This window comes from Halorubrum orientale, from assembly GCF_059623105.1.
This window is the reverse complement of sequence record NZ_JBSPSR010000006.1, coordinates 165,780-222,124: the sequence shown is the minus strand read 5'-3', so window position 1 is coordinate 222,124 and position 56,345 is coordinate 165,780. Positions and strand designations below refer to the sequence as shown.

General features: G+C 62.5%; 55 protein-coding genes, 1 tRNA gene and 1 pseudogene (1 of these 57 only partly in view). 43 read left to right on the top strand and 14 right to left on the bottom strand.

Annotation, left to right across the window (positions count from 1 at the left end):
• Positions 1-180: 180 nt before the first annotated feature.
• From ACWUI7_RS07935 to ACWUI7_RS07920, 4 genes are all read left to right on the top strand, one after another.
• Entirely contained in the window at positions 181-546 is a 366-nt protein-coding gene (locus ACWUI7_RS07935) for a DUF8159 domain-containing protein (protein WP_496641681.1), read from the top strand.
• Positions 543-1,478, top strand: a complete 936-nt coding sequence (locus ACWUI7_RS07930; RefSeq protein WP_496641680.1) for an alpha/beta hydrolase — start codon at positions 543-545, stop codon at positions 1,476-1,478. The genes ACWUI7_RS07935 and ACWUI7_RS07930 overlap by 4 nt, the downstream gene beginning before the upstream one ends.
• Before the next feature lie 61 nt (positions 1,479-1,539).
• Positions 1,540-1,851: an MTH1187 family thiamine-binding protein gene (locus ACWUI7_RS07925; RefSeq protein WP_496641679.1), complete on the top strand. Its 312-nt coding sequence runs from the start codon at positions 1,540-1,542 to the stop codon at positions 1,849-1,851.
• 92 nt (positions 1,852-1,943) lie between these two features.
• A complete protein-coding gene (locus ACWUI7_RS07920) occupies positions 1,944-2,672 on the top strand; it encodes an SDR family NAD(P)-dependent oxidoreductase (protein ID WP_496641678.1) in 729 nt (242 codons plus the stop codon).
• Between the two features lie 61 nt (positions 2,673-2,733).
• Here the strand turns inward: ACWUI7_RS07920 and ACWUI7_RS07915 are convergent, their stop codons facing one another.
• Positions 2,734-3,102, bottom strand: a complete 369-nt coding sequence (locus tag ACWUI7_RS07915) for a DUF7577 domain-containing protein (RefSeq protein ID WP_496641677.1) — start codon at positions 3,100-3,102, stop codon at positions 2,734-2,736.
• Between the two features lie 94 nt (positions 3,103-3,196).
• Between ACWUI7_RS07915 and ACWUI7_RS07910 the strand changes: the two genes are divergently transcribed.
• From ACWUI7_RS07910 to ACWUI7_RS07890, 5 genes are all read left to right on the top strand, one after another.
• On the top strand, positions 3,197-3,577 hold the full coding sequence (locus tag ACWUI7_RS07910; RefSeq protein ID WP_496641676.1) for a Rid family detoxifying hydrolase: 381 nt from the start codon (positions 3,197-3,199) through the stop codon (positions 3,575-3,577).
• Between the two features lies 1 nt (position 3,578).
• Complete coding sequence (locus ACWUI7_RS07905; RefSeq protein WP_496641675.1) at positions 3,579-3,848, top strand: DUF7981 family protein; 270 nt, start codon at positions 3,579-3,581, stop codon at positions 3,846-3,848.
• A gap of 27 nt (positions 3,849-3,875) precedes the next feature.
• Positions 3,876-3,957 (top strand) — tRNA-Ser (locus ACWUI7_RS07900).
• 78 nt (positions 3,958-4,035) lie between these two features.
• Positions 4,036-4,191 (top strand): hypothetical protein, encoded by a 156-nt coding sequence (locus tag ACWUI7_RS07895; protein ID WP_496641674.1) that lies wholly within the window; start codon positions 4,036-4,038, stop codon positions 4,189-4,191.
• A gap of 522 nt (positions 4,192-4,713) precedes the next feature.
• On the top strand, positions 4,714-4,911 hold the full coding sequence (locus ACWUI7_RS07890) for a hypothetical protein (RefSeq protein ID WP_496641673.1): 198 nt from the start codon (positions 4,714-4,716) through the stop codon (positions 4,909-4,911).
• A 65-nt stretch (positions 4,912-4,976) separates the two neighbouring features.
• Here the strand turns inward: ACWUI7_RS07890 and ACWUI7_RS07885 are convergent.
• Positions 4,977-5,705, bottom strand: a pseudogene (locus ACWUI7_RS07885) (GIY-YIG domain-containing protein).
• A 168-nt stretch (positions 5,706-5,873) separates the two neighbouring features.
• On the opposite strand from ACWUI7_RS07885, the gene ACWUI7_RS07880 reads away from it, so the two are divergent.
• From ACWUI7_RS07880 to ACWUI7_RS07865, 4 genes are all read left to right on the top strand, one after another.
• Positions 5,874-6,155 carry a hypothetical protein gene (locus ACWUI7_RS07880; protein ID WP_496641672.1) on the top strand — a complete coding sequence of 94 codons (282 nt, stop codon included), beginning with the start codon at positions 5,874-5,876 and terminating at the stop codon, positions 6,153-6,155.
• Positions 6,156-6,432: 277 nt separating this feature from the next.
• Complete coding sequence (locus ACWUI7_RS07875) at positions 6,433-6,696, top strand: AbrB/MazE/SpoVT family DNA-binding domain-containing protein (RefSeq protein WP_496641671.1); 264 nt, start codon at positions 6,433-6,435, stop codon at positions 6,694-6,696.
• Positions 6,693-7,076, top strand: a complete 384-nt coding sequence (locus ACWUI7_RS07870; protein ID WP_496641670.1) for a PIN domain-containing protein — start codon at positions 6,693-6,695, stop codon at positions 7,074-7,076. Before ACWUI7_RS07875 ends, ACWUI7_RS07870 begins: the two co-directional genes overlap by 4 nt.
• A 762-nt stretch (positions 7,077-7,838) precedes the next feature.
• On the top strand, positions 7,839-8,993 hold the full coding sequence (locus tag ACWUI7_RS07865) for a signal peptidase I (protein WP_496641669.1): 1,155 nt from the start codon (positions 7,839-7,841) through the stop codon (positions 8,991-8,993).
• A 52-nt stretch (positions 8,994-9,045) separates the two neighbouring features.
• Here the strand turns inward: ACWUI7_RS07865 and ACWUI7_RS07860 are convergent, their stop codons facing one another.
• Positions 9,046-10,137 carry a DUF5305 family protein gene (locus tag ACWUI7_RS07860; RefSeq protein ID WP_496641668.1) on the bottom strand — a complete coding sequence of 364 codons (1,092 nt, stop codon included), beginning with the start codon at positions 10,135-10,137 and terminating at the stop codon, positions 9,046-9,048.
• A 291-nt stretch (positions 10,138-10,428) separates the two neighbouring features.
• On the opposite strand from ACWUI7_RS07860, the gene ACWUI7_RS07855 reads away from it, so the two are divergent.
• Entirely contained in the window at positions 10,429-12,099 is a 1,671-nt protein-coding gene (locus ACWUI7_RS07855) for a hypothetical protein (RefSeq protein WP_496641667.1), read from the top strand.
• Between the two features lie 31 nt (positions 12,100-12,130).
• On the opposite strand, the gene ACWUI7_RS07850 is transcribed toward ACWUI7_RS07855, so the two are convergent.
• From ACWUI7_RS07850 to ACWUI7_RS07840, 3 genes are all read right to left on the bottom strand, one after another.
• Positions 12,131-14,995, bottom strand: a complete 2,865-nt coding sequence (locus ACWUI7_RS07850; protein WP_496641666.1) for a PKD domain-containing protein — start codon at positions 14,993-14,995, stop codon at positions 12,131-12,133.
• Between the two features lie 3 nt (positions 14,996-14,998).
• Entirely contained in the window at positions 14,999-15,544 is a 546-nt protein-coding gene (locus tag ACWUI7_RS07845) for a hypothetical protein (protein ID WP_496641665.1), read from the bottom strand.
• Between the two features lie 117 nt (positions 15,545-15,661).
• Positions 15,662-16,426, bottom strand: a complete 765-nt coding sequence (locus ACWUI7_RS07840; RefSeq protein WP_496641664.1) for a hypothetical protein — start codon at positions 16,424-16,426, stop codon at positions 15,662-15,664.
• Between the two features lie 433 nt (positions 16,427-16,859).
• Between ACWUI7_RS07840 and ACWUI7_RS07835 the strand changes: the two genes are divergently transcribed.
• Positions 16,860-17,447, top strand: a complete 588-nt coding sequence (locus ACWUI7_RS07835; protein WP_496641663.1) for a DUF7344 domain-containing protein — start codon at positions 16,860-16,862, stop codon at positions 17,445-17,447.
• Positions 17,448-17,547: 100 nt separating this feature from the next.
• On the opposite strand, the gene ACWUI7_RS07830 is transcribed toward ACWUI7_RS07835, so the two are convergent.
• The gene (locus tag ACWUI7_RS07830) at positions 17,548-19,077 is read right to left on the bottom strand and encodes a DUF7504 family protein (protein ID WP_496641662.1); all 1,530 of its coding nucleotides are present in this window, start codon (positions 19,075-19,077) and stop codon (positions 17,548-17,550) included.
• A 1,440-nt stretch (positions 19,078-20,517) separates the two neighbouring features.
• On the opposite strand from ACWUI7_RS07830, the gene thsB reads away from it, so the two are divergent.
• From thsB to ACWUI7_RS07810, 4 genes are all read left to right on the top strand, one after another.
• Positions 20,518-22,167, top strand: coding sequence for a thermosome subunit beta (gene thsB / locus ACWUI7_RS07825; RefSeq protein WP_496641770.1), 1,650 nt, complete (start codon positions 20,518-20,520; stop codon positions 22,165-22,167).
• Between the two features lie 141 nt (positions 22,168-22,308).
• Entirely contained in the window at positions 22,309-23,310 is a 1,002-nt protein-coding gene (locus tag ACWUI7_RS07820; protein ID WP_496641661.1) for an ornithine cyclodeaminase family protein, read from the top strand.
• Between the two features lie 50 nt (positions 23,311-23,360).
• Positions 23,361-23,855, top strand: a complete 495-nt coding sequence (locus tag ACWUI7_RS07815; protein ID WP_496641660.1) for a dihydrofolate reductase — start codon at positions 23,361-23,363, stop codon at positions 23,853-23,855.
• 205 nt (positions 23,856-24,060) lie between these two features.
• Positions 24,061-25,785, top strand: coding sequence for a histidine kinase N-terminal 7TM domain-containing protein (locus tag ACWUI7_RS07810; RefSeq protein ID WP_496641659.1), 1,725 nt, complete (start codon positions 24,061-24,063; stop codon positions 25,783-25,785).
• Positions 25,786-25,840: 55 nt separating this feature from the next.
• Here ACWUI7_RS07810 and ACWUI7_RS07805 read toward each other — a convergent pair whose 3' ends face one another.
• Positions 25,841-26,623 (bottom strand): RlmE family RNA methyltransferase, encoded by a 783-nt coding sequence (locus ACWUI7_RS07805; RefSeq protein WP_496641658.1) that lies wholly within the window; start codon positions 26,621-26,623, stop codon positions 25,841-25,843.
• A gap of 163 nt (positions 26,624-26,786) precedes the next feature.
• Here ACWUI7_RS07805 and ACWUI7_RS07800 point away from each other — a divergent pair, with 163 nt between their 5' ends.
• From ACWUI7_RS07800 to ACWUI7_RS07765, 8 genes are all read left to right on the top strand, one after another.
• The gene (locus ACWUI7_RS07800) at positions 26,787-27,206 is read left to right on the top strand and encodes a cobalamin B12-binding domain-containing protein (RefSeq protein WP_496641657.1); all 420 of its coding nucleotides are present in this window, start codon (positions 26,787-26,789) and stop codon (positions 27,204-27,206) included.
• Entirely contained in the window at positions 27,207-28,433 is a 1,227-nt protein-coding gene (gene meaB / locus ACWUI7_RS07795; protein ID WP_496641656.1) for a methylmalonyl Co-A mutase-associated GTPase MeaB, read from the top strand.
• Positions 28,434-28,457: 24 nt separating this feature from the next.
• Complete coding sequence (locus tag ACWUI7_RS07790) at positions 28,458-29,201, top strand: SDR family NAD(P)-dependent oxidoreductase (protein ID WP_496641655.1); 744 nt, start codon at positions 28,458-28,460, stop codon at positions 29,199-29,201.
• A gap of 105 nt (positions 29,202-29,306) precedes the next feature.
• Complete coding sequence (locus ACWUI7_RS07785; protein ID WP_496641654.1) at positions 29,307-30,269, top strand: alpha/beta fold hydrolase; 963 nt, start codon at positions 29,307-29,309, stop codon at positions 30,267-30,269.
• A 296-nt stretch (positions 30,270-30,565) separates the two neighbouring features.
• Positions 30,566-32,398, top strand: coding sequence for a site-2 protease family protein (locus ACWUI7_RS07780; protein WP_496641653.1), 1,833 nt, complete (start codon positions 30,566-30,568; stop codon positions 32,396-32,398).
• 141 nt (positions 32,399-32,539) lie between these two features.
• Positions 32,540-33,037, top strand: a complete 498-nt coding sequence (locus tag ACWUI7_RS07775) for a GNAT family N-acetyltransferase (RefSeq protein WP_496641652.1) — start codon at positions 32,540-32,542, stop codon at positions 33,035-33,037.
• A gap of 193 nt (positions 33,038-33,230) precedes the next feature.
• On the top strand, positions 33,231-33,674 hold the full coding sequence (locus ACWUI7_RS07770) for a universal stress protein (RefSeq protein WP_496641651.1): 444 nt from the start codon (positions 33,231-33,233) through the stop codon (positions 33,672-33,674).
• A gap of 107 nt (positions 33,675-33,781) precedes the next feature.
• The gene (locus ACWUI7_RS07765; RefSeq protein ID WP_496641650.1) at positions 33,782-34,015 is read left to right on the top strand and encodes a YgaP family membrane protein; all 234 of its coding nucleotides are present in this window, start codon (positions 33,782-33,784) and stop codon (positions 34,013-34,015) included.
• A gap of 37 nt (positions 34,016-34,052) precedes the next feature.
• On the opposite strand, the gene ACWUI7_RS07760 is transcribed toward ACWUI7_RS07765, so the two are convergent.
• Entirely contained in the window at positions 34,053-34,844 is a 792-nt protein-coding gene (locus ACWUI7_RS07760) for an aldo/keto reductase (protein WP_496641769.1), read from the bottom strand.
• A gap of 142 nt (positions 34,845-34,986) precedes the next feature.
• Here ACWUI7_RS07760 and ACWUI7_RS07755 point away from each other — a divergent pair, with 142 nt between their 5' ends.
• From ACWUI7_RS07755 to ACWUI7_RS07745, 3 genes are all read left to right on the top strand, one after another.
• On the top strand, positions 34,987-35,955 hold the full coding sequence (locus ACWUI7_RS07755) for a phosphoadenosine phosphosulfate reductase family protein (RefSeq protein ID WP_496641649.1): 969 nt from the start codon (positions 34,987-34,989) through the stop codon (positions 35,953-35,955).
• A 100-nt stretch (positions 35,956-36,055) separates the two neighbouring features.
• Positions 36,056-37,402 (top strand): alkaline phosphatase family protein, encoded by a 1,347-nt coding sequence (locus ACWUI7_RS07750; RefSeq protein ID WP_496641648.1) that lies wholly within the window; start codon positions 36,056-36,058, stop codon positions 37,400-37,402.
• Positions 37,403-37,544: 142 nt separating this feature from the next.
• The gene (locus tag ACWUI7_RS07745) at positions 37,545-37,943 is read left to right on the top strand and encodes a DoxX family protein (protein WP_496641647.1); all 399 of its coding nucleotides are present in this window, start codon (positions 37,545-37,547) and stop codon (positions 37,941-37,943) included.
• Positions 37,944-37,995: 52 nt separating this feature from the next.
• Here ACWUI7_RS07745 and tmcA read toward each other — a convergent pair whose 3' ends face one another.
• Positions 37,996-40,344 (bottom strand): tRNA(Met) cytidine acetyltransferase TmcA, encoded by a 2,349-nt coding sequence (gene tmcA, locus ACWUI7_RS07740; protein ID WP_496641646.1) that lies wholly within the window; start codon positions 40,342-40,344, stop codon positions 37,996-37,998.
• Between the two features lie 86 nt (positions 40,345-40,430).
• On the opposite strand from tmcA, the gene ACWUI7_RS07735 reads away from it, so the two are divergent.
• A complete protein-coding gene (locus tag ACWUI7_RS07735; protein ID WP_496641645.1) occupies positions 40,431-40,880 on the top strand; it encodes a UPF0179 family protein in 450 nt (149 codons plus the stop codon).
• Between the two features lie 21 nt (positions 40,881-40,901).
• Here ACWUI7_RS07735 and ACWUI7_RS07730 read toward each other — a convergent pair whose 3' ends face one another.
• Complete coding sequence (locus ACWUI7_RS07730) at positions 40,902-41,627, bottom strand: guanosine phosphorylase (protein ID WP_496641644.1); 726 nt, start codon at positions 41,625-41,627, stop codon at positions 40,902-40,904.
• 144 nt (positions 41,628-41,771) lie between these two features.
• Here ACWUI7_RS07730 and ACWUI7_RS07725 point away from each other — a divergent pair, with 144 nt between their 5' ends.
• The 10 genes from ACWUI7_RS07725 to ACWUI7_RS07680 all read left to right on the top strand — a co-directional run bounded on the left by ACWUI7_RS07725 (position 41,772) and on the right by ACWUI7_RS07680 (position 50,981).
• Positions 41,772-42,731: an ABC transporter substrate-binding protein gene (locus ACWUI7_RS07725; protein ID WP_496641643.1), complete on the top strand. Its 960-nt coding sequence runs from the start codon at positions 41,772-41,774 to the stop codon at positions 42,729-42,731.
• Positions 42,728-43,450 (top strand): ABC transporter permease, encoded by a 723-nt coding sequence (locus ACWUI7_RS07720; protein WP_496641768.1) that lies wholly within the window; start codon positions 42,728-42,730, stop codon positions 43,448-43,450. Before ACWUI7_RS07725 ends, ACWUI7_RS07720 begins: the two co-directional genes overlap by 4 nt.
• On the top strand, positions 43,450-44,214 hold the full coding sequence (locus ACWUI7_RS07715) for an ATP-binding cassette domain-containing protein (protein WP_496641642.1): 765 nt from the start codon (positions 43,450-43,452) through the stop codon (positions 44,212-44,214). Before ACWUI7_RS07720 ends, ACWUI7_RS07715 begins: the two co-directional genes overlap by 1 nt.
• 783 nt (positions 44,215-44,997) lie before the next feature.
• Positions 44,998-46,341, top strand: coding sequence for a hydroxymethylglutaryl-CoA synthase (gene hmgB, locus ACWUI7_RS07710; protein ID WP_496641641.1), 1,344 nt, complete (start codon positions 44,998-45,000; stop codon positions 46,339-46,341).
• Positions 46,342-46,507: 166 nt separating this feature from the next.
• The gene (locus ACWUI7_RS07705) at positions 46,508-46,963 is read left to right on the top strand and encodes a 30S ribosomal protein S19e (protein ID WP_496641640.1); all 456 of its coding nucleotides are present in this window, start codon (positions 46,508-46,510) and stop codon (positions 46,961-46,963) included.
• Between the two features lie 102 nt (positions 46,964-47,065).
• Positions 47,066-47,302 (top strand): FeoA family protein, encoded by a 237-nt coding sequence (locus ACWUI7_RS07700; RefSeq protein ID WP_496641639.1) that lies wholly within the window; start codon positions 47,066-47,068, stop codon positions 47,300-47,302.
• 64 nt (positions 47,303-47,366) lie between these two features.
• A complete protein-coding gene (gene feoB / locus ACWUI7_RS07695) occupies positions 47,367-49,214 on the top strand; it encodes a ferrous iron transport protein B (RefSeq protein ID WP_496641637.1) in 1,848 nt (615 codons plus the stop codon).
• Positions 49,211-49,378: a hypothetical protein gene (locus ACWUI7_RS07690; RefSeq protein ID WP_496641636.1), complete on the top strand. Its 168-nt coding sequence runs from the start codon at positions 49,211-49,213 to the stop codon at positions 49,376-49,378. Before feoB ends, ACWUI7_RS07690 begins: the two co-directional genes overlap by 4 nt.
• Before the next feature lie 482 nt (positions 49,379-49,860).
• Positions 49,861-50,445, top strand: a complete 585-nt coding sequence (locus ACWUI7_RS07685) for a helix-turn-helix domain-containing protein (RefSeq protein WP_496641634.1) — start codon at positions 49,861-49,863, stop codon at positions 50,443-50,445.
• 182 nt (positions 50,446-50,627) lie between these two features.
• Positions 50,628-50,981, top strand: a complete 354-nt coding sequence (locus ACWUI7_RS07680) for a DsrE family protein (RefSeq protein ID WP_496641633.1) — start codon at positions 50,628-50,630, stop codon at positions 50,979-50,981.
• 23 nt (positions 50,982-51,004) lie between these two features.
• On the opposite strand, the gene ppc is transcribed toward ACWUI7_RS07680, so the two are convergent.
• Positions 51,005-53,707, bottom strand: coding sequence for a phosphoenolpyruvate carboxylase (gene ppc / locus ACWUI7_RS07675; protein WP_496641632.1), 2,703 nt, complete (start codon positions 53,705-53,707; stop codon positions 51,005-51,007).
• A 239-nt stretch (positions 53,708-53,946) separates the two neighbouring features.
• Here ppc and ACWUI7_RS07670 point away from each other — a divergent pair, with 239 nt between their 5' ends.
• Together ACWUI7_RS07670 and ACWUI7_RS07665 are read left to right on the top strand one after the other, a co-directional pair.
• Positions 53,947-54,783 (top strand): ubiquinol-cytochrome c reductase iron-sulfur subunit, encoded by an 837-nt coding sequence (locus ACWUI7_RS07670; protein ID WP_496641631.1) that lies wholly within the window; start codon positions 53,947-53,949, stop codon positions 54,781-54,783.
• Between the two features lie 48 nt (positions 54,784-54,831).
• The gene (locus ACWUI7_RS07665) at positions 54,832-55,197 is read left to right on the top strand and encodes a DUF8113 family protein (RefSeq protein ID WP_496641630.1); all 366 of its coding nucleotides are present in this window, start codon (positions 54,832-54,834) and stop codon (positions 55,195-55,197) included.
• 25 nt (positions 55,198-55,222) lie between these two features.
• Here ACWUI7_RS07665 and ACWUI7_RS07660 read toward each other — a convergent pair whose 3' ends face one another.
• Together ACWUI7_RS07660 and ACWUI7_RS07655 are read right to left on the bottom strand one after the other, a co-directional pair.
• A complete protein-coding gene (locus ACWUI7_RS07660) occupies positions 55,223-55,591 on the bottom strand; it encodes a DUF8060 family membrane protein (protein ID WP_496641629.1) in 369 nt (122 codons plus the stop codon).
• A protein-coding gene (locus ACWUI7_RS07655; protein WP_496641628.1) for a DUF7490 domain-containing protein crosses the window boundary here: on the bottom strand, positions 55,588-56,345 show its 3' portion. The gene runs 250 nt beyond the window's last position; 758 of the gene's 1,008 nt are visible here — the last part of the coding sequence; its start codon lies off the right edge, out of view — the gene reads right to left on this strand; its stop codon occupies positions 55,588-55,590. The genes ACWUI7_RS07660 and ACWUI7_RS07655 overlap by 4 nt, the downstream gene beginning before the upstream one ends.

Sequence of the window (56,345 nt, the reverse complement as noted above, 5' to 3'; positions counted from 1 at the left end):
GTATTTTATCACGGCCGCAGCTGTACGATAAATTGGCCGCACGGGACAATCGTGTGCCTCTGACAGACCCGATACTGGTCGTCTATCGTGACGGCCCCCGCCTGCGGCTTTTGTCGTGCCCCCCCGCGTCATCGACCAGCTGCCGGTACCGATTTACCGTATCGCATCGACGGACCAGGTATGGGAGACGAGGCGCCCCCGCAGATCGAACCGACGCTCCGCAGCTATGGCATTAGCGTCGAGTCGGTCGACGCTGGCGACCCGCTTGAGCTGACGTACATGACGGCGTTCCCCGGCCGCGAGGTTCATCGTCGCGAGATCGGTCGGGCGCTCAACGCGCTGATCGACCGCGCCGAAGCCGGCGCGTGGGACCCGGTCTGCGTCGAGGCGACGGTCGTTCGCACCCCCGGTGACCCGCTCGGTTCGTGGGCCGCAAAGCCTGGCTGGTTCGACGCGCTCCTCACCTACGAGATCTCCGAGACGGAGTTTTCCACGCGCGTCCTCAATACGGTGTCCCACGTCGACGGGGGAGATGACACCCCGTGACCCGCCGAATACCGTTGAACCGGGCCCAACGTGGGCTCATGCGGCCGCCGCGCGAGCGATTCGCGACCCAGACGCTTGTGTTCGAAGTTGACGGCGAGCGTTGTTGTGGCACCCTCGTGCGTCCGAGTGGTGTCGACGATCCACCGGTCGTCGTGATGGGACCGGGACTCGGCGCGACACAGGGATTCGGGTACCGCGCGGTCGCAGAGCGCTTCGCTATCGGCGGTCGGGCGTCGTTCGTCTTTGATTATCGCGGCTTCGGGGATTCAGCGGGCACCGACCGCCTGATCCACCCCGAGCGTCAGCGGGCCGACTACGTCAGGGCTCTCGACCGGCTGACGCGAGTCGATGGTCTCGGCACAGAGCGCATCCTGTGGGGTACCTCACTGTCTGCGGGCCACGCGCTCGTCCTCGCAGCTGATCGGCAAGACATCGACGCCGCGATCGCGGTGTCACCAGTTCTTGACTGGCGAAGGGTGATTCGGGCACGAGGGGGGCGGTATCTGGCTCGCGCCACCGCTGCTGTCGCACGTGATCGACTCGGGAGTCGGTTCGGTCATGATGTTACGATTCCGATAGTTGAGGAGCCGGGGTCACTCGCGGCACTCACCGAGCCAGGAGTACGCCGCGGGTATCTCGATCTCGTCGACCGCGAAGGAGGGTGGCGAAACGAGACGTCGGCGCGGTCACTGCCGCTACTCGGCCGGTACCGCCCGATCGAACACGTCGAGCAGATCCGCGTCCCGACGCTGTTACTCGGCGGTGTTGACGACCCCCTCGTCTCACCCCCAGCGATGCGTGCAGCGGGCGAGCAACTCGATCGCGGCACCATCATCACGATGCCCGGCACCCACATCTCGCCGCTCGGATCACGGTTCGAGGCGACGATCGAGTATCAGCGGGCATTTCTCCGCGACGTCCTCGACGACTGACCGGCGGTCGATCGCTCGTGAGGGGATCGGCTTTTATATTGAGGCATCACCACCACGCGATATGACCGTCGTCGCGATGGTGAGCGTTGCACCGGTGATCGAAGAGAGCATGGCGGGTGAGGTAGCGAAGGCCGTAGCCGCGCTCGACGACTTCGACGTCAGCTACGAGACGAACCCGATGGGAACAGTGATTGAGGCCAACGACGTCGAGACGCTCCTCGATGCGGTCGGTGCCGCCCACCAGGCTGTGGACGGCGACCGAGTCTCGACGGTTGTGAAAATCGACGACAAACGCACGGCCGAGACGTCGGCAGCGCAGAAGGTCGAGTCCGTCGAAGACCACCTTGGTCACCCGGCGCAAAGTGACCGATGACTGGTGGCCGGTGACCGGTGACCGGCCGGTCTGGGTACGGCTCTCAGCGCCTATCCGCAAGTGATATTATGTGGTGATAAGACCGTCTGGTCATGGCGATACTCGTCACAGGTGCGAGTCGGGGAATCGGTCGGGCGGTCGCCGTCGAGCTCGCGGCACACGACGTTGTCGTGAACTACCACGAGCGCGAGGACGCGGCCCAAGCGACTGTTGAGGCCGTCGAGGCGGCCGGCGGGTCGGCCGTCGCCGTGCAGGCGGACGTATCCGAGTCAGCCGAGGCCGACCGATTGGTCGAACAGGCAGTATCGACGTTTGGCGAGCTTGAGGGCGTGGTGAACAACGCAGGGATCACCCGGCCGAATCGACTGACAGACACGACAGACGAGACGTGGGAAGCGGTGATCGAGACGAACCTCTCCGGGGCGTTCTACGTCGCCCGGGCGGCGGCACCCCACCTCTGTGCGGTCGCTGGCGACGTCGTCTTCGTCTCGAGCGTCGGCGGCACACTCGGCACTGTCGACGCCAGCTACGCGGCGAGCAAAGCCGGCCTTCACGGGCTGACCCGGTCGCTCGCCCGCGAGCTCGGGCCCGACGGCGTGCAGGTGAACGCGGTCGCACCCGGCCCCGTCGAGACGTCGCTCAACGACGTCATCCTCGAGTACCTCGAGTCGGTCGAGTTCCGTGGCCACGAGAACGTGGATACACACCTCCCATCGTACGCGTGTACACCCGAGGACGTGGCCGACTCGGTCCGGTACCTCCTCGAGAACGAGTACGTACATGGGGAGGTGCTCGAGGTCGACGGCGGCATGCATTTGTGAGCGAGCAGCCGTCGGCGTCGACACCAATGACCTTTCCGCGGCGTACCGGCACGGTCGGTGGTCACAGCGGACGCTGCGTCGCAGCCGCATCTCGACCCGGACGCTTGCCGTCGCCGCCGAGTGCCGGTTGCACACACCACCGGCAATACCGGTACCCGACACGGTTCGTCGCGCCACACGCCTGACACGAGACGGTCTCCCCGCTCGTCTCGAATGACGGCGGCTGTCCATCGATCTCTGACCATTCTTCCTCGCGCTCGCTCGCGTTCGCGATCGCGGCAAATCCGGTTTGACGGTCAGCGCCGGTGCGTCCACCGGTGGACCCTCCCATTCGGTCGAGGTTCACATCACCACGAATGATCGCCAGCGTGATCGCGAGGTTGATCACGAGTACGGCCGCGAACAGGGCGGCAAGGAGTGCCCCGAACATGGTGTTCGGTGTTGGTACTCGAGGAATATACGTGTACTGGTGACGCTGCACACGAACCGGATACACTTAGTGGACCACGACAAAGGAGCTTCCCATGGCAGATACCATACACACGGATGACGCACCGGAGGCAGTAGGCGCGTACAGTCAGGCGAAAACGACTGACACCCTCGTGTTCACCGCCGGACAGATACCACTGACAGCGGACGGGGAGCTTCGCGCTGACGCGCCGATCGAGACACAGACGCAGCTGGCACTCGACAACCTCTTTGCCGTGCTTGAGGCGGCTGGTGCCGGCCCCGAAGACGTTCTCAAAACGACGGTGTTTCTGGCCGACATCGACGACTTTGACGCGATGAACGCGGCGTACGCCGACTACTTCGAGACGGCGCCGCCTGCACGGTCGGCGGTACAGGCGGGAGCACTCCCGAAGGGTGTTGGGGTCGAGATCGAGGCCGTCGCGAGCCGCGAGTGAGATGCCGACTCGCGACGTCGACAAGCCGGGCGATGCCAGCAGCCGGTCGCCAACCCTCCGTCGTCGGATTCTGTCGGCCGTGCTTTGGGGTATCGTCGGTGGGCTCTCCGTCGTTGTGCTCGTGCAGGCGTGGCTGCTCGTCGGCGGGACGATGCCAGTCTCGTACGGCGGGGTCCTCGTACTCGCGGGTGGCGTCGCCACGACTGCCGGTGCCGTGACGTTCGTGACCGAATACCGGATCGCCCGAAAGCGGTCGAAAAGAAGGACTTAACACGCCCAGTCAAGTAGCTTCGAGCGAGCCAGGATGGCCGAGTGGTAAGGCGCACGCCTGGAAAGCGTGTTCCTTCACGGGATCGGGGGTTCAAATCCCTCTCCTGGCGTTTATCGCTCCGAGCAACGGCGTTATCATACTCTCGCCGGAAGCTTCTTATGCATGTCATCCGTTATCACGGCTGAGCATGCCAGACACGAAAACGGGCCGCGAACGAAAAGGAACTGGGAAGCGCCGACAGCTTGAGCACCACCTCCTTCGACGGGAGCTCGAGGCCGACGACGAGCCACCGGCTCTTGCAGACGACGCGGCAGATGCCGTGTCTCTTTTCGACACTGAGTAGCACGCTTCGGACGTTTGTTCGACCGTTCGACTTCGCGCGGAGTGAATTTTTACCAGGCCCACATACGTACTGTGGTGGCGCGCGCCTCGTGGACCGCGATAGCGTGTCCACGAGCGCGTGCGAGGGATGAGCGAGGAAGCGAAGCGACCGAGCGAATCGGCTGGGGAGGGTGTGGCCAACTGGTGCCCGGATGTCGCGGAGTCGTGTTCGTCACAGAACCACCACGATACACGTATCGAATCGGCTGGGGAGGGCGTAGCCGAAACTGCGTCCGTGTGTCGCGCGGTCGTCTTGTTCACACGGTCGTGTACACAGTCACTGTCACACGCGTATTAGCGAGGGTGTGGTCAGGTGGCGTCCGCGTGTCTCGCGCTCGTGTCAGATACAAAGCCACTGGAGCGGTGTGGAACCGACCCGAGAAGGGGTGCCCATCGGCCCCCGAGTATCCCCGCATTGTCTGCTTCCGTACCGCGAGCCACGGCCACCCGAGCATATATTGACGACGCGAGGCGACAGCGACCCATGTCGGATTGGTCCCCGCGCGACTCACTTGGAATCCTCTTCGTGCTCGCAGCCACGCTCTCGGCGGCGAGAACCGTGGACGGTATCGCCCAGGCGCTGATCGTGTTACTCGGTGTCGTCATCGCGTCGTTGTGGATCGGCACCTTTGTGCTGCGCGGCTACCTCGACGTACAGCGACCGCCCGGGGCCGACGACTGAGTTGGTCGACTCGACACGACCGTTCTCTGGCGGTCGACGAACTCATGGATAGATACGACCTATGCTCACGCGAAGCCGGGCATCCGCTCGATGTACCCCTCCATCACGTCCAAGAACGCCGGGTCGTACGAGTCGTCTACGTGATCGACGTTCCACAGTCCAGACTGTGCGATGGCGTCGACTGGGCTGTGGTGACCGAGCCACGCCTCGGCTCGTGGGTCGATAGGATCCGTGTCGCGACTGCCCGCGTCGCGGTTGCTCACGAGCGCGATTGCGTGCTGCTCGACGTACGCTCGATCGCTTTCGGGACCCGGCTCGTCGTCGATCGCCACCCAGAGGAACGGGAGGTCGCGGACGTACTCACTCACCCACTGCTCGAGGTCCATCTCCGCCAGTCGACGCGCCTGGCCGGCCGTCGAGCCGACACCCTACGTGGGGTACTCGTCGGCCAGCTCGTCCCGCACGATTCGGGCCTCGCCGACGCGCTTCCGGAAGACGGAGCCGCGGTGGTTCCCGCCACCCGCGTAGCTGCCGCGCTGTGCGCCGCGATGGGTGCGGAGCCGACTCCACAGCGTCGCATCGCTGCCCGCACTGACCGCGTGGGTGCCGATGCGAGTCACACGCCGCTGGTCGCTGGACGCCCGAGACGCCGTCGAGTGAAAGAACACGTACAGCCCGCGGTCGGGCCAGCGCATCCGCCCGTCGCAGTCGCGTAGCCGTCTTGGCCCCCCGACCGTCGTCTCCAGGTCGTCGAGGAGCGCGTAGAATCGATCGAGGTCCTGACGACGGCTCATGTTGGATCACTGGGCGCGTCCGGGGTAGGTGTTTCCCAGCCCGAGTGTAGGCGTGTAGAGCACCCCACCCTATTTGTCGTACAACGCGTGCACGACTACAGCTGGTTCACAGCCGGTATGGGTGCCGCTCCTGGACGTTTATAACGAACCTCTCTCGAACAGTTAGGTATGAATGAGGATGCTGTCTGTGCGTACGTTGATCACGCACGAGCCACTATCGAGGCGGCCCCCCAAATGGACGAAGCAAACACGAAAGCCGCCGTGTTACGTGACTTTCTCGACCTCCTCAGCTGGACCATCCCCGAGAACACGCGGCTTGAGTACCCTGTGAAAGCCTTCGGGAAGACGTACAAAGCAGACTACAGCGAGAACTCGGTCGTATGGCGAGTCAGTGCGAGCTTACGGTGGAATTTGTGGGTAGCTGGTAGCTTCTTCACTACAGCACCATGACTCCGTTTGATCTAACCGATCTGCGGTGAATCAGCCGTCAGACTGAGCGTGCGTGTTGACCGCTAGGGGCTCTGTCGGCTCACAGGAGGTTCTAATATGCGTTCAACAGAGGGCGTTATAGAACAAGTAGCACACCAAAGAGCAGGGTGAATACAAGGTGGATGAGCCCAGCGAGCCTACCTCTTAACGTGGAAGCGTCGCTGGTTCGAGCCACTCGGCGGGTAATGCAGGAAAGAGCGTTCATCACATTTACAACGCTCGTGTTCAAAAATGTACTATGAGCGAGACCGTTGAACCGGACGCTCAGGGACGAATCACAATTCCACAGCCCATCCGTGAGAAGTACTCAGGTCGGTTCCGGATTCTCGAGGTTGACGACCGCATCGTCTTAATCCCGCTCTGTGAGGATCCAGTTGACGGGTTACAGGAAGCCACCGGTGAGGCCTTGGAGTCGGAGCCACTACAAGGCGACACGCTGGAGACCACACACTCCTCAGACGACCAGCGTCATGCCGAAACGACTGGGGCACTCGATCAGTGATTTACGCTGATACAGCCTTTTTTATTGCGCTTGCCCGGTCTCCAACCTCGCTTCAAGATCAGATCGTAGACCTCGCGGCTAATCACGAGGGTGGTATCTACACCTCGCGGGTCGCGTTACTCGAGCTCCTGGCCGCCGCTGCGGATACTGAACTTGACCCGCTCGAAGCGCTTGGTCATGCGCTTGAGATTGCGACTGTGCCAGAAGGAGACTCGAGCCTAGCTGATGTGGCACATTATATCGACGCTCACGACTGTTCCGTGGCTGAAGCGTACCACATTGCGTACGCTGACGGAGACCCAATTGTCTCACCAAATGAACAACTTGACCGACTCACCGACGAACGGATGTCCGTGCAGTTGAATTCCTCTCACAGCTGAAGCCGTGAACTCGCTTCTACCCTTCTGTGAAAGTGATCCCGACGACCGACTTTAGTTCACTATCACAGCCCAAGGTTGAAACAACGCCTCCACAAAACATAGCGTATGCTGACGCGGCGGAATGCACTCCTCGGTATGGCGGGGCTCATCGCCGGGGGAGGAGCCGCGATCGGGACAGGAGTCGTTACGTCCGGAGAGCCTGATGCACGTATTGTGTTTACGACCGACGTAGGTTCCGGTCAACTCACGCTTGTCCCCAGGTATCTCGCCACGGGTGAGTATCGCAACGTTGCTACGGACGGTCAGATCACGCTGACGCTTCCGACACTTCCTGCAGACCCGCCTGTGGCACTGACTGAGATTCTTCAGGTGCGAAACGATAGTGACCGGCCTGTGTTTGTACACCGCTCTCGTGAGACAAACGAGTCACCACCGCCTGTAGCTGTCTCTGCCATCTCACGCCAGGGAAGCGACACAACGAGACTGGTACGTGATGCCCCGGACTCGGCACTAACCACGCCGACAACAATTGATCAGCCACGTAACGCAGTTCGTGTCCCGGAGGGGTTTAGCATCTCTCTTACGGTACGGGTGACGACAACGGCGGCTGCATCGCCCTTTCGTGAGACCGTACAACTGCATGCTCGCCCAAATCCCCCGCCAGCAAGCCCGTTTTGAGAAAGCACCACTGGCTTCGCTGGTCCCTGGCCGACACACCCTTCAGAGTGGCTCACCAGCCAAGCAGCCACCCAGCTTACCGACATGAGTATTCGATCGGCGGTCCAACGGATCGCATTCGTTCTGGTGCTTCTGTTTGCGCTATCGGTTGTTGCTGGATCATTGCTTGGACAGCCTATGGGGGTTGCGTACGTCGAGACCGGCAGTATGGCACCAACACTTGAAGCGGGGGATGGGTTCATCGCGGTGCCGACGCCGCTCGCTGGGGACATCTCTGAAGGAGACATCGTGGTTTTTGAGGCGGTCAACCTGAACGATGGGGGCGTCGTCACGCATCGCGTCGTTGATGAGACACAACGCGGGTACATCACTCGCGGCGACGCAAACGTTGTCACCGACCAAGACGGAGCTGAACCCCCGGTAACGGACGCTCAGATCAAAGCGGAGGTGTTAGCTATTGGTGACTGGGTCGTCGTAATACCAAACCTTGGAACGGCAATTCTCGGGGGGAGTGCGATAGTCCAAACGCTCCAAGAAGAGGTTGCAGCGCTTCTCGGGACGCGAGCAGTTCTTGGCACACGTGGGTTATCATATCTATTGCTAGGGTTCGGTGGGATGACGTACGTCCTCTCGGTCGTTGCTGAACAGTCAGGCAAAGAGCGGTCCCGAAGCACCCGTCGCAGCGCCGACGCCATCTCTGCAACGATGGTCATTGCAGTGATGACCACGATTCTCATCCTGCTGCTTTCAGCGAGCATGCTCGGGCCAGGCGGAGTGTATCAGATTCAGTTCGTAAGTGCTGAAACAGACGCAGCCGGGTATGACGTGATCAAGCAAAATACGACTGAGACCGTTGAGTACACCGTACCGAACGATGGTGTTCTACCGGTTGTCGCGGTGATTGAACCCGCTACAGACGATATCGCGGTCAATGAATCAACACTGTATATCCAACGTCGCACCTCAGACGCGGTCACGTTACGCGTACACGCCCCGCCTGAGACTGGAGTACACACTGAGGCTGTGACCGAACACCGGTATCTCGCCATTTTACCCGTCTCTGTGCTGCTTGAGTTGCACGCTATTCACCAGTGGGCACCGATTATTGTGATCAATGTGGTCGTTAGCAGCCTCTTTATCGGCGTTGCTGTCGCGTTGATCGGTTTCGACCCGATCCGGATTCGACGTCAAAATCGCGGTATTCCGCTTCGCATCCGGATCCGGCGGTGGTTCGAGTGAGAGCAGGTCACTGGTCCGCTAGATCGCTAGTTCTCAACGAGGTTGAAACAATTCACTCCGGTGAAAAGTCGATCCATGAGGAGATAACTGTCGGATCCGGTGAATGATAGTAGACGACACCCTCGTCAACGATACTGTACACCTCGATATCACTGTCATAGATCACCCGATTGTTTGTGTCAATCGCAATATCGACGAGCCCTTTCAGCGAATCGATATAAATGTAGTTGCGCTCTGAGCCAGCCGGGAACTCGCCTTCGGAGATCCACTCGCTGTACTGCTCTCGATACACCGCAAGCTCAAGTTCACGCGTATCTTCCTGTCGGGCACTCCAGACGATGACGCCGCCACCCAGCACGATGAGTACACCGCTCACCCCAAGGAGTAACCCGACCTGAGTTATGTTTGGAGAGCCGACTTGGGTGCCGCCACCTCGAGTCTGACTCTGTGTATCGCTTGCGGACAACCCTCCCTGCAGATAGTATGCGTCACCGGTGAGTTGGATCGGGGAGCCGGTTTGTAAGCGCCCTGTGTACGTCTCGCCGCCTTCAGCCGGCGATTCGTATCGGAGCGTGATCACGAGATCCGTTGAGAGTGAACCGACGCTTCCGAGCGCATTTCCAAACTCAGATTGCTCTTGTGACACCTCCGGAATCTCAAGGGTTGTATTGATCTGGAGCTGGTCTCCTTTAACGGTCCGATCGACAGCAGCGAGTAGCCGTTCCCGTGACCAGAACGACTCTCCATTAAAACTCGCCTCGTAGCGGACGAATGTTCGCTGGGAAATCGTGACGTTTCGGTCTCCTGGAACGGTAACCGTCGTCGAGAGACGCAGGTTAGGCGTTGAGTTTCTAAAGTACACCGGGTGATTTGTGAGGACTTCGCCTTCCTCGTACAGCGGTGTCGACCGTGTTACTGTTGCGCTGTGGGCCGTGTCCATTGAAAATGACTGTACAGCAAACTCTTCGGGAGGTGTCTCTTCAACCGGTGGGTTCGTGTACACATACGCACTGCCCGCCGCTGAGAGGAGTGCAATGATGATCAGTCCGGTCCCAATGGCTCTACCATACAGCGAGAGATAGTAACTAACCTGCGTGTCGATAGCCATCAGGAAGTGTCTCTGCATTATTGATGCATCCCACAATAAATTTGTGACACGATACGCCGATTCGTATCTGTGACGACACTCTTTGGGAGAACATGGTCGGTGGCGAGCTGTCGGGCGGTCTTGTCGTAGCTCTGTTTGCCCGTCCGGGCTCACCACAACGGGAGCGAACCAGCGTGAAAGAAGCGATCTACCGACATCTCTCAGTCTGGCGAGTCCTCACCAGCAATCTGCTACACAAGAGCGTACGACCAGCTGCCCCAGCTTCATCTCGACACCTAGATCGTCTCACATAAAATATAGATGTTTGTAGAAACAAATAACACATAGATGGGTACATACTCCCGCCGTGCAGCACTGACAGCGATTGCTAGCGGCGCGGGTATTCTCGCCTTCCAGTCGTCAGCATACTCCACTGCTGAGACGGACCGAGTCTCAGAGGTGAACACGGCATCCGATAAGACAGCTCTCGTCGGTCTTGAGGGAGATGTGATAACTACGGACGGAGAGACACCGACCGAGCCGCAGTCGTTTACGATCGTAAACAACACCTCGGTCACATTTGATAATCCGGGTCTGATACGGGTTGAGAGTGCTAACGGCCGGCTTGAGTTCCGGTTTAGTTCAGAGGGGATCGGCCAAGCAACGCTCGATACTGCTGATTTTGCCGATATACTCCCATTTGAGCCGGGAGACAATATTGGGATTGAGGTGCTAACTGCTGCCCGTCAGACGGGCACGGTGACAGATACTGTCGTGTTTACCCTGCAGTCTAGCACAGACGGGCTAACCGCCGAGGTCACGCGCGAGATCTCGCTTCAGTTCGATGCAAGCGGGCAGTTGGTGTATGGTGTCGGCGATAATATCCTGGTGTATGGTGGTCAAAACAAGACTGTTTTGTCTCCTCCTGAAGAGGGTACAATAAACTCAATAGGATCTATCGTCGCGGACATCACTGGAGATGAAAACGCCGATATTGCATACGTTTCAGGCGATACACTTGAATTCACGCAGGTGAATCCCAGCAGTGACTTTCCTGTTAGCGTGGATCTGACACCTGCACCAACTACAGGTAGTACGCGAGTAGCAGCCGGCGACCTTGAAAACTGGGCTATAAAAAATAATTCAGAGCTTGGAGATGCCGTGGCTTTGTATGTAGACGACGATAAAAATAGCATTTATGCTGCAGAGTCAGACGCTAGTGGAGGCTCACAGACTGTTGAGCAACTTGTGGACACCTCTAACGCTGGGAGTGCCGGCGGCGTTGTGGGCATTGAAGATATTGATGCCGACAGATCTGATGAGCTCATCTATCTAAATAGCTCTCAACAGCTCAATTTCATCAAGCAGATAGATACAACTGAGTTCTCAAGCCCTAGTGAGTGGGTTGGAACTCAGGAAAATTATTCAAAAGTATTACAAGTGTACAAAGATGGAAACGAAAATTTTACAAACACGATAAATGGAATAGCGTACGGGAAAGCCACGCTTGGGAATGCAGGAGTTGGATCAAACAATAACGTAGGGGTGAGCGCCGCAGGAAACTTTACGTCTGACGAGAATAGTATCAAACAAATTCCATTTGTTGACGGGAGCAACAATCTTGCATTTGTCAACCACAAAAACGAAAAGACAGTAATAAATTCGAATCTTGAGGAGGGCTCAGTCGCAAAAAAGGCGGCACTCGCACCAGTCGACATCGACAATGATGATATCACTGAGTTATTTTTCATCGGCAAAACTGATCAGGCAGGTGAAGACGGGCCACTGCCAAGAGTAGATACCGATCCTGACAGCGTCAATATTAGTGACAGCACCGGCCCGATATTTTATTTGAGTAATCCTAGTGACGCTATCGATGGTAGTACACCACAGTTCGAACTACTGCAGGTCCCAGAAACAGAGTATGACCGCCCAGGCGTCATCGGTGCTGAGAGTTCGACTCCCGGATTTATTGTTCCAAACGGATCGCTTGGGCTCAATGCAGGCACAGTGATCTGACCTTAGCCGGATGCGTCGTCTCCACCAATCGTCACGCCTCGATATCTTCTACACCCGCGGCAGCGACTTGCTCTGTTCGGTCATGGGCCGTCTGTCCATGATCGTTTTCGGCGATGACGCGAGCCTGATAGCCGCGATCAGCGTGCAGTGTCACGCTCGGGGGGACAAGTATCTGCTCTGGCTCGGCTTGGTATGTGAGCGTCACCGGCTCCCGCCGGCTCTCGTTTAACAGGCCAATCTCTGTCTCGAGACGTACCTGTTGGCTGTTCGGCCCTGTTTCGATCAGTTGAATCGTGATCGACTCAAGCGGTCGGTCGTCATCGACGACCTGCAACATCCCGATCTCGACGTGATTTCCGACTGGGTCAACGAGCAGGTCGGCACACTCGATGATGCGGGGGTTATCACGGAAGCGTCGCCCGAGGCTGCGCCAACTCACCCGCTGATATCCACCGACAAGACCCATGACCCCCAGCACAGAGAGAATAGCTGGAATCGTCATCGACCACCCTGCCGCGACGTTCCCGACGACGGGGACGTCTGGCCCTACCGTCACCGTCGCTGTTGTCGTCGTCGCAACGCCATACTCGTCGACTACCCGCACAACGACATCATGCTGGCCTGGCGGCAGGTCGTGACGTACGACCGGCCCGGTCGCCGTCGCTCCGTCGGGAAACTCCCACGTGACCGTCGTGTTCCCGACCTCATTGTCGACAACCGCGACGAACTGCGGCGTCGAGTTGGCCGCGTCATCTGAGTCCGACGAGTCGATAACTGCAGGTGCGGCGGTTGGCACGTCATTCACGACGACCTCCCGGGTGTCGGTCGCTGTCTGTCCACGGGCATCCGTAATGCGAAGCTCAACTGGATACACTCCTGGCTCCTCAAACGCGTGTGCAACCGACTTCCCTGTCTGCGTTGTCCCATCGGGGAAGGTCCACTCGTAGGTTACTCCCGTATCGACAAACACAGCGAACGGCGAGAAGTCATCGGCTTGAGCTGATGCAACCACGGTCTCTTTCCGGACGGTGACATCCGTCTCGAGCAGTTCCCACCCACTATCCGTGAGGTGCCCGACGGTGACTGCCTCCGGATCGACACTCGCAATCGTCTCACGTCGGACGCCGATGCTCACCTCGCCACCGGCATCCGCCTCACCAGCGGGCTCAATGTCAACGGCTCGCCCCACTTGAGCAGTGCTTTGCACGACGCCATCCGTCGACTGGATGGTTGACTGCTCGCCGCTAAACGTTGATTCCTGATCAACGACGGTAACAGGGCGGTCGCTTGATACCGCGTTTTGATCAACGCTGACCTCGTCGACGGTTGCTGAGTCAGGTATTGACACGGTCTCAGCTGAGAGGCGCTGGCTTGCCGTATCCCCACCATTCAGGTCTGTTGTACCCGAAAGCTGTTGGGCCGTCTCAGTTGAGATGTCCTGCACGCTCAGCTCCGTCACCTGTGGCTCGACGTTGGCATCGACGCTGACGGCAGCCGTCGCGTCGATCTCGGCAGCCACCCCGCTCGTTGATGCGGTCTGAGCTACGGTTTCTGCCTCAACCGTATCGATAGCCGTTGGAGAGAGTTCGGTGACCGTCACCGACGACGTCCCAGTAGCGGTCGTGTCGTCAGCAGCGGGTGTCCCTCGAAGGTCGACCGCCACATCCGGGGGCGATGGGTCCGGCTGCGGGGGTTGCGCTTGTGGTGGCTGTGACGAGGGAGTATCGTCACCCGTCTCATTCCCTGTATCTTCGGACGCTGTCACCGTAATGGGGACTGAGGCTGTGCGTGTCTGGCCGGTTGCATCGGTAATCGTTACCGTTGCTGTCCGCTCGCCAGGTTGCTCGAATGACTGGGATGCAGTGAGTCCCTGAGCAGCGGTGGCGTTCTGGACGGACCACGCATACGTGAGCGCCGACTCATCGATGACGGCAAACAGTCCAAGATTGGTGACCGGGGCTTCAACGGTGAGTTGGCCGTCTGACTCATCGACGACTGCCGTCTCGAGGAGCCGCCACTCGGTGCTATCTGCCGGCGAGTGGATGATGCGGACCGCTTCTGTCGGCGTCTCCCCACGGCGGGCAGCGCTCAGCGTAAACCGGACCGCCCCGACCGGGGTGTCTGACGCGCTCACGCGAACCGGCTGGCTACTCAGCAATTTTGGCGTTGCGCCCGGCTCCTCTCCGATGGCGGCGGTGAGGCTGCTCACGCGTGAAGTGGCTGCCGAGAGGGTGACCGATTCTCCTGTCTCGATTGATGACGGTGTCGCTGTCGCGGTCACCGTGGGTGGCTCCGTTGCTGTCGTGAGCGTCGCTGGCAACTCCCCGACCGGCGTTGATCGTGCGGTGACGTTCGTCGCCGGGGTCCCGGCCGGTGACCGTACCGAGACGCCTACGCCCTCTGGCGTCGTCGTGGGGTCGAACGTTGCCGTAATCGTAATTGTTGCTGTCAGCTGTGTTCCGGTCGGAATCCCGTCCGTATCGACACTCATCCCTAGCCGCTGGGTCTCCCCAGGAGCTAACTGAACGCCGTCTCCCACCGGCGCTCCAGCCGCGTCTCGAAAGGTGAATGCGTCACTAGCCTGGGTGACGGTGACGGTCACCGGCTGGTCTGTCGTATCCGCATGGGTGATTGCAATGAGGTCATCAAACGCGGTCACGGCGTCGGCGTTCACCCCGGGGTCGTCGACCACGATTGTGAGTTCGTTCGTGCCGTCCGTCGTTTTGACATCGACGTATTGGCTCTCCGGCTCAACCGGCTCGACAGTAATGTCTGGCGGCTCTTCAGGAAACAACTCATCGCTTTCGACGGCAGGGACCCCCATTAACGCACCCGGAAACACCACCATCCCGGCGACAATGAGAGCGACCAGTGGATTCAACGAGGTGAGTTTCATCGCTCACCCCCCTGTCGTGGACCCACCCGTCTGCTGGCCGGCGGCGTGGTCGACACGCACCTCCAGCGTCACCGTGGTGGCTGCTGGTGACGCCGAACTGGTGGCGTTGGCTCCGGCCGCCTCGTCTGTGGGGGTGGCCCCAATAACGACCGTTTCACCAGGCTCGAGCGTTGCCGCGGTCGCTGCGGTATCGAGTGTCTCTCCGTTCTCGACGCCAACCACACTGAGACCGTCTGTCTCAGTCCCGATCCAGACGGCCGCCGCTTGCGTGTCGGTGTTCGTGACGGTGAACACGCGGGCGGTGCTACCGGCCGCACGCACGTCGCTTAACGTCGCCGTATCGACGGTCACGGTCCCGTGAGGTGACGCTGACGTCGTCTGTGTGAGCGCAGCTCCGCCCGGGGTGTCGGCGGCGTTGATTGTGACGCTCGGTGCCGCTGTTTCGGTCGTGTCGGCCGGATCCGCACCGGGGACGCCGAGTACGAGGCCCGGCAGGAGCAGCACGCCGGCGATGACGGTGCTAAGGCCGATGATGGTGGTGAATCGCATAGGTGGCTCTGGTGGGGGTGGTGAATGCGCTATATCACATCGGCTGTGGAGCCTCTGTCAAAATTACAGAGGCTGCTTACCGATCTATTAGTTACAGATGTTTGAAATTATATTGCCTTATACGGACTCTGGGTCCTCACTGAGACTTTCGTCTTCTATCTCAACATCAACACCAGTCTCATCCTCAAGGCCAGTATCGGCGATAATCGTTACGTCACTTATGATCTCATTTGAATTCTCAAGCTCCTGTCCAAAGAGATCAATTGCAAAGCCAACCGTGACGGTGTCTCCTGGGTCAAGCTCAACAACAGCGTGAGATGTGCTACCGTCGCTTGCTATGTCACTAGTGATACTATATTTGCTTTCATGACTGAACCTGTTTGGTGTACTACTATTAGTTGTGTTAGCAACATTCGATTCGAACTCGCTGTTACCAACTGATGCAAGATTTACATCTCCGGCAGCCGAATCGGCGTCGCCAGTACCGGATGGGTCAGATGAATTTCCAACGTAGAAGTGCGCGGACCCAGCTGCAACATCCTGAGTAGAGAGTTCAACTTTCACTTGAATTGTCTCCTCTCCATTATTGGTTAAGTTGAGTACGTTTCCGAGATCTGTTGCTGCGTCCGCGTTAACTCCACCTCGAGAATCATTCACACCAGAGAGGTTCATTACAACCTGCTCAGCGGTGCCATCAACAGTTACAAACTCATTCCCGTTCGTATTCGTTGCCTTTTCAATGCCTAACAGTGCGTTCGCATCGCCCGCAACATTCACTTCGGCCGTCCGGTCCGCCTCTGCAGTCGTGAACGCGCCCGTGCCTGCGGCAACGCCAATCGCCGCGAAGATGAGCACCAGCGCGAAGATCTTGCTTTTTGCCATGGGGTAACTACGTGGTGTCGTCGAGCGCCGTGCGGCGGCCCTCTTACCACCACATACATACTCCCATCCCTTTGTTACCCCGACCTACGCAGTCGTTACTGAGCGCTAACACCCCCGCTGATGACGGTTACGCCGGGCTACTCAGTCCATGAGAGCGCGGTAGGCCGGCCTAACACGGTCGATTCCGACACCACGTGGCTACCTCTGCCGGTCAAGCGGGTCTCCTCGAACGACGGGCGGTCAGCGACGCGGCCCGCCCCCATCGCGAGTCTGCGGTCTCAACTGGCCTGTAGATATAAGTGACGTGGAACGCTTGGTTTTGCCAGCACCGTGTCATGACCGGACACTTGATTCGGGGACAGATTATCCATCACGTGCTTGGCGTTTTCTCCCTGCTCTCCCAGATCAATCCGCACAAGCGAGTGAGTGTGCCATGACGGCCGCACGTACGGACTCCTCCGCAGACGACCAGCCAGCTGCCCTCTCATCAGACGAGGCGTACGATATCCTCGCCGACCGGCGGCGTCGCTATGCGATTCACTACCTGAAGCAGGCGGACGCCGATGCGGTGACAGTGCAGACGCTGGCCGAACAGGTCGCAGCGTGGGAGAATGACAAATCGGTTGAGGCCCTCACAGCCCAAGAACGAAAACGGGTGTACATTTCGCTGTATCAATCACATCTGTCGACGCTCGATGAGGAAGATATCGTCACATACGATGAGGATGCGGGGACCGTCTCACTTACCGACCCCGTTGAACAAGCCGATATCTACTTGGAGATTGTTCCCCGGAGAGATATCCCGTGGAGCTACTTTTATGCTGGACTCTCCGTCGCAGCGGGGGTGCTTGTTACCCTCCGGTGGGCGGCTGTAGGTGCGTTTAGCGATGTCCCACCGCTTGCAGTCGCCGCTATCGTTGTCGTGTTGTTTGCTGTGGCGGCAGTCGTCCACGGTGTCCAGAGCGGTCGCGCCAAGCTCGGTGATGCTGGCCCACCCCCGGAGCTTTCGGCTGATGAGTGAGACGTGACGACGGCTGCGACAGTGTCTCACTACTTAACTCACATGGGCAACGCCACAGCCGATACGTCTCAGCGCTCACAAAAAGGAGAGAGCCACAGCCTCAGCCACGAGACGAATCTGACTGTGTCTCGATATCGTAACCGTCGGCCGACACCGTGACTGACCGCTCAAACAAGGGCTCGATCGTCGCTGTCGTCTGTGGATGTTGATCCCGGTCGATGTGGTAATGTGCCGTCACATCGGCCATGCTCAGTTCGTTCGTGATTATGTGTAAGAACTTGAACAACGGCTCTGCATCAACAGACTGGACAAGCGTTTCAACCCCGTGAAAACACGCTACGGTCGGCAGTGACTCATCAAGTTCGGCTAGCGCCTGTGAAATGAGAATACCGATCCGGGAGAAGTCCGTGTATGCGTTAACGCGCTCGATCGTTACCGGATCGGCAGCATCGGTGCGGATAGTGCGTGACCGTGCAGTTGCAGTCGGACTCTGTGTCATCAGCGCGACCACCGTCGTTTCCCCCTCCTCGGATGTGTGGACCTGCTGAACCCGCTCTGCTGCCCGGCCTTCAGGGGCGATGATGAGCGTGTGATGTGGGTGGTCTAACTTGAGTAGCTGGTCACAGGCGGCCTGCGTTGCGGGGTCATTCATACTACCATCGACGAGTACTTGCGCACCCTGTGGCGTCAAGAGCGTCTCGAGATCTGTCGTCGATGGCTCTGGGTCAGCCGGCGTATCGAGCTGTGTCTTGCCGGTGTCGCCGGTATCCGGAGTCGGCTCGGGCGTCTTGGTTGGAGAATCAGCCGGCTCGGTTGGCGGTGCAGCTGCCGGCGGCGGAGCATTGTCTGCTGGTTCAGCCACTGTGGGTTCGCCATCGCCCGTCTGGTCCTTGATGAGCGTCTCAAGTGATGTGTCTGTATTGCTATTCCACGAGTTCCAGAGTCGCAGGTTGTCAGACGTCGTTTCGGCGTCTGTGTGAGTCTCCCGGTTGGACGCGGGTTCGACGTCATCAACCCGCTGAAAGCGCCCGGTTGCGATATCCCAGGCGGCTGCATCATCACTGTCTCTTCCTGACGCAGCCGCTGTCGTGCTGGACCCCGTTCCTGACGGGGCATCGCTGTCGGTTCCCGGTGCCGAGAGGTCTGCTGGGCCATCTTGACCAGTGTGGACTTCGTCTGCTGGGTCGGCGTCGTCGAAACCGGCGTCAGGAGAGCTCTCCGAGGCCGCTGTATCGGATTGTGACGACGGTGTGTCGTCTGTGGTATCCGCGTCCGACGCTGTAGCCGTTATCGATGCCGTATCGACCCACTCGAATGAGGTCTCAGATTCGGCGTTATTATCATCAGCGCCTGTCGTAGATGAACCCGCTCTAATCCCCTGATTCCAGATGTAAGCATCCTGTGTCGTCCACGACGTGGTCGTTTCAGCGTCGTGATCAAGCACATCTGTTTGATTCCAAAGTCGGGTCTCTGCCTGTTCGTAGTCAGTCTCTCCTTGGCCCACATCCGGTTTGTCTTGGGTTGATGCGCCTGGCAAGCTGACCTCAGATACCACGTCGAACAACCCTTCGGTGGTTGCCATCGCTTGCTCTAGGTGTTCATCATTGATTCCGTCAAACTCGTCAGCCATGACCCGATTCTACTCACCCGGCTGTGCCGACAGCCCCCGAGCTATCGGCTGTAGTCACTGGTAGCGTACACATAGGTTTTCTGTGTATGAGTCTTGTGCTTGCATGGTAGTGTACACGTCTGGTAAACTCTTTGATGGTTGATGCTGTGAGAGTAGCACACCCCCGGGTAGACGATGTATAACGGGTAGCAGGGAGGTGCTCAAATACCGAGAGTGTTGTTATCGGCTATAAATTTTATACACATGTATATTGGGTCTGAGCACAGTGCAGTATTGATTTATAATATAGGCCAAATGAAATGAGTGTCCGAACGTGCACAGAACACATGACTGAAGTCATAAACACAACGAAAATTATCATCGTAATAAACACAACTCCTTCGACAGAGTCGAATCCCCACTACGCGTAAGTGGAGTGCAATGAGAATTAAAACGAACAGAAAGAGAGCCGATAACCCCGAGACGAATGAAAAGAAGTATCAGTGGGTTGGCGATGAAATCCTCAATCAACACTTCCAGGTCAGCGATCTCCCCAGTGATGTCCTTGATATACAACACAGCGAATATGAGGTCTTGGATATCAGTCATTTCGATGTTGTATGACAGTTATCTATCTTATCTCTGCCAGTGTATTTCCTCTTGTGGGACCAGAACACCCGTGACTGATACATACTCTGTACTAGGCAATTCGCCGTTGACTCTGTAACAACAATAGCTTGTGAACTGTTCTAAGATGCCCCTTGTTCAGGCATTCTATCCGGTCTCAACTGTTATATTGCGTCAGGAGAGCCTGTAAACGTCTGCTATCTTAGTATCCACGAAACTGATATTCACAGTAATGTATTTAATTTCTGTCACTTCTGATTCAGTGGCGCGCGCCTCGTGAGCACGCCGAAGGCGGGCTCGCGAGCGCGTGCGAGGGATGAGCGAGTCGCCGCCGGCGACGAACGAATCGGCTGGGGAGGGTGTGGCCAACTGGTGCCCGGATGTCGCGGAGTCGTGTTCGTCACAGAACCACCACGGTAGACGTATCGAATCGGCTGGGGAGGGCGTAGCCGAAACTGCGTCCGTGTGTCGCGCGGTCGTCTCGTTTGTACAGTGTCACAGCGTCGTCTCGCTTGCACAATCACTCTCACACGCGCATTGGTGAGAGTGTGGCAGGACGTAGTGCCCGCGTGTCGCGGAGTCCCCTGGAGTCACACGGACCCCATCTCGCTTGGTTCGATCGACACCGTCCCACGTTACACTTAAAACCGCCGCGCATACCCGATGTACACGCACACTCGAGCGTGTGACAAGTCAACACGAATCTCGGCTCGGACGCGTTCCATCACGTGGTTTTCTTCGCCCGATTGCCGCCCCGCACCTCCACTCCGCGACGTGTGCTTACGATGGATTTATATAGAATCACAATCAATCAAGCGCTGTATGAGTCAGCGAATGCAGCAGGGCCAGCCGATGATCATCATGGGCGAGGACGCCCAGCGCGTCAAGGATCGTGACGCACAGGAGTACAACATCTCTGCGGCGCGCGGTGTCGCCGAGGCGGTACGCTCGACGCTCGGGCCGAAGGGGATGGACAAGATGCTCGTCGACTCGATGGGCGACGTCACCATCACGAACGATGGCGTCACCATCCTCCAGACGATGGACATCGACAACCCGACCGCCGAGATGATCGTCGAGGTCGCCGAGACCCAAGAAGACGAGGCCGGCGACGGAACGACGAGCGCGGTCGCCGTTGCAGGTGAGCTGTTGAAAAACGCCGAGGACCTCCTCGAACAGGATATCCACCCCACCGCGGTGATCAAAGGCTTCAACCTCGCGAGCGAGTTCGCCCGTCAAGAAGTCGACAACGTCGCCACGACCGTCGACCCCGACGACACAGCAACGCTCCAGAGCGTCGCCGAGACGTCGATGACAGGCAAGGGTGCCGAGCTCGAAAAGGACGTGCTCGCAGATCTCGTCGTCCGCTCCGTCCAGGGCGTCACCGTCGAGGCCGACGACGGCTCACACGTCGTCGACCTCCAGAACCTGAACATCGAGACGCGCACCGGCCGTGCAGCCGGTGAATCGCGGCTCCTCTCGGGCGCAGTCATCGACAAGGATCCCGTCCACGACGACATGCCGACCGACTTCGAGGAGTCGAACGTCCTGTTACTCAACGACCCGATCGAGGTTGAGGAGGCAGACGTCGACACCTCTGTCAGCGTTGACTCCCCCGAGCAGCTTCAGCAGTTCCTCGACCAGGAGGAGGCCCAGCTCCGCGAGAAGGTCGACCAGATCGTCGACGCAGGCGCTGACGTCGTCTTCTGTCAGAAGGGCATCGACGACCTCGCACAGCACTATCTCGCGAAGGAGGGTGTCCTCGCCATCCGTCGGACGAAGAAGTCCGACATGAAATTCCTGAAGAACATTCTCGACGCGACGATCGTCACCGACCTGGACTCGCTGTCCGCCGGCGACGTCGCGGTCGGCTCCGTCGAGCGCGACACCGACGAGGAGCTGTTCTACGTCGAAGGCGAGAACCCCCACGGCGCGACGCTGCTCCTCTACGGTTCCACTGAGCACGTTGTCGACGAGCTTGAGCGCGGGATCAACGACGCTATCGACGTCGTCGCGACAACCGTTTCCGACGGCCGGATCCTTCCGGGCGGCGGCGCGATCGAAGTCGAGCTCGCAAGTCGCCTCCGCGACTACGCCGACTCCGTCTCCGGCCGCGAGCAGCTCGCCGTCGAGGCATTTGCCGACGCCCTCGAGCTCATCCCCCGTGTCCTCGCCGAGAACGCTGGACTCGACTCTATCGACCTGCTGGTCGACCTCCGCGCGGCTCACGAGGGTGGCGACGCGAACGCCGGGCTGAACGTTTTCACCGGCAATGTAGAGGACACTTTCGAGGCGGGCGTCGTTGAGACGGCCCACGCAAAAGAGCAGGCAATCGCCTCCGCGGCCGAGGCGGCGAACCTCGTGCTCAAGATCGACGACATCATTTCGGCAGGCGACCTCTCCACCGCCGGCGACGACGACGAGGGCGCCGGTGCCCCCGCTGGCGGTATGGGTGGCATGGGTGGCATGGGCGGCGCGATGTAATCGCGTTGGGCACGCCTCCTACAGCCACCCGCCGACGGTCCGCCCGTCCGAATTGACACAAAAACACACATTTTACACGAATATTGGCCGTGAAACGGCCGCTCCAGCAGTCCTAAGTACCGACCACTGTGAGAGACGAGTATGCAGACGCTGCTTCTCACCGACGACGACGTCGACGAGAACGCCAAGATGGACCGCGTGATCGAAGCGGTCGAAGGCGCGTTCACGGCCTACCAGCGCGGCGACGCCCAGATGCCGCCGAAGTCGTACATCGACCTTCCACAACACAACGGCGATTTCCGTTCGATGCCTGCGTACCTCGACACCGGGTCGTTCGAGGCAGCTGGCATCAAGTGGGTGAACGTCCACACCGACAACCCGACCGATCACGACCTGCCGACGGTGATGGGAACGATGATCTACTCCGACCCGACGACCGCGTTCCCGCTTGCGATCATGGACGGAACGATGCTGACGATGAAACGAACGGGGGCAGCCGCCGCAGTTGCCACGGACCACTTGGCAGTCGAAGACGCGCGCTCGCTTGGAATCGTCGGCGCCGGCGTCCAGTCGTACACACAACTCGAAGCGATCGCGACGGTTCGTGACATCGAGGAAGTCGTCGTCAGTGATCTTGACGATGAGCGCACTGCGGCCTTCGTCGACACCTTCGACGATCGGTTCGACGTTCGAGCGGGCTCCATCTCGGCAGCCGGCCACTGCGATGTGCTCTCGACGGTAACCCCGAGCACGGAGCCGATCGTCGGCCCAGACGATGTCGGTGATCACACCCACGTCAACGCCATGGGTGCTGACGCCGCGGGCAAACACGAACTCGCCGACGAGCTTCTCCTTGACGCGGCCGTCGTCATCGACGACCACGAGCAGTGTACGCACTCCGGTGAGATCAACGTCCCGTACGCCGAGGGCGTGCTCGGCGACGACGACATCTACGGGGAAATTGGAGACATCGTCGTCGGTGTGCGGGCCGGTCGGTCAGATTCACACGGAGTGACGGGCGTCAGCGTCTTCGACTCTACGGGGCTCGCGATCCAGGACGTCGCTACGGCACACGTGGTGTACGAGCAGGCCGCTGCGACCGACAACGGCTCGCCGTTCGACCTCCTCGGGCTCGACGGCTAGTGCACGCAGTCAGCCGAGTCGCTTTAACGCATGCGGATCCGTTCTGTTGTATGCGACTGGTCAGCGTCGCCGCGGTGGCAGAAAACGGCGTGATCGGCGACGACGGTGCAGTTCCGTGGCCCCCGCTTCCCGCCGATATCGAGCAGTACCGGGCCCGTGTCGACGACGCTCCAGTGATCATCGGACGCCGGACCTTCGACTCGATGCGTGAGGACCTCCCGGGAACACACCAGATCGTCGTGAGCCGTCGCCTCGAGACGCTCGCGGAGCCGACCGCGGTCGTCGCCGCCGACGTTGAGGAGGCACTCACGCTCGCGAGCGAACGGACAACGGATGACGTCGCATACGTGCTCGGTGGTGCAACGATCTACGAGCTGTTCCAGCCGTTCGTCGACGAGATGGCCCTTAGCCACGTCGACGGCCGGTACGACGGTGATGCTCGGTTCCCACCGTGGGACCGAGACGAGTGGATAGTCGCCGCTGAGACCCCGTACGAGGGGTTCACGGTCCGCGAGTGGCGCCGGACCGCCCAATCGAGTCAGTGACCGCGACAGTCGTGCGACCCGCGACAATCGTGCGACCCGCGACAATCGTGCGACCGGACTGGGCGCAAGCAGACGATGCCGACGGGTGTCGCGAAACTCTCGGGCCCGATTCGGCCACCGGTTGAATCCACCGGGGGTAATAAGTAGTGTGGCACATATCTTCGATCTATACCGTATAATGCCGGTTTCGTGGCCACTCGTCGGTGTGTTCCTCGCGTCCACAGCGGCGTGTTTTGCCGTCGCTGCCCGTGGGTCGCGGCTCGGAAATCCCGACTCACGACGGGGCTTGCGGTGGCTGCTGCTCGTCGTGGGCGTCTGGGGGGCACTCCAGACAGGTGGGTTGCTCGTTACGAACGAGTCGACCGCGACGGCCATCTACGCCCTCGCACTCGCTGTCGGATTCGCCACCATCGGACCGTGGCTGTACTTTTGTTCGGCGTACACGGGCCACGACTACCACCGGCGGCGGTCGTACCGGCTGACAGCCGTCGGCGTCTACATCGTCGTGGTCGCCGCCAAGCTCACCAACCCGATTCACGGTCAGTACTTTACTGCGACGCTCCAGCGAGAACCCACCAGACTCCTCCTGATCGACCAAGGACCGCTCTACTGGAGCTCGTTCGTCCTCGCGTACCTACTGACAGGTATCGGCTTTGCTCTCCTCTACCGGCTCTACCGACAGTCCGAGCGACCGCCGTGGACGCTTGCCGGACTCTTTGCTGTCACCGGACTCGCGTCTGCACCGAAGGCCGTGAACTTGCTCGCACCAGATCTCATCCCGGCGCTCACGTACGAACCCGTCGGGGTCGCCGTCTTCGCGGTCGGGACGACGGTGTTTGCTGAGGAGCGGTTCGTCGCCGAAGAGCGTGCGACCCGCCGCTCGATCGTCGAGCGTGCAGCCGGTGGCATCCTCGTCCTCGACGCTGACGGCGTCATCACAGAGTGGAATCAGGAGGCGGCGACGATCTTCCCGAGGCTCGACACCGGCGACACACCGGTGTCTATCGAGGAGCTCTCATCGTCACTCGCGGCCGACTACGACACCGGTCGCCCGGTACTCGTCGAGACGACCGTGAGCGAGGAGACTCGAACGTACCTGAGTACGAGTCATCCGCTGGAGGTCGGGACCGAGACGTTCGGACACACGCTGTTGCTTCAAGACGTCACGACCTTCGAGCGCCAGCGCGAGCGGCGAAAACGACACGAACAGCAGCTCGCGGACATGTCAGGCGCAATCGCACACGAGCTGCGAAACTCGGTGACGGTGGCGAACGGCTATCTCGACGTGACTCTCGAGCGACTCGACGCCGACGATCCGGCTGCCGCTCATGACTCGGTCAAAACCGCTCAAGAACGTGTTCGACGAATCGAACAGAGCGTCGAGGATCTCCACACGCTGGTTCGATACACACACGACGCCGGTGAAGAGACGTTTGTCGACCTCGAGCGGATCGTACGCGCGGCCGCTAAGACGGTTCCCGGGGCGCCGCTTATCGTCGTGCGTGGTGGCGGCACCGTCTTAGCCGCCCCGACTCGACTCAAACACCTCCTGCGGAACGCCGTTCGGTTCGCCGCGTACAACGGGGCGTCGACGCTCACGCTCGAGGTCCGGTCTGACGGCTTCGATGTGACGGACGACGGCCGTCACGACACCGGCGGACGCGACGGCCTCCTCTTCGCGTACGAGAGCGCCGAGCCGACCGCGGACGCGGGGATGGCACTGCCGAACGTGCGCGCACTCGCGGAGACCGAAGGGTGGACCGTCTCGCCTGACCCGAGCTACACCGACGGGGTCAAGTACGCTATCCGCGGGGTCCGCGTCCAGCCCGCGGAAGACGACGAGGACGCCGATACCGACGTCACGGACGTGGACGAGACGCGCTCGACTCGCTCGTCGGTCGTCGACCGACACACCGACCCCTCGCCGTGAGATCGTCGATGGGTGCTGTTTCTCGCCTCTCGCCCGCAGAGGTGTGCCGATTGGGTTACTCGCTCGTCGACTCCACGCGGCTCGCGAAGCCGAAGCGCGGCTTCACGTCTTCGACGACGACTGTGACGGTCTCATCCGGTGCCACCTCGGGAACGAAGAGGGTGTAGCCGTCGACGTACGCGATTCCGTCGCCCTCGTCCCCACGCTCTTCAACCGTCACCGTGAGCCGGTCGCCGACGGCTACGGTGGCGGTCAGCAGTCCCTTCGCGACGAGGTACACCTCCGAAGAGGCGTCCCGAGAGGCCGGCGGTGAGACCGTCCGCACGTAGTCGAAGGCGTCTGCCACCGACTCCCGAAGGCCCTCTAGGTCGCGGCCTTGGAACACCTTCACGACGAAGTCACCGCCGGGCGCGAGCAACTCTTCGGCCACCGCGAGCGCCTGGCGTGCTAGGTGCACCGAGCGCGCGTGGTCGAGTTCATACTCGCCGGTCATGTTCGGCGCCATGTCGCTCACTACGACGTCTGCGCCGGCCTCGCCGACCGCCTCACGGAGGTAGTGTCGGGTGCGCTCGTCGGTCATATCACCGCGGATCGTCTCGACGTCGTGCTCGTCGAAGTCGTCGATCCGCTGAAGATCAACGCCGACGACAGTCCCTGTCTCGCCAACCGCCTCGGCGGCCACCTGTAGCCACCCCCCAGGGGCGGCCCCGAGGTCGACGACCGTATCGCCAGCCTCGAGCAGGCTCGCCTCCGAATCGAGCTGTTGGAGCTTGTAGGAGGCACGGCTGCGGTACCCCTGCTGTTTCGAGCGGTTGTAGTAGTCGTCTTTGCCCGACATGACTACTGTACCTCTAGTGATACGTCCCGAACCGAAACTACCGGCGAATGTGCGTCCATGCACAAAGAAACGTCACCGGAGCGGAAAGGTACATCGGAGTGTGTGAGTGCAGACGTGTTTCACCGCCGGTAGAGTAACATTGCCGCCGGATCCAACTCGAAGCATGAGTATCGACACCGACGAGCGCCCTATTCGGTGTCTGGTCGCGAAAGTCGGACTCGACGGCCACGACCGGGGCGCACACGTGATTGCCCGGGCGTTCCGTGATGCGGGCTTCGAGGTCGTCTATTCGGGGCTCCATCGGGCGCCAGAAGAGATCGTACAGGCGGCCGTCCAAGAGGACGTCGACGTCCTCGGCATCTCGATCCTCTCTGGGGCACACAACACCCTCGTCCCGAAGGTGATCGACGGGCTGGAGGCGTACAGTGCGCTCGATGACACCCTCGTGATCGTCGGTGGGATCGTGCCTGACGATGACGAAGACGCGCTGAAAGCCGCCGGCGTCGCGGAGGTGTTCGGCCCCGGTACTCCGATGTCTGAGACGGTCGATTTCGTCAGGGCGAACCTCCCGGAGCGCGCGTAGATGGTCGGACGCGACACGGACACAGACAGAGACGAGGCGAGGAACACCGAGGAGCCGGCCGGTGAGCGCCAGAAGGGCGCTGCTGATGGGGCCAGCACAGACCTGACCGATCGCGACGCGGCCCTCGTTGAGTCGCTGCTTGACGGGAGCCACCGGGCGCTGGCGCGGGTCATCTCGCGGATCGAAGACCGCTCGCCGGGATACCGCAGGATCGTCTCGGCGCTTCACGACCACACCGGCACCGCCGACGTGATCGGTATCACTGGGTCACCGGGTGCGGGCAAGTCGACGCTCGTCGACAAGCTGGCGCTTGCGCTCCGGGACCGCGGTGACACCGTCGGGGTCGTCGCCGTCGACCCTGCCTCACCGTACACCGGCGGGGCGGTACTTGGCGACCGGATCCGGATGGCTTCGACCGTCGGTGATATGGACGTCTTCTTCCGCTCGATGAGCGCCCGCGGGCAGCTCGGTGGGCTCTCGATGGCGACGGCTGACGCGGTGACCGCCCTCGACGCCTTCGGCAAGGACACGATCCTGATCGAGACGGTCGGCGCGGGCCAAAGCGAGATCGATGTGGTGCGCACGGCCGACACCGTCGCCGTGTTAGTCCAGCCCGGGGCGGGCGACGACGTGCAGACGCTGAAGGCGGGAATCCTCGAGATCGGTGACGTCTTCGTGGTGAACAAGTTCGACCGGGAGGGAGCCGAACGCACCCGCGCCGAACTCGACGAGATGGTCCATCGCCGTGAGGTGAGCGCGGAGACGAGCCACCCCACGGGTCACCACGGTCCCGGAGCCGCCCGCGTTGTGGAGACGACCGACACAAGCGACGATGGGTCGTCGACATGGACGCCGCCGGTCGTCGGGACCGTCGCGGAAACGGGTGAGGGTGTCGACGCGCTTCTCGAGGCGTTCGACGCACACGCGGCGGCCCTCCGCGACTCGGGCGAGTTGGCGGCGGCACGTCGCCGCCGGCACGCGGCCACGATTCGAACCCTCATCCGTGCCGACGTCGGTGCACTTGCGAGCGACTCGATCGCCGAGCATGGCGGCATCGACGCGCTCGCAGAGCGGGTTCGTCGCGGCGAAACCGACCCCTACACCGTCGCAGCCGAGGTCGTCGGCCCTATCGAACGGTGTGTCGAGCGAGCTACTAACAGAACGTCGAGTGAGTCGTCACAGCCCGACACCGAATCGCGACGGGACTGTCCGAGCGAGAAGGATTAACCGTCACACCCACGACGGATCGCCATGGCGATCACTCCAGATCTAACCGGCCGAACCGCACTCGTCACCGGAAGCGCTCGACGCGTCGGACGCGAACTGCTGCTCTCGCTTGCCGACTGTGGCGCGGACGTCGTCGTTCACTATCATGATAGCGAAGCCGCAGCGACAGCGACCGCCGAGGAGGCCCGCGAGCGCGGTGTTGAGGCAACGACTGTGCAGGGAGATATCACCGATCCCGACGCCGTTGACGGCCTGTTCACTGCCGCAGCGGAGGCACTCGACACGGTAGATATCCTCGTGAACAACGTCGGCGACTTCGACTCGCGTCACTGGAGTGAGATCGAGTGGGAGTCGTGGCGCAACGTGGTCGAGTCAACATTCTACGGCACAGTTCTTTGTTCACGGTGCGCGGTGCCGGCGATGCGCGAACAAGGGTGGGGACGCGTCGTTAATATCGGCTTCGCCGACAGCGACCGACAGCACGCACACCCGGTGAACTTCCCGTACTTTGTCGCGAAAACGGGGGTGCTCATGTTCACTCGAATGCTTGCAGCCGACACCCGTGACGACGGGATCACGGTGAACGCCGTCTCGCCATTTGCTGTCGAGAACACCGAGGCCGGTGTCGAGTCGTTCCCGCGCGGCCGCCCTGCAAGCTTCGCCGACGTCGCCGCGCCGCTCCGATTCTTCCTCAGTGACGCAGCCGCGTACGTGAGCGGCCAGAACGTGGCCGTCGACGGCGGCCGACTCCCGGAGCTCGACGGCTGATGTGCCACTAGCGTGGCGCCAAACTGGTGTCGGCCGATGGTGCACACGGGACGACGACACCGTCTCTCCCCACGGGTATAAATCGCGGGAGACACACATTCCGGTATGCGACTCAGAAATTTCGTCGGGACGGCCCTCCTCGGCGCCGGTGCAGTCGCGACGGCGAACGTCGGGCTCCGCCACCGAGAGCCGCTTGAGTCTCCGCTTGACGGCGACGAGGGAACCTATCACTGGCGCGGGATGGACGTCGCCTACACCGAAGCCGGCGACCCGGACGACCCCGACCTGGTGTTGCTCCACGGGATCAACGCCGCGGGCTCTTCGGGTGAGTGGCGAGCGGTGTTCGAGGATCTCGCTACTGATCACCACGTCATTGCGCCGGATCTCCCGGGGTATGGCCGCTCTGATCGTCCCCCACTGCGGTACTCCGCGGCGCTGTACGAGGACTTTGTCGCTGACTTCCTCGCTACGTTCGACAGGCCCGCGGTCGTTGCCTCATCGTTGTCGGCGGCGTACGCAGCGGCTGCCGCCGACACCACCGGCGCGAGCGATGAGGGCGTCACGCTCGGTGGCTTCGTCGGTGTGTGCCCGACAGCTGTCGCGGGCCCGAGTCCGCCGAAGCCGTGGGTCCGAGAACTGCTCAGGGCCCCGCTCGTCGGTGAGGCCGCGTTCAACCTCCTCGCGTCGAAGCCATCGATCCGCTACTTCAACGCTGACCACGGCTACTACGCCGAAGATGCGCCCAGTTCGGCGTGGATCGACTACGAGTGGCGAACAACGCACGTCGAGAACGCGCGCTTTGCGCCCGCGTCGTTCATCTCTGGCTTCCTCAACAGCAACCTCGACCTCGCCGGAGCGCTCCAAGCCCTCGCGGTCCCGGCGACGATCGTCTGGGGACGCGAGGCCGACGTGAGTCCACTCGCCGAGGGTCGTGACCTCGCCGACGCGGCTGATGCACGACTCGTCGTCTTCGATCGCGCGCGGCTCCTCCCCCACGTCGAACACCCGGACCGATTCGTCGATACCGTTCGTGAGAGTCTCACCGCGGGGCGCATGACAGCGGCATGACCCACCCCGAAATGGGTATCAGCACCGCCCAGTGAAACGCCGAGTGCGTGAAGACGGCCTCCTCGACTGGCGCCCGAGACACAAACGAGACCTCCACGACAACCGGTACCGCCGCCCAAGAGGACCGATCGCTCCGGGCGTGTGAACGGTGTGGGTCCACGACGAGCCGTCCGGTATGCCGAACGTGCCGGCCGCTCGAATCGATCGAGGCGGGTTGAGCTGATACGACCCGCTCGTCACAGCCAGTGGGTGTTCGAACCGAACGGCTTACACCCGGTCGTCCCCCACAAATTCGTATGAATACCGCGTTGTGGGTGCTGACGGGTGTTCTCGCGTACACAGCGGCCATGGCCTGGCTGCAGACTCGCGGGATCCTCCCCGACTCGGTCCGGGTGTCAGGTCCCCTGACGACGCTGCACACCCGCCGTGGCCGCGCGTTCCTCGACCGACTCGCCCGGCCGACTCGGTTCTGGCGGGCGCTCGCCAACCTCGGTCTCGGCGGCGCGCTCGTCGCGATGGTCGGATCGTTTGCGTTGATCCTCTCGTCTGGACTCTCTGCGCTCACTGCGACCCAGCCTGCTGCGATCCGGCAGCCGCAGAACTTCCTGATCATCCCGGGCGTCAACGACTTCCTCCCGCTGTCGGTTGCCCCCGAGATTGTCGCCGGACTGGCAATCGCGATGGTGATCCACGAGGGTGCCCACGGACTGTTGTGTCGCGTCGAGGGGATCGACATCGACTCCATGGGGCTCGTGTTCCTCGCTGTCCTTCCCGTCGGCGCGTTCGTCGAACCGGACGAAGCGGCGACACAGGCTGCCTCTCGTGGCGCCCGTGCACGGATGTTCGCCGCCGGTGTCACGGCGAACGTCCTCCTCACGGTCCTCGCGTTCGCGCTGCTCTTCGGTCCCGTCACGGGAGCGATGGCCGTTGCTCCCGGCTACGCCGTCGGCGAGGTGACGCCCGGCTCGCCCGCGTCTGCCGCGGACCTTGAGCGCGGTGACCGGATCGTTGAGGTCGCCGGGCAGCCAATCGACGGCGCTGCAGCGTTCGACACCGTGCTCGCAGACGCTGCCGCCGACGTCCCGATCGTCGTCGACGACGGCGACACAACCCGTGAAGTCGTCCTCGAGCGGGAGCTCCAAGCGATTGGGTCTGCTGGTGGGAACCCGTTCGGCGTCACGGTCGCGGACGCGCCGCCGGTCGTCACCGCGGTGAACGGTGAGTCGGTGCGGACCGAAGCGGACTTTCTCGCGGCGGTCGGTACCGACGAGCGCGCAACGGTGACCGTGACCTCCGCGGACGGTGAATCCCTCGCCGACACCCGCGTGCCGGTCGGCGCGTACGTCGTTGCCGTACAAGAGGGCGGCCCGATACACGAGGCGGGTGCCGCCGTCGGCGAGCCGCTCACCATCGTCTCGGTCGACGGTGACCGGGTCCCCACCGACGAGGCGCTCGCGACGACGCTCCAACAGTTAGAGCCCGGTGAGACCGTTCCGGTCGCTGCCTACACCGCGTCCGGCGAGCGTGTCGCGTACGACGTTACGCTTGACCCACACCCGAGTCGGCCCGGCGGGCTCATCGGCGTCAGCCTCTTCCCAGGGTCGAGCGGCCTCGCGCTCGACGACGTCGGTGCCTCGCAATATCCGGCCGACACCTACCTTGCGCTGCTCGGTGGCGACGGTGGACCGGACGCACTCACAGGCGTCGCGGTCGGCGGACTGGCGAACTCCATCGTCGGGCTCGTCTTCGTTACCCTCATCCTCCCGCTTGGGAGCCTCTTTGGGCTGCCGTTCAACTTCGCGGGGTTCGCGGGTGGCGTCGCGAACTTTTACGTTCTCGAAGGCGGGCTCGCGGTGCTCGGCGGCGGGGTGTTCATCCTCGCGAACCTGTTGTTTTGGGCCGGCTGGATCAACGTCCAGCTCGCGTTGTTCAATTGCCTCCCGGCGTTTCCGCTCGACGGCGGTCGGATCCTCCGGATGGTCGCCGAGGCGACGATCAGCCGTGTGCCAATCGATAACCGCCACGCGGCCGTCAGAACGATTACGGTCTCGTCGGGCCTCGTCATGCTCTTCGGGTTGATCGCAATGGTGTTCGGCAACCAGATCCTCACGGCGCTCGGGATGGCGTGAGCCGACCGCGGCCCGCGTCGCCGGAAGAGAAACCGTATTGAGTGCACCTACCACATCGAGTGACGTGTCCAGACTTGATCCGCATTACCGTCGTTTCGTACCGTCGTCCGTGACCCCGTGTCGACTGCGCGAGAACGTCTCGTGAGCGTCGAGTACCGGCCGTACGATCCTGCGACCGACGCCGACGGGCTGTACGCGTGTAAGCGAGCCTTCGAGCGTGGGCTCGGTGAAAATACCGGTGGTGTTGGGAAGGCGGCGGCGTACGACGGGAAGCTTACCGACGACTACCGACGTCGATGGCTCGACTGGGTTGACCGTTGTGTCGCCGACGATCCTGACTGTGTGACGGTCGCCGTTGACGCGGAGGACGTCGTCGGCTACGCCTTCTGTCTGCCAGAGCGGCTGGCGTTCATTTGGGATGCCGCGGTGCTCAACGAGCTCTACGTCGCACCGGCACACCGGGGGACAGGGGTGGCAGACGCGCTCATCGAGGCCGCTATTGCGGTTGCCGCCGAGCAAGACCTCCCGCTCGACCGGCTCGTGCTTGACGTCGACCCCGCAAACGAGCGTGCGCGCGCGTTCTACGACCGTCACGGCTTCGAGCCGTGGGGCGAGATGGTCTCCCGGTCGGTGCCCTGAGACGCGAACGCTTTTATACCAAGCGGCAGCCAACCCGTGACACGACACCGCAATAGCCCACGACCGGCCACGGCGGCTGCGCGGTCGACCGGCGTGGGGACGCAGCGACCGCCTGTTCGCCATCATGCTCGCGTGCGACCACGCACTGGGAACGCCAGACAGCAGTTATGTGTGTCCGGCCGAAAAAAATTGTATGCGCTATCTTGCTGCGACCGACGGATCGACGGTCGGTGACGACGCCGTCCGATACGCGGCCCGAAATGCACTCGCGATTGACGCGACACTCGTGATAGTTCACGTGTTGACCCCAGAATCGGAGTTGATCGACGGCACCCTCGTCATGCCCGGCGAGGAGGCCGCACTCGATGAGGGCGAGCAGGTCCTCACGGGCGCTAAGGCGGTCGCGAAGGAGACTGTCGCGGAGGAGGCCGTCGACGAGGATGACGCCATCGAGGTTGAGACCGAGCTCCTCACCGGCCGGCCGGCAAACGCCATTGCCGAGTTCGCAACGGAGACCGACGCTGACGCCATCTTCGTCGGGCACCGCGGTCTCTCTGCGGAACGCGAACAGGTCGTCGGAAGCGTCGCAAAGGGTGTCGTCGACAAGGCGACCATCCCGGTGACGATCACGCGCTGAACGGTCACACCACCCACCGGCGTTCACCTTCTGTCTACGTCGGCGACGCGAGCGACGAGCTGCCGTTCACAACAGCGTTTATGACTGCAGAGCCCGTACATAACTACATGGAAACCAATGTCGGAGCGACGGACAAACGCGTCAGAACGGCACTCGGTGCGGTCGCGGGCAGCCTCTCGCTCGCCACGCTCGCAGGAGTCGGCCCGTTACCGGCGACTGCCGGTCCGGTCCTTGGTATCGTCGCACTCGCGATGCTCGGCACGGCCCTGACCGGCACCTGTGGCCTTTACTCGGTGCTCGGCGTCGACACCTGTTCGGTCAACCCGGGCAACCGACGATAGCGTCTTCGCCGGGACTACGTCGTCGCACCGGCCCGGATCACTCCCACGCGTCGGGACCGAAGTCTGGATTGACCTCCCGGTGGTGCCGCTCGATGGCGTCGATTCGGGCGATTTCTTCGGTCGATAGCTCCAGTGATCGGCTCTCCCAGTTGTCGCGAATGTGCGTCTCGCTCGTCGCCTTGGGAATCGCCGTCACGCCCTTCTCGGTGAGCCACGCGAGGCTGACCTGCGCCTCGCTGACGTCGTGTGTGGCTGCGATGTCTTGTACGACATCGTTGTCGAACACCGAGCCGCGCGCTAACGGCGAGTAGCCGACGAGTTCGTAGCCGTGTTCGGCGGCGTGCTCACGGAGCGCCGATTGTTTGCAGAACGGATGTGTCTCGACCTGATTCGCAAATACCGGTGTGTCGAGTACGTCCATCGCTCGCTCGACGTGGTGTGGTTCGAAGTTCGAGACGCCGACGCGCGCTGTCAGCCCGCGATCCACAAGCTCGTCGAACGCCGGGAGCGTCTCGTCAGGGTCGTACTCTCCGGCCGGCCAGTGGACGTACAGCAGGTCCACGGCGTCGACACCGAGCTTCTCGAGGCTCGCTTCGGTGGTCGCGATGACATCCTCCGGTGTGAGATTCGAGATCCACACCTTTGTCGCGAGGAAAACGTCTTCGCGGTCGACAGCCGCGGCATCTATCCCCTCACCGACGGCAGCCTCATTGCCGTATATCTGTGCGGTGTCGATGTGGCGATAGCCCATCTCTAAGGCGACACGGACGCTTTCGGCACACTGTGCTGGATCTTCGTTCTTCCACGTGCCGAGCCCGAGCATCGGCATCCCATTCGCCCGTTCGACGTCGCCGGTAGATTGCGCTGATGGTGACACGGCTTCCTGTGGAACCCTGAGCCACTAAGCCGTTCTGGAGCCGGCCGACCCGAAACACAAAGCCCTTTTTGATCGCAACCGACTCACTAGTCAAATGAGTGACTTTCCCGAGACGGTCGACGTCGACTACGAAGACGGCACAGACGAGACCCCGGGTGATTACCCATCGCTCCAGCACAAAATTGAGAAAGCGGTCGCAGTCACCCGCCGGGGACTCGAGGCGTACGAGAACCCGGCGGTGATGTGGACCGGCGGAAAGGACTCGACGCTCACCCTGTATTTCATCAACGAGGTCGCCGCTGAGTACGGCTACGAGAAGCCGACCGCGGTGTTCATCGATCATTACCAGCACTTCGAGGAGATCACCGACTTCGTCGAGCACTGGGCCGACGAGTGGGATATCGAGCTCGTCTACGCTCGCAACGACGACGTCGGCGCAATCGTCGACGACCAGGCGCTTGAACCCGGGGACGACATTGCTGTCGCCGACCTCTCCGAGCACAACCACCACCACGTTCGGGAGATCCTCGAGTACGAGGAGGACACGTTCCCGTTCTTGCTCGACACGTACGTCGGGAACCACCTGCTGAAGACTGTGGCGCTCAACGACGCGTTAGAGGCGTACGACATCGACGGCGTGATCTCGGGGGTCCGCTGGGACGAACAGGAAGCGCGTGCGGACGAGACGTTCTTCTCGCCGCGACACGACCCAGATATCTACCCGCCACACGACCGGATCCAGCCGATCCTCCAGTTTGACGAGCGCGACGTGTGGGACGCGTTCTGGCAGGTGGTCGTACCGGAGACGGTCGAAGCGTTCCCGGACGACGGCTACGTCCCACAGGGTGCAGACGACCTCCCCGCGGGCGTCAAGCAGGCTGACGTCCCAATCTCACCGAAGTACTTCGCTGGGTTCCGTTCGCTCGGCAGCGAGGTGTCGACGGAGAAGACGACCGCAGAGCCAGCGTGGCTCCAGGACCTTGAGGGGACGACCGAGCGAGCCGGTCGCGCACAAGACAAAGAGGACTTGATGGAGCGACTGCGCGACCTCGGCTACATGTAGAAGTTGCCGGCGGGCCACACGCTGTGGCCGACCGTCACCGACGGCGGCCGAACGTGTCACAGTCGGCGCGTTTTTTGTTCGGCGGACGCGTTCACCGAATATGGGACTCTTCGACAGACTACGCGGTGCCGATGATCCTCGCGTGGTTTTTCTTGGCATCGACGGCGTGCCGTACGACCTGATCGACGACCACCCGGACGTCTTCAAGAACCTCCACCGAATCGCCGACGCGGGGACTGCCGGCCGGATCGACAGCATCGTTCCACCGGAGTCGAGCGCCTGTTGGCCGAGTCTGACCACCGGCGTCAATCCAGGCGAGACCGGCGTGTACGGCTTCCAGGACCGAGAAGTCGGCTCCGATGAGACGTACGTGCCCATGGGAAGTCACGTTCGTGCGACGCGCGTGTGGGATCGCGTGATGAGTGCCGGACGCGACGCGACCGTCCTGAACGTTCCCGTAACGTTCCCGCCTCAAGAGTCCGTCCAGCGGATGGTCTCTGGGTTCCTCTCGCCGTCTGTCGAGGCGGCCTCAAGTGACGCCGCTGTTCAGGCGACACTCGAGTCGTACGACTATCGGATCGACGCCGACGCGAAGCTCGGCCACAACGACGACAAGTCGGCGTTCCTCGAGAATGCTCACGAGACGCTCGACGCCCGATACGAGACGTTCAATCACTACCTCGCTGAGGACGACTGGGACCTCTTTTTCGGCGTGTTCATGACGACCGATCGGGTGAACCACTTCCTCTTTGGCGACTACGCGAACGACACCGACGACGCGGCGGGCTTTCTCGAGTTCTATCGGGCACTCGATGAGTACGTCGGCCGTATCTACGACAGCCTCCCCGACGACGTCTCGCTCGTCATCGCCTCGGACCACGGGTTCACCGAACTGCGCTACGAGGTGCACTGCAACGCCTGGCTCGCCGAGGAAGGGTACCTGACGTACGACACCGACGAGCCGGAGTCGCTTGCCGACCTCGGCGCCGACACCGAGGTGTTCTCGCTCATCCCGGGTCGGTTCTTTATCAACCTCGAAGACCGGGAAGCAAACGGCTCGGTCTCCGAAAGCGAGTACGAGGCGGTGCGGGACCAACTCGTCGACGATCTGACGGCGCTGACCGGTCCCGACGGCGGCTCGGTGTGTGCAGACGTCTACCTCGGCGAGGATGTCTTCGACGGCCCGGCAGCCGACATCGCGCCCGACGTCGTCGCCGTGCCCGCGGACGGCTTCGACCTGAAGGCGGGGTTCTCGGGGTCAAAACCGGTGTTTGGGGAGGGGCCCCGAAACGGGATGCACAAGTTCTCGAACGCGACGCTCGTCACCGACGACGACCGGATCGCCGTCACCGATGTCGACCTCTATGACCTCACCCCAACGCTTCTTGATCTACTCGAGGTCGACGTCGACGCCGACTTCGACGGGCGTAGTCTCGTTCGGGCGTAGACCCATTCGGGCAGCGGCCGGTTCAAGCGGAGGTGATGAGGCGTTGACGGCGGGGTGTAGCCACGCGACCGAGTCACCTCGGTCGACCACGCGTCGACGCTGGCCGGATACAGTTTAGTAGCTCGCGTGTTGATCGAAAGTCATGACAGACGACACGGACAACGACGGTGGATCACTCTCGCGGCTCGGACGCGTTGCACTCGGCCTAGGGCTCGCACTCCAGGCGTCAGAAGACTTCCGTGACATGGATCACGCGATCGAGTACGCCGACTCTTCAGGCGTCCCGATGCCAGACCTCGCGGCCCCGTTCGCCTCCGGGATGATGCTCGTCGCCGGTCTCGGTCTCGCGCTCTGGCGTCTCCCCCGGCTCGCGACCGGCGCGGCCGCAACGTTCCTCGTCGTCGTCACAACGACAATGCACGACTTCTGGAACGCCGACGAGGACAGCGCCTCGGGTGAGCGGCTGGCGTTCTTCGGGAACCTCGCGATGCTCGGCGGCGTCCTCGTCTTCTTGCGCCGGGCGTACGCCGGCGACGACTGACGGCCAATCGCTGGAAGAACCTGACAGTACGCCTCGACGCACCGCGGCTCACTCACAGGAACCGATCGCGCTCTTCGTTAGCGACGTCGACTCCGTACCGCTCGACGAGCGGTTCGAGGGCTGTCCCAAGCGCTCGCATACACGTCCTCGTCGACCCGTATCCGAGTTCGGCTGCGACACCGCCCCAGTCGTGCGCTTGTAGTACTACTCGAACGAGCAACCGCTCTTGTGCGGCGGTGAGGCTGGCTTCCGGGGCTGTGGAGCCGGCGGTCGTCTCGTCGGCGGGTTGGCCACCGAGCAGTGCGGCGTACGCGAGGTCACGAACCGCCCCCGGTGCGACCTCGTATCGTCCTGGGCCGACCGCTGCGGCGACGACCGCCCGCCACGCATCGTCGGTGAGCTCGATCGGCCACTCGACGGGGCAGCCGGCGAGCACACCGCGAACGACATCCACGTCGACATCTCTGTGGGACCCAGAGAGCGCGTCGCGTTCGCGACGCGCCATTGCCATCGCGTGTCTTTCACAGAGCGTCTCGCCGGAGTCACCAGCTGGGCGAAGCATGACGGCCGAGTACTCGCCGGAAGCGTCGTTTCTGGTCGTCGAGAGGTGTACACACCGGTAGCCAGCCCGTCGCCAGAACCGAAGCAGCCGGGGCGTGGCACCGAACCCGACGGCGAAGTACTCGACCTCGTCGCGGAACGCAGCGTGCACCCGTTCGAGCAGGTGGGTGCCGAGTCCACGACCCCGGCACGCGTGGTGGACGGCGATGCGAACGACCCGGAGCCCCACCGGCTCGGCGGCCGTCTCGTCCCGAAGCTGACTCGTGAGCAGGTCCGGCACCATGTTCCCGCGGACGCGTTTACCCTCGTACATCGCTGCTCGCGTCTCGTCGTCAAGTCCACCCTCGCGTGCGAGCAGTGCGACCGCGACGATCCGGTCACCGGCGACGAGCGCCCGCGCGGTCAGGTTCGGTGCGTCGAGCAGCCGCGCGACGTCGTTCGGCTCGGTGCGGTAGTGAGCGGCGACGAGCAGCCCGAACGCCTCCTGGAGGAGGGATTCGTCGGCCACGAGGGATTCGGGATCGAGCCGCCGGAACGAGACGTCGGCTGTGTCGACTGGCCCTGGGTCCGAGCGTTGTTCCTCGTCGACGAGCGCTGCCGGGAGTGCCGCGGTGACTGCGGGCCGAGCGTCGAGCAGCAGCGCCCGTGCCGCCCACGATTCAACGGGGTCACCGCGTGCGTACCGAATCGGCTCGTCGAGGTGGACGTCGCGGGTGGCGAACGGGCTCGCCGCCAGTCGGTCGCGGAACCGGACGGCGAACCCGCGGCCCGCTCCCTCGTAGCCGTGAACCGTCGTACAGAACGCGACTGCAGGGGCATCGAGGACGCCCTCGAGCAGCCGAACCGGGAGCGCGGCCGCCTCGTCGACGATCACGACATCCGGGTCGGCCGGATCGTCGACGGCGACGGCCGGCCGAGCGAACCGCACTCGCCCGCCGGCTGCGGCCTCGACCGTTGTGGCCGCGCCGTCGACGGAATCGGGCCGGCCGTCGCTGGAACCGCGCTGACCGTCGACGGCCGAGACGAGCTCACGCGCCCTCGCGAAGAGCGGCTCGGCGTTGCTCGGTGACGGCGCAGTCACGAGGACGTCGGTGCCTGCCAGCGCGAGCGCACCGGCGGCGAGCCCGGCTGCGCTCGACTTTCCTCGGCCTCTGTCGGACTCGACGACGACCGCGGCACCCGGTTCGGCGAGTCGCTCGAACGCGCGGACCGCGCGGACCTGATCGGCCGTGAGACACGCGTCGTAGGCGGCTGCCGGGAACGCCGGATCCGGCGGCGGTGTCGGGTCGCTCCGTGGCTGTGCGTTCGATGGTGACGTGCGGCCGTCCCGTTCGACTACCGGCTCGTCCCCCGATTCGGCTGCGAGTGAGACGACGGCGACGCCAGGGTGCGTCCGGAGCGTCTCGACCAGCCGCCGACGAAAGCGTCTCGTCACGTCCGCGACGGTAGCGGGCGGAACGGCCAGCGACTCGTCAAACCTATCATGACGCGTCGGCCACTCCTCGAGCGGTGGCGTCAGGAGGACGAAGAGACCCCCCCCGTCGACCGCGCCGACGGCTCGTCCCAGCGCGTTCGGCGGACACTGCTCGTGACAGTCTACGACGACGACCTGCTTCGTCTGGCCTAAAAGGGCGTCCGCGCCCCGCGGGCCGACACGGTCGAAGCGAAATCCCTCGCGCGTCGAGACGAGTGCCACCGCGTCGTCGCTCACACCGACAGCCTCGACGACATCGTACGCGGCGTCGATACCGCGGTCGCGGTCCCCGGCGAGTACCAGCAGCCGGCGCTCGTTCGCCCCCGCTGCCTCGTCTCGAAGCGCCCTCGCGACCTCCGCGATCATCGACCGGTCTTGTCGTTGCGGGGGGATGTGTGTTGTCTTCCGGCGGAGCCGGGAGGCTTACCACGGCTCGCGTCGTTGTGTCAGCCATGCCTACCGTTACGCTCATCGGCTCCCGGCTCGCGGATACCGGCCGCGAGTTCGTCTATCAGGGTGAGTCACCCGACTGTGAGGGGTGTCCGTACCGGAGTCAGTGTCTCAATCTCTCTGTTGGCACCCGGTACCGCATCACAGACGTCAGAGAGGAGGCCCAGACGCTCGACTGTGCCGTCCACGACACCGGGGTTCGTGCGGTCGAAGTCGAGCCGGCACCGATCCCAGCAACCGTGCCCTCGAAAGGGGCGTACGCGGGGAGCATCGGGTCGCTCGCCGGTCCCTGCCCGCACACCGAGTGTCCGAGCCACGAGTACTGCGTTCCTGACGGCGTCGACTTCGAGGAGGAACGACGGATCGAGACGGTGCTCGGTGAGCCGCCACACGATCACTGCGCACTCGATCGGGACCTCACCCTCGTGGAGTTCGCCCCGGAGTCCGAGTGACACGCGCCTTCGCTGTACCGTTCACACCTCAGTAGCCGCGTCGAGGGTGATCTGAATCGCCCGCTCGACGTTGTTTTTCGCCTTTGCCGGCAGTTCTTCGTCGGAGTCGGCTCCCTTCTGTGTGCCCGTGACGAGGTTGCCGTCGACGGTACAGATCGCGCCCGCCTGGAGGCCGCGCCGACGAGCCAGCGAAAAGACAGTCGCGGCTTCCATCTCGATCGCGAGCAGATTCGCCGCCTCCCACGACTCGACATACTCGTCGGTCTCGTTGTAGAAGGCGTCGTCAGAGACGATCGGCCCGACGTGGACCGTCTCGTTGTTCGCCTCCGCCGCGTCGACGAGTGTCGAGAGCGCGTCGTAGTCTGCGACGGCAGGGTACGTCGCCGACTCGTAGCGTTTGCTCGTCCCCTCCTCTTTTGCGGCGCCGGTGGCGACCACCATGTCGCCGATCGCTACGTCCGTCTGGAGCGCTCCACACGTGCCACACCGGAGGAACGTCTCGACGCCGACGTTCGCGAGCTCCTCGACGGCGATGGCGGCCGACGGACAGCCGATGCCGGTCGAACACAGCGTGAGGTCGGTTCCCTCGTACGTGGCGTTGACGACCCGATACTCGCGGTTCTCGGCGACGACCGTGTGCTCGTCACACTGGTTCGCGATCCGGTCGACGCGTCCGGGGTCTCCGGGGACGATCGCCGTGTCGTGTACGTCGCCCGCCTCGACCAGCAGGTGTGGCTGTTTCGCCATAGGTGCGTCTCTGCGGCTGCGCGCAAAAACGACCCGGTCGGGCACCACCGCCGTGGTGGTCACACACCACCGGGCGCGTGACCCGACGTCGAGCGCGCGGCAGTTCACAGAAGCTATATGTATTGCCGTGTCGACGGTGTATCTATGTCGATACAACGCCGCCGGTTCATCACCGCGCTCGGCGCTGGGACGACGGTCGCGGCGGCTGGGTGTGCCGGCAACACGATGGATGGGGAGACGAACGAGAGCGGGTCCAACGGCGAGACCACGACCCAGGTCGGTGTCGCGGGCGAGACGCTCACACTTACGACGACGACGAGTACGTACGATACCGGGCTCCTCGATGCGATCCACACGAACTTCGAGGACCTCTACGGCGTCTCCGTCGACGCCGTGGCCCAGGGAACGGGTGCAGCACTGGAGTCCGCCCGCAACGGCGACGCAGACGCGGTGATGGTCCACGCCCGTAGTCTCGAAGACGAGTTCATGCGGAACGGCTACGGGATCAACCGCCGTGATCTCATGTTCAACGACTTCGTGGTCGTCGGGCCCGAGGCCGATCCGGCTGGCATCGAGGGAGCGTCGTCGGCGACGGACGCGCTGACGACGATCGCGGACGCACAGGCTCCCTTCGTCTCGCGGGGCGACAACTCGGGAACACACACGAAAGAACGCGTCCTCTGGGAGGAGGCGGGCACCCAGCCCGGCGGCGACTGGTATCAAGAGACCGGTACCGGCATGGGCGAGTCGCTCAACATCGCGAACCAGCAGAGCGCATACACGCTCTCTGACCGCGGGACGTTCATCTCACAGCGCGCGGAGGTCGACCTGACCATCCTCGTCCAGGGCCCGATCGAGGGTGGCCCGGAGATCCTCGTGAACCCGTACGGGGTGATGGCGGTCAACCCCGGCGTCCACGACAACGCGAACTACGATCTCGCGATGGCGTACATTGGATGGATCACGAGCCCGGGCGCTCAGGACGCTATCGCTGATTACCAGATGAACGGCGAGCAGCTGTTCTTCCCGGAGGCCGTCTCCGAAGAACCGGACTTCCAGCAGTACGTGCCCGAGGGATGGCAGCCCGACTCGGCGAGCACGTGAGTGTGGCGCTCGAGGCGGTCGGCTCCGCGCTGGTGGGCCTTGTCGACCTCCCGTTTCGTGACGGCTACGTGCCCAGCATCGTCGTCGTCTCGCTGTACGTGAGCCTCGTCGCCGTGGGTCTTAGCACGCTCGTCAGCGTCCCGGTGGCGGTGACGATGGGGTTCCTCGAGTTCCCGGGCAAATCGCTCGTGAAGTCGGTGATCAACACCGGCATGGGGTTCCCCAGCGTCGTCGTCGGCCTCGTCGTTCTCTTTGCCGTCTCCAATCAGGGACCGCTCGGATCCTTCGAACTCATCTTCACGCGGGAGGCGATGATTATGTCGCAGTTCGTACTCGCGACCCCGCCGATCACGGCGATCAGCCTCGCGGCGATCACCGGCGTCGACGACCGCGTGCGAGAGGCCGCCAGAGCGCTCGGTGGCACCCGCGTCGACGTGGCACTCGTCGTGCTCAAAGAAGCGCGATACGGGATCGCAACGGCGATCTTGGCCGGTTTCGGCCGTGCGATCAGCGAAGTCGGATCGGTGCTCATCGTCGGCGGCAATATCACGAGCGCGGACGGCATCTCGAAGACGCGTACGTTGACGACCGCGATCCAACTCGAAGCCCGTCAGGGGCGCTACGAGACGGCGATGATACTCGGGGTCGTCCTCGTCATTTTGGTGTTGACAGTAAATACGATCGTCGTACGTCTCAGCGACGGCGGCACACCGCGCTAATGCTCCGAGTCACCGACGTCACGCACGCCTACGACGCGGAGCCGGTGCTCACTGACGTCTCGATGGCGGTCGATCCTGGCCAGGTGCTCGCGCTCATCGGCCCCTCCGGCGTCGGGAAGACGACGCTCCTCCGTACTCTCGGGCTCTCACTGAAGCCGACCACCGGTACCGTCACATTCGACGGTACGGACGTCTGGGCAGCCGACACAGCCCGTCGTCGTGTCCTTCGTCGGCGCACCGGGACGGTGTTCCAAGCAGCGAGTCTCTTCGACGCTTCCGTCGCCCGCAACGTCGAGTACGGGTTGCGAGTGCGCCGGCCGTGGCGAGAGCGGATCCGGTCTGCGGTCCGCGGACTCGTCGGCCACGAAGACATCCCGGCCTCCGTCCGCGATGCACTCGCGGTAGTGGGACTTTCCGAGGCGGCCTCGCGTTCGGTCGGCTCGCTCTCCGGGGGCGAAGCCCAGCGCGTCTCGTTTGCGCGGGCGCTGGCGTACGATCCCGACCTATTGCTGCTCGATGAGCCGACCTCCGATCTCGACCCGCGTAACACCGCCGTCATCGAAGACGCGATTGAGCGGGCAAGCGATCGTGGAATTGGCGTCGTTGTCGCAACACACGACATGCACCAGGCCGAACGGATCGCCGACCGGGTTGCGGTGCTGCTCGGTGACGGCGTCACCGAGGTCGGCTCTACCGACGCGGTGTTTGAGGCCCCTCGTGACGACCGTACCCGGAAGTTCATTGCTGGTGAGTTGGTGTACTGAGCCGTTCGTCGGCCTATCGCACTGGGTATCCGCTTAGTTTACGTTTTGGTTGCACAATCTCCGACAGCCCGACGACCGAATGCTCGCTGTGTCGGCACCATCTCCGTCTGTCGGCAAATTCATATCGAGGAGAGTTCCGTGTGGCGCGCGCCTCGTAGGTCGCTCGTGGCGAGCCTGCGAGCACGTGCGAGGGGCGAACGAGTCGCCCATGGGCGACGAGTGAGCCGGCTGGGGAGGGTGTGGCCACATCGCGCCCGTGTATCGCCGTCGCTTGACCTGCACCATCGTCGCCTGACATCCTCCCGTGTTGATGGGAAATTTCTCTCTGATTCTCCCTATTGGCTCTGTGAGCAATGCGACCGCGGGACACCCGGACACTACTTCGCTACACTCTCCTCAATACGTATGGAGCGCTGGGAGGACACCCAACACGACTGCACGACAGCCGGACACCACTTCGCCACACCCTCCCCAACCGATTCGCTCAGTGGCTTCGCCACCTCGCTCATCCCTCACGCGCTCGCGAGTCCGCCTGCGGCGCCCTCACGAGGCGCGTGCCACCGCAAATTGCAGGCTGTGTGTCGTGGGATTCGGTAATTGCTCTCGCTGTGCTTGCGGACCGCAGGCCCGGGAGCCACCTGCGGTCGTACCCCGTTTTCGGCCATCGAACAATTTAATATCGCGATATATGGTATACAGTACTTGCTCGCTGGCCGAGACGTTCCACGATCGACGTAGTATCCCATCGACACACACATATGCCAGCCTCATGAACGACCGTCAATGACTCCCGTAGGGATCGACGCGGTCGAAATCTGGTCCGGTAAGCTCAAACTCGACCTCCCGAACACGTTTGCCCCCGAGCAGGGTGACGACCCGGCGAAGTACACGAAGGGGCTCGGGCTGACTGATTCTTCGTTCCCCGACGTCTACGAGGATATCGTGACGATGGCCGCGAACGCTGCAAAGCGCCTGATGGACCGTGAGGAGCTCACGCCGGCTGACATCGGTCGCATCGATGTCGCCACCGAGTCGGCGTTCGACCACTCCAAACCGGTGTCGACGTATGTCGCCGGCTGTCTCGAATCCGTCTACGAGGGCGACTTTATCCACGCGAACAAAGGCGAACGCAAGTTCGCCTGTGTCGCCGGTACACAGGCGATAGACGACGCGTACAACTGGATTCGCGCAGGGCGCAACCGCGGTCGGGCAGCACTCGTCATCACGACGGACACAGCACTGTACGCCCGTGGCGATCCGGGCGAGGCGACACAGGGGGCTGGCGCGGTCGCGATGCTCGTCGACGAGGAGCCCTCGATCGTCGAGCTGTCGACGGCCCAAGGGTACGGATCGAAAGACGAGACGGACTTTCTGAAACCAAACCAGCAGTTCCCGAGCGTCGACGGCAAGCGCTCGATGCAGGTGTACCTCTCGCGGATGCGTGAGGCGCTCGAAGACTACGAGTCGGTCGCTGGCAAGCTTGCGCTGTCGGATTTCACCTACGCGCCCTTCCACACCCCGTTCCCCGGGATGGTGCGGAAGGCGGCGCTGCTCGCGTATCGGCACGTGATCCGCGATACCGACCACGAGACCGCCCTCGCAGACGACATCGGCCGTCAGCCCCGTGAGCCGAACTTTGAAGACCGGGAGGCGTACGAGACCGCGATTCGTGAGTACATGGACGAGTTGAAGACGACCGAGCCGTACCAGACCTGGTACGACGATACCGTGGAGCCAACGCTCGGCCTCTCGCGTTCCGTCGGCAACTGGTACACGTCCTCGGTCCACGTCGCGCGAGTGAGCGCCCTACGAGACGCCCTCGATCGCGACGACACCTTCGTCGGTGACACGCTGCTCGTTGCCTCGTACGGGTCCGGTGCACAGGCGGAGATCCATGCCGAGACAGTCTGTGAAGGGTGGCGCACCGGGATCGAGGCGCTCGACATCGACGAGCAGCTTGATGCCAGATACGACCTCTCGTGGGGCGAGTACGAAGATATCCACGACGTCCACGAGTACGACAAAGACCTCGGCCGAGACGTTGAGGCGTTCACCGTTCCAGACGGCGAGTTTGTGTTCACGGGGTGGGGGCGCATGAACGAGCGAACCTACGAGTACGTCGAGTAACGGAGGCCGCAGGATCCTGACGCTGTCACCGTACCATTACTCAGATGTACTCACAGGAGACATCGCGCCGTGCTGTTCGCTTCTCGGCTCCTTCCCGTGAAAACGGCTCACACGACGGCTCTCGAATACGATGGGTTTAAACGAGCTTGCACAGAAATATGCGTCAATGGCGACCATCTACGACGTGCCCGCCGACGCCCTCATCGAGGCCGTTGCGGCGCGACTCGAGGACCGAATTGACGAGCCTGACTGGGTAGCATTCACGAAAAGCAGCGCCGGAAACGAGCTTCCGCCCGAACAGGACGACTTCTGGTACGTTCGCTCGGCGAGCCTCCTCCGGAAGGTCGCCCAGAACGAACCAATCGGCATCGAGCGGCTGGCGACCGAGTACGGCTCGAAAAAGCGCGGATCGAACCGATACTCCGTTCGCCCCGGCGAGCACGCTGGTGGCTCCCGAAAGCTGATCCGTGCGTCCCTGCAGGCGCTCGAAGACGATGGCCTCGTCACCACCGCTGCCGGTGAGGGCCGACGCGTCTCCGATGAAGGTGAGTCGTTCCTCTCTGCGGTCGCTAGTGACGTCCTCGAAGACCTCGACCGACCAGAGCTCGAACGGTACGCCTGAGCCCACGGCGCTTTCTCCGATATTTAATAGTTCGGGACAGTGTTACTCCAGTAGAATCCAGCCGCGTCTTTAGATATCCTACCTGTTTAGGCTTACCTAAAGATGACTCTCACGACCGAGCGATGTCTGTCTGGCGTATCGGGGGGAGAGCGGATTCAGATCCAGGCGGTACCCGACGAGCGTGTCCGCGCACACCTGCTCCGGATCGGAATGCTCGATGGTCCGGTTCGATGTCGGACGACCCTTTCGGGGGGCCCAGTCGTGCTCGAACGCAACGGCACGACGATCGCGCTCGGTGACTCCGTCGCAGACGACATCACGGTAGCGGAGTGTGAGTGAGATGGGCGGCTGTACACGTGGTGGTGATGATCCACCACCGTGCGACGACACTGTAGTCCCTCCTGTGAACACGGTCGCGCTGGTTGGAGCGCCGAACGTCGGCAAGAGCGCGGTATTCAACGAGTTGACTGAAGCTGACGCGGACGTCTCCAACTATCCCGGAACGACCGTCACAGCGACCGTTGGATCGGTCGATGAACACCGCCTGGTCGATGCACCCGGCACCTACAGCATCTCTTCGTTCTCCGAAGAAGAGCGGGTCGCCAGAGAGGTGGTGCTTGACGCCGACGCGGTGATAAACGTCGTCGACGCGACACAGATCGACCGCGACCTGTTCTTGACCCACCAGCTCCTCGATATGGGGATTCCGACGGTCGTCGCGCTCAACGTCATGGATGAAGTGGGACGCGACGGCGACGAGATAGACATTGAGGCGCTTGAGGCCGATCTCGACGTCCCCGTCGTACCCACCGTTGCGGTAGAGGGTCGCGGAATCGACGATCTCCGTCGAGCTATTGACGAGGCGTGCGCGCCGGCATCCACCCCCGTTGAGCAGTGGTTCGACACGCTTCCTGATGTCGACTCGTCGCGTCGGGAGGCCGTCCTCGTGCTCGAAGAAGACCGACCGACACTTGAGCGGCTCACCGCCGGGGATGCCCGGGCGGACGGCGGACTCCCTGACGTGGAGCTGCCGTCACTTCGCGATCCGATCTACGAGCACCGACGGCGACGTGTCGACGCCACGGTTGAGCAGGTCAGAGAACGGACCGACGAAACACGATCACTCACAGACGTCGTCGACGCGGCGTTACTGAATCCGCTCACGGGGACCTCGCTCGCACTTGTGGGGATCGGTCTTGTCTACCTCTTCATCGGTGACGTGATCGCACAGCGGCTTGTGGACCTCCTCGAGACTGAGGTCTTTAGTGCACACTATGTTCCCTGGATGACCGGCCTCGTGGAGGCGACGATTTCGGCTAACGGCTGGTTGGAGCCGGTTCAGTTCGTGTTGATAAACGATAACCTAGGGTTGCTTACCGTGACGGTGCAGTACCTGCTTGGGGTGTTGCTTCCGCTTGTCGCAGGTTTTTATCTCGTGATCGGCGCGCTCGAGGACTCCGGGCTGTTGCCGCGACTCGCGGTGTTGACCGACCGCGGCATGTCGCGGATCGGCTTGAACGGTCGTGCGGTGATTCCGATGATTGTCGGGCTCGGCTGTGTGACGATGGCGGTGTTGTCAACGCGGATCGCAGGGTCGCGACGCGAACGAATCATCTCGACCGCACTGTTAGGACTCGCGGTCCCCTGTTCGGCCCAGCTCGGAATCATCCTCGGGCTCCTCGCTGCGCTCGGGGCTGGGTGGTGGTTCGCGTACCTTGGCGTAATGCTGCTCGTGTTCGGTATTGCGGGCGTGTTCCTTGACCGGACGCTTCCCGGTGAGAGCCAAGGGCTCGTTACCGAACTTCCGCGGATTCGACGCCCGCGGGCCGGCAACGTACTCCAGAAGACGGTCACTCGAACGAAGGGCTTTCTTACGGAAGCGATTCCGTTGTTCGCGGTCACCGCGGCAGCGATCTCCGTACTCGAATACGTCGGCGCGCTCGCGAGCATCGTGCGCGGATTGCGGCCGCTGACAGCCGCGCTCGGCATGCCCGCAGGGTTCGGTCAGATCCTGGTACTCGGGCTCGTCAGGCGCGACTTTGCGGCCGCCGGGATGACCGAGCTTACGTTATCTGCCTCCCAGGCGTTCGTCGGACTCGTCGTGATCACGCTGTTCGTGCCCTGCGTGCTTGCGATGGCGATGATCGTCAAAGAACACGACCTGAAGACCGGGCTGGTGATGTGGACCGGCTCGTGGGCCGTGGCGTTCCTCGTTGGCGGCCTTCTCGCTGCGGTGGTGACCATCCTATGAAGTGTCCAACCTGCCAGTACGACCTTGACCCGGCATCGCACGAGAAGTGTCCGCGGTGTGGCTACACCCTCCGCTGTTCGACGCTTGACTGTGGGAGTTGCGGCGCCTGCGGTGGCGGCTCGCTCGCGAGTCTGCGTGGGCTCTTCTCGCGCGACGACGAGTGACGCCGTTGACCACACGTCATCGCCCAACCTACCTGCGGTGGCGCGCGCCTCGCGGGCCGCCGGAGGCGTACCTGCGGGCGCGTGTGAGGGATGAGCGAGTCGCCAATGGCGACTCGCGAATCGGCTGGGGAGGACGTGGCGGTAATTGGTGTCTGGCGGTCGCGCGGTCGTGTTGTTCACAAGTCTCTCACACGCGTATTGGGGAGGGTGTGGCTGAACGGAGCGTCCGGGTGTCGCGAAGTCTTGCCCCTCATACTGCCACCGTCATATACGCTTCGAGAGCCATAGAGCGGACCGGCCGAAAGATGAACTGCCCCACGCGTATCGATGCAATACACCGGGGCCCAAGTAAATCGTATCACGCTATACAAAATCGTGCCACGCGCGACACCCACCGGAATTCTACGGTCGGGACGTGGCGACAACCCAAACAGCTAGGCCCCCACGACAGCACGTATCCCGTGTATGCTCGGTGACTGCTGGTGAGTGGGCCAGACGACGCACGCACAGCCGACAACACACGCACATCCGCCCCCGATGCGAGCCACACCTCGATCGTCGAGTGTTCCAGCTGTGATACGATTGCGCTGGTCATCGGGGACGACGCCGTGTCGTGTCACGGAGCGCCGATGGAGCCGGTCGACGACGTCAACATCTCGGTGAGCACGCCCGAACTCAAAGAAGTGCTGTTGCAGGTGTTTGGCCTCCCGAAAGCCGGCATCGATGTCTGTCTGTGTGTCGTCGGAGAGGGACCGGTGTCCGCCCGCGACGTCGCAGCGACGCTCGATTACGACCGGAGCACCGTGACCCGATACCTCCACACGCTTGTCGACCTCAAGCTGGTCGACCGCGCCGAACTGAACCGCGAGGGTGGTGGCATCGTCAACGCCTACCACGCCGTCGACCTCGACCGGATGCGCCGTGAGACACTCGTCGGATTCCTGCGCTGGGCCGGCGAGGCCGCGAATGGTATCCAGGAGGCGAACCGGCAGAAGCGGGTTGCACTCGCGGCCAACGGGGATCGTGACCCCCCAGAGGTGTTTTGGGAGACACTCGAAGAAGAGTGACTGGTGTTGGCTCGATTGTCGTTGCCATCTCACTACCAACCAGCTAGGTGCTTCGTAGAGCCGTAGACCCCGTGTGACCCATCGTCGGCAGCTCTAGCGGATCACATATATTTCCTTGTCGGAGCTGCATTCGACTTGCACGGCCGCCAACACACTATCTGTGCGCGCCTTGTGATCAACGTATGGTTAAAGCCGCTATCGTTGTGCTTGCAGGTACGGACGGTCACGAGAACCTCGGCCGCGTCGTGAACGCACTTGAGACGGCGCGAGAATTTGCCGAAGCAGACGACGAACTCATGCTCATCTTTGACGGTGCCGGAACGACGTGGGTTCCTGCGTTGGATGACCCGGCCCACGACTATCACGACCTGTACCAGTCAGTTCGCGAGCACGCGGCAGTCTGTGACTATTGTTCGAGTGCGTTCGACGTCGCGGACGCAGTCGACGCGGCCGGACTCGCCACCCTCGACGAACACGACGGCCATCCAAGCATCCGACGCCTCGTCGACGAAGGGTACGAAGTCATCACGTTCTAACCTCCCGCACGCAGCGGCCCTGACTACCCTGTATTCTTCATCCCGGCCGCGATACCGTTGACGGTGAGTCGGAGAGTCCGTTCCTCCGCTTCGGTTCGATGTGTGCGACCGAGGAGGTCGACCTGCAGGAGGTTGAGCGGGTCGACGTAGGGGTTTCGGCGGTCGAGACTCTCATCGAGCCATTCGCGCCGGATAAGCTCATCGCGGCCGCTGATCGAGAGCACCAGCTCACGCCCACGCTCGTACTCGTCGACGAGCTGCGGGAAGAAGCGCTCGCGGAGCTCGTCGTCGGCCAGTTCGGCGTACTCGGCGGCGATCTCCGGCTCGGTTCGCGCGAGCGCGAGCGCCGCGTTGTCGAGCGTCGTTCGGAAGAATGGCCACTCGTCGTACATCTCACGCAGCGTCTTGATCCCGTCCGCCTCGCCGGCCTCCTGCAAGTACGCATCGAGTCCAGCGCCGACGGCGTACCAACCGGGGAGGATGAGCCGCGTCTGCGTCCAAGAGAACACCCACGGAATCGCTCGCAGGTCCTCGACCGTGCGTTCACCGCTCCGCGAGGCGGGTCGCGAGCCGAGGTTGAGGTCTTCGACGACCGAGATCGGCGTCGCCTGCCCGAAGTACGAGACGAACCCATCGGCGTTCAACAGGCTCTGGTAGGTGTTACGGGCGGCCGACGCCATCGTCTCCATGGCGTCGATCCACGCCTCGGGCACCTCCTCGGTCGGCTCTCGGTTGGCCTCCTGACGGGCGCGTATCTGCGCGTCTAACATCTGTTCGAGCTCCCGCTCTGCGATCCGCGGATTGGCGTACTTCTCGGCTATCGCTTCACCTTGCTCTGTGAACTTCACTTGTCCGGTGACCGTCTCGTTCGGCAGGGCGAGAAGCGCCTCGTTCATTGGCCCGCCGCCGCGAGAGATGGAGCCGCCACGGCCGTGAAAGAGACGGAGGGTGACCTCCTCTTCACGGCAGAAGTCTGCGATCTGCCGCTGGTTTTTATAAAGATCCCAGTTGGCTGCGAGGAACCCGTTCTCCTTGTTGGAATCGGAGTAGCCGAGCATCACTTCTTGTACCTCGTTGCGAGCCGAGAGTGCGGCGCTGTACGCGTCGTTTTCGAACAACGTGCCCAGAATGCGTTCGGCCCCGTTGAGTGCGGACTCGGTCTCTAACAACGGAACAACGTCGATCCCACAGTGGTCGGGAAGCGTGACGACGCCGACCTGGTCGGCCAAAAAGAGAACCTCAAGGACGTGACTCGGTTCCTCGGTCATCGAGATGCAGTAGGTGTCGATAGCTTGCATACCGTACTCGTCTTGCCAGCCGGCGAGTGAGTCGAACCGGCGTAACACGCGAGCGGTCGTCTCGGAGACGTCCCCTGGCTCGTCAGGGTCGAGTATCGGTTCCGGCTGGAGGATCGCCTCGGTAAGGAAGTCGATCCGCTCATCTTCGTCCATCGACCGATAATTAACGCCCTCTGCTGCGACGGCTTCTGCGACGGCCTCGGTGTGGTTCTCCCGGTGGTCACGGAGGTCGAGTGACGCGAGGACGAATCCAAACGTGTCTACCTGCCGTCTGAGCGGATCGATGTGTGCAGTTCGGACGACGTCGTTGTCGTCGAGCGTGAGCGACTCTGCGATGGTGTCAAGATCGGCGAGAAACGCCTCGGCGTCTGGGTAGCCGCCGGGTCTGACGTCGTCGACGCGGTCGAGTCGCTCACGCATCAGCTTCAGCTTCTGTCGGTATGGCTCGTCGGGGTACCGCGTGCTCGCCTCCTCGACGACCGTTGGGAAGCGCTCGGCGTCCTCGGCCAACGAATCGCGAAGCGGGCCGGTCGTCGCATACCGGTCCCCGTCGTGGCTCAACACCGCTGAGAGTCGTTTACACTCCTCTCGGTACTTCTCGACGGCGGCTGCGCGCTGTCGCTCTAGCGTCTCGTCGGTAACCTCTGGGGTGACGAACGGATTTCCGTCGCGGTCGGAGCCGGCCCACGACCGGAACTCGAACAACTTCGGGCATTCGACGTCCTCGTACTCACTCGAGATGGTTTCTTCGAACTCCTCGTAGGCGCTGCCGACGACGTCAAAGAGGGTGTTCTCGAGGTACCACCCGACGTTTCTGGCCTCGTCTTCGGGCTCAGGTCGACGCTGTCGTACCTGGCGGGTTCCCCAGAGGCTCGTCACCTCGGCGTTCACGTCGCGCCAGCGAGCCTGCCGCTCGCGGTCGGTGAGCCGCTGCTCGTCGAGCTCTTCGATGAGGTTCGCGATCGATCGGAGCTTCGCTTTGACCGTTGCCCGCCGGGCCTCAGTCGGGTGCGCGGTAAACGTCGGCTCGATGAGGACGTCTCCGAGTAGCGCCTCCAGCTCGTCTGCCGCAACTCCCTCCTCGGCGAACTCAGCGATCGTCTCGGCGAAAGAGTCGTGGATCGCGCCCGCTGACTCGGCGTTTCGGACCGCCCGAACCCGCTCACGCTCCTCGGCGAGGTTGATCAGCTCGAAGTACGTGGTGAACGCCCGTGCGACGATTCCCTCCCGCGACCCGGAGAGGTCGTCTATCGCGTCGTACAATACGTCCCGGCTCTCGGCGTCCCCCTGTCGGTACGCGATCGCCGCGGTGCGGAGGTCTTCGACGGTCTCGTAGGCTGCCGTCGACGTCTGTGCGGCGAGCACGTCGCCGAGCAGGGCCCCGAGCTCGCGGACGTCCGTCCGCACGCTCCGGTTGTGTAACTCCATACCGCACACACACCGACTGGTTCCGGTTAAACCCGCCGCATTGCGGAAAGTTTGCCTCACACCCGAGTGAACGATTGGGTCGGTGCCGGATCACCCACCGTTCCGTCCGTATCGACTCGGCTGCATCACTCTAGCCGTACATCGGCTCGGTCGCATCACTCTTGTCGTCTCGTCTCACCAGCTCCGGCTCGCCCGCGGGTTCGTCATGCTTTTTATCGATCCCCCACGAACGGATGTGTATGAGCAAGTCCGACAAGTATCCGGCCGAGTCCGGGCGTCGACGGTTCGTCAAGGGCGTTGTCGGGGGCGCGGCGCTCGCCGGCGTCGGCGCGCTCGGCTCCGCGACGGTCAACACGCTTACCACCTCCTCCGGAGTGGGTGGCGGACAGACCACCGCGATGACGATCGCCAAGGTAACCGGTCCGGCTCCGCGTGGGCTGCCGCAGATCCCGATCCGCGTCACCGACGACGGGTTCCTCGAGGGAATCTGGCCGGAGGTGCAGACCGTCGAGCAAAACGGGGCCGAAATCGAGGTGGCCCAAGAGGAGCTCGGCGGTGTCACCTACTCCGGCGCGTGGTTCCAATACTGCGGTGTCGAGTCACAGGAGAACGTCGCACCAACCTTCGAGTCGGACAACATCTTCCGAGCGAACACCGGCGCGTACGACTGGCAGGACGAGACGTACGAGCGTGGTGACCGCATCCGCGTCGCAGACTTCGACGACTACGACTCGTGGGGAAACGGCGTCGGTAACGACGGCGTCGGCAAGCCGGCCGCGGTGACGTGGCGCTCTGAAGACGCCGACTCGACGCTCAACGCGACCGTCATCCGCTCAAAGCGGATCGAAGAGGCGGCCTCCCAAGACGAGTGGCTCGAGGCCTCGACGGACCAAGGCTTCATGGCGTACCTCAACGTCTGTACGCACTTTTGTTGTGTTCCGGGGTACAAACAGCTCGCCGAGTCCGCCCGCTACGGCGTCGCAGACGGAACGTACTGTGTCTGTCATCAGTCCGGATACGACCCGTTCACCATCGAGCAAGCGTTGTTCGTCGCCCGCCCTCGTCCTTCCGAGTAATCTCCTTGCGAGCGTCGCCCTTTTGACCCGCTCACACCTGTGTGGCGTATGAGCGACGACCACGATGATTCCTCCACCAGTCAATCATCCACAGATGACCCCTCTCCCGACGAGAGGGTCGACGACAAGTTCACTGCCGAGGTCGAACGCGCACGTGGCCTCCTGGACGACGACGTCGAGGCGATCCACGTCGGCGTCGTCCGCGACGGTGAGGTCGATACCACGTTCGCTCAGCGCGCCGGCGACGACACTCAGACAGAGGGTCTGCGCGCACTCGCACTCCTCGCTGCACACGTCCAGCTCGTTGCTGCTGAAGCCGGCGTCGAAGCGTCGACGGTTGCCGCCGATGCGGCCACACTCGCCGGCCGCGTCGACCAGATTCCGGCTGCTGCAGACGACATTCCCGACGAGTGAGCTACGAACGATCGCGTCCCGCCGATCACTCGCCGCGGATGCGCACGAGCTGGTGGGTGATGCCGGCGAGCGCGACGAGGAGGATGGCGAGGTTGAACGCCGCAAGGACGACCGGCTGGAAGGCCGGGTCGACCCACAGTCGGACCGCTTCTCCCGCCTGATCGTACACGCTCCACCCGGCGACGAGCGCCAACAGGACCAACGCGCCGAGGCCAACTCTATCGAGTAGCCCGCGTGCGTCACCCGCCGAGAGTCGCCCGAGTGTCCCGTCGTCGGAGGGTCCGCCACCAGCGATTTCGTCACCGGTGGGTCCGTCGTCGGTTGGCATCACATCATCTTGCGCGCTCGCGTCATCTACTGCGGTCGCGTCGTCGCGGTCGATCTCGTCTGTCATCGTCGCCTCCGTGCGAGTAGACTCCCGCCGAGCAGTGCTAAAACCCCGACGACGATTCCGAAGCCAGGTGTCGCGTCTTCGGTCTCAGACTCGCTGACCGGTCGCTGGCCGGACGTGTCCGCCTCGTCGTCACGCTCGCTGAAGTCTTCGGTCTCGAACGAGACGTCGCGGACCGTCTCGTTCGCGCTGATCGTCGTCTCGGGGTCGAGGTTGGCGACACCTTGCGTCTCGTCTATCAACACGTCGTCGTCGAACAGCGCCGCGTCGACGTAGTAGTTGTAACCGTCCGGCACCGTCACGCGGGTGGTCACCGTGTCGGTGCGTCCCGCCTGGATCGACCCGACCGACTCCGTGGCCTCGTCGGCGATCACGTTCGAGTCGGCCTGACGGAGCAACAAGCGGAGTTCAAGTCCACCAGCTGCCTCGTCACCGCGGTTCGTGACCGCGACGGCGACCGAGAGCGTCGCGGTGGCGTCGTTCGTCTCGACGACGCTCACGGCGATAGTCGGCCAGCTCGTCGCCGTGGCGAATCTGACCGACGAATCGGCATACGACGGCTCGAGCGCCGAAACACCGGTGATTTCTGTTGTCCGGCGATCGCGACGCTGCCCGTCCGCGTACACCACCGTCTCAAGGCGATACCCACCGCTCCGCTCGACGGTCACGCTCCCGTTCACACCGGTCTCGCGGTCGCCGTCGATCGACCCGACGTCGACGACCGTCTCGTCGACGAGAAGCCCCGAATCGGCGTCTA

Excerpts from the sequence above, each read along its gene's own strand:
- ACWUI7_RS07845 (WP_496641665.1), bottom strand. The coding sequence starts at position 15,544 with ATGCGATTCACCACCATCATCGGCCTTAGCACCGTCATCGCCGGCGTG.
- ACWUI7_RS07750 (WP_496641648.1), top strand. The coding sequence starts at position 36,056 with ATGGGACTCTTCGACAGACTACGCGGTGCCGATGATCCTCGCGTGGTT.
- ACWUI7_RS07880 (WP_496641672.1), top strand. The coding sequence starts at position 5,874 with ATGAATGAGGATGCTGTCTGTGCGTACGTTGATCACGCACGAGCCACT.
- ACWUI7_RS07690 (WP_496641636.1), top strand. The coding sequence starts at position 49,211 with ATGAAGTGTCCAACCTGCCAGTACGACCTTGACCCGGCATCGCACGAG.
- ACWUI7_RS07830 (WP_496641662.1), bottom strand. The coding sequence starts at position 19,077 with ATGGCTGACGAGTTTGACGGAATCAATGATGAACACCTAGAGCAAGCG.
- ppc (WP_496641632.1), bottom strand. The coding sequence starts at position 53,707 with ATGGAGTTACACAACCGGAGCGTGCGGACGGACGTCCGCGAGCTCGGG.
- ACWUI7_RS07770 (WP_496641651.1), top strand. The coding sequence starts at position 33,231 with ATGCGCTATCTTGCTGCGACCGACGGATCGACGGTCGGTGACGACGCC.
- ACWUI7_RS07780 (WP_496641653.1), top strand. The coding sequence starts at position 30,566 with ATGAATACCGCGTTGTGGGTGCTGACGGGTGTTCTCGCGTACACAGCG.
- ACWUI7_RS07785 (WP_496641654.1), top strand. The coding sequence starts at position 29,307 with ATGCGACTCAGAAATTTCGTCGGGACGGCCCTCCTCGGCGCCGGTGCA.
- ACWUI7_RS07865 (WP_496641669.1), top strand. The coding sequence starts at position 7,839 with ATGAGTATTCGATCGGCGGTCCAACGGATCGCATTCGTTCTGGTGCTT.
- ACWUI7_RS07790 (WP_496641655.1), top strand. The coding sequence starts at position 28,458 with ATGGCGATCACTCCAGATCTAACCGGCCGAACCGCACTCGTCACCGGA.
- tmcA (WP_496641646.1), bottom strand. The coding sequence starts at position 40,344 with ATGATCGCGGAGGTCGCGAGGGCGCTTCGAGACGAGGCAGCGGGGGCG.
- ACWUI7_RS07850 (WP_496641666.1), bottom strand. The coding sequence starts at position 14,995 with ATGAAACTCACCTCGTTGAATCCACTGGTCGCTCTCATTGTCGCCGGG.
- ACWUI7_RS07680 (WP_496641633.1), top strand. The coding sequence starts at position 50,628 with ATGGTTAAAGCCGCTATCGTTGTGCTTGCAGGTACGGACGGTCACGAG.
- ACWUI7_RS07805 (WP_496641658.1), bottom strand. The coding sequence starts at position 26,623 with ATGTCGGGCAAAGACGACTACTACAACCGCTCGAAACAGCAGGGGTAC.
- ACWUI7_RS07705 (WP_496641640.1), top strand. The coding sequence starts at position 46,508 with ATGGCGACCATCTACGACGTGCCCGCCGACGCCCTCATCGAGGCCGTT.
- ACWUI7_RS07875 (WP_496641671.1), top strand. The coding sequence starts at position 6,433 with ATGAGCGAGACCGTTGAACCGGACGCTCAGGGACGAATCACAATTCCA.
- ACWUI7_RS07715 (WP_496641642.1), top strand. The coding sequence starts at position 43,450 with ATGCTCCGAGTCACCGACGTCACGCACGCCTACGACGCGGAGCCGGTG.
- ACWUI7_RS07745 (WP_496641647.1), top strand. The coding sequence starts at position 37,545 with ATGACAGACGACACGGACAACGACGGTGGATCACTCTCGCGGCTCGGA.
- ACWUI7_RS07670 (WP_496641631.1), top strand. The coding sequence starts at position 53,947 with ATGAGCAAGTCCGACAAGTATCCGGCCGAGTCCGGGCGTCGACGGTTC.
- ACWUI7_RS07815 (WP_496641660.1), top strand. The coding sequence starts at position 23,361 with ATGCGACTGGTCAGCGTCGCCGCGGTGGCAGAAAACGGCGTGATCGGC.
- hmgB (WP_496641641.1), top strand. The coding sequence starts at position 44,998 with ATGACTCCCGTAGGGATCGACGCGGTCGAAATCTGGTCCGGTAAGCTC.
- ACWUI7_RS07890 (WP_496641673.1), top strand. The coding sequence starts at position 4,714 with ATGTCGGATTGGTCCCCGCGCGACTCACTTGGAATCCTCTTCGTGCTC.
- ACWUI7_RS07925 (WP_496641679.1), top strand. The coding sequence starts at position 1,540 with ATGACCGTCGTCGCGATGGTGAGCGTTGCACCGGTGATCGAAGAGAGC.
- ACWUI7_RS07935 (WP_496641681.1), top strand. The coding sequence starts at position 181 with ATGGGAGACGAGGCGCCCCCGCAGATCGAACCGACGCTCCGCAGCTAT.
- ACWUI7_RS07660 (WP_496641629.1), bottom strand. The coding sequence starts at position 55,591 with ATGACAGACGAGATCGACCGCGACGACGCGACCGCAGTAGATGACGCG.
- ACWUI7_RS07820 (WP_496641661.1), top strand. The coding sequence starts at position 22,309 with ATGCAGACGCTGCTTCTCACCGACGACGACGTCGACGAGAACGCCAAG.
- thsB (WP_496641770.1), top strand. The coding sequence starts at position 20,518 with ATGCAGCAGGGCCAGCCGATGATCATCATGGGCGAGGACGCCCAGCGC.
- ACWUI7_RS07915 (WP_496641677.1), bottom strand. The coding sequence starts at position 3,102 with ATGTTCGGGGCACTCCTTGCCGCCCTGTTCGCGGCCGTACTCGTGATC.
- ACWUI7_RS07855 (WP_496641667.1), top strand. The coding sequence starts at position 10,429 with ATGGGTACATACTCCCGCCGTGCAGCACTGACAGCGATTGCTAGCGGC.
- ACWUI7_RS07765 (WP_496641650.1), top strand. The coding sequence starts at position 33,782 with ATGGAAACCAATGTCGGAGCGACGGACAAACGCGTCAGAACGGCACTC.
- ACWUI7_RS07760 (WP_496641769.1), bottom strand. The coding sequence starts at position 34,844 with ATGCCGATGCTCGGGCTCGGCACGTGGAAGAACGAAGATCCAGCACAG.
- ACWUI7_RS07755 (WP_496641649.1), top strand. The coding sequence starts at position 34,987 with ATGAGTGACTTTCCCGAGACGGTCGACGTCGACTACGAAGACGGCACA.
- ACWUI7_RS07725 (WP_496641643.1), top strand. The coding sequence starts at position 41,772 with ATGTCGATACAACGCCGCCGGTTCATCACCGCGCTCGGCGCTGGGACG.
- meaB (WP_496641656.1), top strand. The coding sequence starts at position 27,207 with ATGGTCGGACGCGACACGGACACAGACAGAGACGAGGCGAGGAACACC.
- ACWUI7_RS07835 (WP_496641663.1), top strand. The coding sequence starts at position 16,860 with ATGACGGCCGCACGTACGGACTCCTCCGCAGACGACCAGCCAGCTGCC.
- ACWUI7_RS07730 (WP_496641644.1), bottom strand. The coding sequence starts at position 41,627 with ATGGCGAAACAGCCACACCTGCTGGTCGAGGCGGGCGACGTACACGAC.
- ACWUI7_RS07700 (WP_496641639.1), top strand. The coding sequence starts at position 47,066 with ATGACTCTCACGACCGAGCGATGTCTGTCTGGCGTATCGGGGGGAGAG.
- ACWUI7_RS07665 (WP_496641630.1), top strand. The coding sequence starts at position 54,832 with ATGAGCGACGACCACGATGATTCCTCCACCAGTCAATCATCCACAGAT.
- ACWUI7_RS07910 (WP_496641676.1), top strand. The coding sequence starts at position 3,197 with ATGGCAGATACCATACACACGGATGACGCACCGGAGGCAGTAGGCGCG.
- ACWUI7_RS07905 (WP_496641675.1), top strand. The coding sequence starts at position 3,579 with ATGCCGACTCGCGACGTCGACAAGCCGGGCGATGCCAGCAGCCGGTCG.
- ACWUI7_RS07800 (WP_496641657.1), top strand. The coding sequence starts at position 26,787 with ATGAGTATCGACACCGACGAGCGCCCTATTCGGTGTCTGGTCGCGAAA.
- ACWUI7_RS07840 (WP_496641664.1), bottom strand. The coding sequence starts at position 16,426 with ATGGCAAAAAGCAAGATCTTCGCGCTGGTGCTCATCTTCGCGGCGATT.
- ACWUI7_RS07920 (WP_496641678.1), top strand. The coding sequence starts at position 1,944 with ATGGCGATACTCGTCACAGGTGCGAGTCGGGGAATCGGTCGGGCGGTC.
- ACWUI7_RS07735 (WP_496641645.1), top strand. The coding sequence starts at position 40,431 with ATGCCTACCGTTACGCTCATCGGCTCCCGGCTCGCGGATACCGGCCGC.
- ACWUI7_RS07895 (WP_496641674.1), top strand. The coding sequence starts at position 4,036 with ATGCCAGACACGAAAACGGGCCGCGAACGAAAAGGAACTGGGAAGCGC.